Genomic DNA, 54,947 nt, shown 5'->3' on the forward strand with positions numbered 1-54,947 from the left:
GTCGAAGCCCAGGTAGCAGGACTCGGCGTCCCAGGCATCGGCGGCGGGCAGGGCGTCGGTCAAGGCGGTGATGTCGACGATTTCACCCAGGGTTTGCAGGTAGCGCAGGAACGACAGAGGGTCCATGCCGTTGCGGAACACGTCCTGGCCGAAACGCAGGGAGATGTGCCAGAGGCGCGTTTCGCCGGGTTCACGGGTTTCGGTGTCCTGGGCAGGCGTTGGGGCCGTGGCCGGCGAGGGCGCCTGGTACTCCTGCAGGATCTGGCACAGTTCCACTTCCCGTTGCAGGGCCGGTGGCGGTAGCGCTCCGCCCTGGTTGGCGGCCACGTTGATCAGCTCCAGCATGTGATCGCTGGACTTGAGCAGTACCGCGATCAGGCCGGCGTCCACTTCGACGCTGCCGTTGCGCAGGCGATCGAGCACGTCTTCGACGATGTGGGTGAAGCTGACGATCGGTTCCAGGCCGAACAGCCCGGCCGAGCCCTTGATCGTGTGCGCCGCCCGGAAGATCGCGCCGATGGCGTCATCGTCGCCGGGGTCGGTTTCCAGTTGCAGCAGCGATTCTTCCATCGCTTGCAACTGTTCCCGTGCCTCGACGATGAACGTCTGTTGTGCCTGATCGAGATTGATGCTCACGCTCATATCCTTTGTCGTGTCCGACGTATTGCAGCAGCCCTAGGCAACCAGGTTGCACAGGGCAAGTGTTTCCATGACGGCCTTGCTCTGGCCGGTCAATGTCAGTTGGGTGCCGGCCTTGGCGGCCTCGCGTTGTACCATCAGCAGCAGTTGCAGGCCGGCGCCGTCCATTTCGGTAATCTGCGACAGATCAAGGGCCATCCGCGGTGTTGCGCCCAACTGCGGTAACCATTGCGCGGCCAGGTCGGCGGCGGTGTAGATCGTCAGCTCGCCGTCGATGTGCACCTGGGCGGTGTCATCCTGTGTTTCGTAGTGCAACGACATGGGCGCCTCCGCTCATCAAGGAAGAATCAGCTTGGATACCGCCGCCAGCATCTGCGCCGGCTGGAACGGCTTGACCACCCAGGCCTTGGCTCCGGCGGCCTGGCCTTCCTGTTTCTTCGATTCCTGGGATTCGGTGGTGAGCATGATGATCGGCGTGAACTTGTAGCTGGCCAGCTTCTTGACCTCCTTGACGAAGGTGATGCCGTCCATGTTGGGCATGTTCACGTCACTGATGATCAGGTGCACTTTCTGGCCATTGAGTTTGCCCAGGGCATCCTTGCCATCGCTGGCTTCGATCACGTCATAGCCGGCACTTTTCAACGCGATGCCGACCACCTGCCGAACGCTCGCGGAGTCGTCGACAACCAATACACTTTTAGCCATGAACGGCGCTCCTAAAAGAAGGTGATTTCCTGTGAAGTCTGTTGCGCGGCTGAGTCGCCGTGGTGATTGCGGCGTTGCTCGTCGGTGGCGTAAGTGGTTTCCATGCGCGCCAGCCATTGGCGAGCGTCGATGGAAACGGCCTGTTCGGGCGACTGGCTGGCCTGCTGCATGTGCACATGCAGGTCCTCGATGTTGTCGCGCACGTGGCTGAGGATCTGGCTGACCCGATCCTGGAATTGCAGGCTGACCAGCACCTCGGTGAGTTCATCGCGGATGCCGAAGCTCTCCCGCTGCAGCATGTCGGCCGAGTCGGCCAAGCTGCCGGTGACACTCTTGAAGCGCTCCAGCACCTGCTGGATGCTTTGCTCGGAGGCACTGACCGAATGGCTGTCCTGGTCCGCGCCGCTGGACGCGGCATGCACCAGTTGGGTGATGGCGGTGTTGATGATGTCGACCTTGGCCGACATCTGCTGGCCGGTCTCGCTGGACTTGCTCGAGAGGCTGCGCACGGCGTCGGCCACCACCGCAAACCCACGCCCGGCCTCGCCGGCACGGGCGGCTTCGATGGCGGCGTTGAGGGCCAGCAGGTTGGTCTGCGCGGCAATCGCCGCGACATCGGCGGCCATGGTCCGCAGTTCCCCGGTATAGGCCGTCAGGTTGCGTACCTGGGCCAGGGTTTCATCGCGGCTGGCCTGGGTGGCCTTCAGCGAATCGATGACCTTGACCAGTTCACTTTCGCTCTGGGCCAGCACCTGCACGGCACCGCCACTGCTGCTGCCGGCCAACTCACCGGCGGCCAGTTGCGAAGCTTGCACGGTCTCTTCCAGGCGCGAAGAAATGCCGGTGAAGCGGCTGGTCAGCGAGACGATTGCGGTTTCGGTCTGCTGCCGGGAGCTTTCGACCTGCTTGGCCCAGATCGGCATGGCGCCGAGAATGACTTCGTTGAGTTGCTCGCTGGCTTTATGGGCCAGATGCTCGCTGGCTTGCAGGTCGTGGCGGGCCATGGCGGCGGCGATGGCGCTGTCGAACTGCTGACGTTGCGAACGCGCACCCCATACGCCAGCACCGACACCAACGGCCAGGAGGGCAGCAGCCAGGATGATGTTTTGTACATTTGGACCATTGAGCAGTAAGACGCCAACGGCAGCAACGAAAGCGACGAGCACTGTGTTCCAGAGGATGCGAGGTGGTTGGGCGAAGGAATGACCGTGCGGGTACGACGTCATGGTTCGGTCCTTGAACAGAGTTTCTAACAGGTTATTTGCGAATAACTGGTTATCTGCGACCTCTACTCGGACTTTAAGACCGGCTGTCCGATACCGGTATTGCATAGGCATTGGCCTACACAGTACGTGGCACTGTGCTATTTCAGGTTAGACGCTGTCTGGGAAATGTCGAATGCACCCGACGAAGGTATGAGCCACCTGGCAAGGGAGATGGCGCATGGGCTTTTGTGGCGAGGGAGCTTGCTCCCGCTGGAGCGCGAAGCGGTCCCAAACTTGGCGGGTGCGGTTGGCCTGATAGATTGCGTGTTTAGGTTTTTGGACTGCTGCGCAGCCCGGCGGGAGCAAGCTCCCTCGCCACGAAAAACGGACATCTTCCGAAACAGAATCCATGGATTGCGCTAAATTACCCCGCATTGGATTTCGAACCTGCCATCAGAGCCCCCATGCCCACCCAGCCCCTCTGGAAAACCTATCTCCTGTTCTTGGCCCCTATGGTCTTGTCCAATTTCCTGCAGTCCATGTCTGGCACGTTCAACAGCATCTACATCGGCCAGATGCTCGGTACCCAGGCCTTGGCGGCGGTGTCGGGCATGTTTCCCATCGTGTTTTTCTTTATCGCATTGGTGATTGGCCTCGGCGCGGGGGCGGGGGTGTTGATCGGGCAGGCCTACGGCGCCGGCGAAACCGGGACGGTGAAGGCGATTGCCGGTTCGACCTTGTTGCTGGGGGCGATCATCGGCCTGGCGGCGGCGGTGCTTGGCAGTGTCTTTGCGCGTCAGGCGTTGCAGGGGTTCGGCACGCCGGCCGATGTGCTGGAGGATGCCGTTTCCTATGCCCGGGTCATGCTGTGGATCCTGCCGATGTTGCTGGTATTTGTGCTGTTTACCCAGTTGCTGCGCGGGGTGAGCGATACGGTGTCACCGATGTTGGCGCTGCTGACCTCCACCAGTGTCGGGCTGCTGCTCACGCCAGCGTTGATTCGTGGCTGGTTGGGGTTGCCGCAGATGGGCATCCAGAGCGCGGCGCTGGCGGGGTTGGTGGGGACGGCCTCGGCCATGGCCATGCTGGCGTGGCGCCTGAACCGTCGCGAGCATGCCCTGGCGCCGGACCGGGCGTTGTTCGCGGCGATGCGCCTGGACATGGAGATCCTTGGCAAAGTGCTGCGCATAGGCTTGCCCACAGGGTTGCAGATGGTGGTGATCTCGTTGTCCGAGTTGGTCATCCTGACGCTGGTCAATAGCCATGGCTCCCAGGCCACGGCGGCCTACGGCGCGGTGACGCAGATCGTCAACTACGTGCAGTTTCCGGCGCTGTCGATCGCCATCACCGCTTCGATCCTCGGCGCCCAGGCCATCGGTGCCGGACGCCTGGAGCGCCTGGGGCCGATCCTGCGCACGGGGTTGTTGATCAACCTCTGGCTTACGGGCGGGTTGGTGGTCCTGGGGTATCTGTTGTCCCACTGGCTGCTGGGGCTGTTCATCACCGACCCGGCGGCACGGGTCCAGGCCGAACACCTGCTGCACATCATGCTCTGGAGCCTGCTGGTGTTCGGCTTCCAGGCGATCGTCGGCGGCATCATGCGCGCCAGCGGCACGGTGCTGGTGCCAGTCGCTATCTCGATCTTCTGCATCGTCGCCGTGCAGGTGCCGACGGCGTATCTGCTGGACGCTCACTTCGGCCTGCAAGGGGTGTGGATGGCGTTCCCGGTGGCCTACTTGAGCATGCTGCTGTTGCAGACGCTGTACTACAAGCAGGTGTGGCAGCATCAGCCGATCGAGCGGTTGGTGTAACCAACCCACCATTAAACCCTGTGGCCATCACCCGCCACGCCGCCACCGAGGATCCGATGCCTGCCAGTCCCCCCACCCACATTGCCTACCGCGCCTTCCTGTTCGACATGGACGGCACACTGCTCAATTCCATTGCCGCCGCCGAGCGGATCTGGACGCGCTGGGCCCTGCGCCACGGCGTGGACGTGGCGACATTCCTGCCGACGATCCATGGCGTGCGCGCCATCGATACCATTACCCGCCAGCACCTGCCGGGGGTGGATGCCCAGGCCGAGGCCGAGCAGATTACCCGCGAGGAAATCGAAGACGTCGAAGGCGTGGTGCAGGTGCCCGGTGCGCAGGCCTTTGTGAACAGCCTGCCGCCAGAGCGCTGGGCGATCGTCACTTCGGCACCGATGGCACTGGCCTTGCGGCGTATGGAAGCGGCCGGGATCCCACGCCCCGCAGTGATGGTCACTGCCGAGGACGTGAGCGACGGCAAGCCCAACCCCGCCTGCTACCGCTTGGCTGCCGAACGCTTGCAGGTGGCACCGCAGGAATGCCTGGTGTTTGAAGACGCCGAGGCGGGCATTCGGGCAGGCGAGGCGGCGGGGGCGGATGTGCTGGTGGTGACGGCGACGCATACGCATCCGGTGGTCACCCTTCATCCGCAGATCAAGGATTACCTTGGGCTAGGCATTGAGGTGGATGAGGCCGGCCTGATGCGGTTGCCTTCGATTCTATGACCGCCGCAGAACGCCTGTGGAAGCGAGCTTGCTCGCGATAGCGGTGGTTCAGCTTGCATCAGTGCTGAATGTACCGGCGCCATCGCGAGCAGGCTCGCTCCCACATTGGATCTGTGGTCTTCGGGTAGGTCAGGTCACCACGCGATAGCACGGCACATACGCCGCGCCGCCTGGCAGTTTCATGCGGTGCTGGGCGACGAAGGCCTGGAGCAGGCGGTCGAGGGGTTCCATGATGGCGGCGTCGCCGTGGATCTCGTAAGGGCCGTGTTCTTCGATCAGGCGGATGCCCTTGTCCTTGACGTTACCGGCCACGATGCCCGAGAACGCCCGGCGCAGGTTGGCCGCCAGTTCGTGGGCGGGCAGGTCGCGGCTCAGGCCCAGGCTGGCCATGTTGGCGTGGGTCGGGTCGAACGGGCGCTGGAAGCCTTCGTCGATCTTCAGCAGCCAGTTGAAGTGGAAGGCGTCGTTGCGCTCGCGGCGGAACTGCTTGACCTCCTTGAGCCCCTGGGTCATCTGCCGCGCCACTTCGGCCGGGTCGTCGATGATGATCTGATAGTGCTTCTGCGCGGCCTCACCCAGGGTTGCACCGACAAATGCATGCAACTGATCGAGGTACGGCGCGGCGCTTTTCGGTCCGGTGAGCACCACCGGGAATGGCAGGTCCTGGTTGGCCGGGTGCATCAGGATACCCAGCAGGTAGAGGAACTCTTCCGCCGTACCAGCGCCACCCGGGAAGATGATGATGCCGTGACCGACACGTACGAAAGCCTCGAGGCGTTTCTCGATGTCCGGCAGGATCACCAGCTCATTGACGATCGGGTTCGGCGCCTCGGCGGCGATGATGCCTGGTTCCGTCAGGCCCAGGTAGCGGCCGCCATGGATACGCTGCTTGGCATGGGCAATGGTGGCGCCTTTCATCGGGCCTTTCATCACGCCAGGGCCGCAGCCGGTGCAGATATCCAGGCTGCGCAGGCCCAGCTCGTGGCCGACCTTCTTGGTGTATTTGTATTCTTCGGTGTTGATCGAGTGACCGCCCCAGCACACGACGATTTTCGGCTCCACGCCAGGACGCAAGGTGCGGGCGTTGCGCAGCAGGTGGAAGACGTAGTCGCTGATGCCCTGGGACGAGCTGAGGTCGATGCGCTGGCTGTCCAGCTCGTTCTCGGTGTAGACGATGTCGCGCAGGGCGCTGAACAGCATTTCCCGGGTGCTGGCGATCATTTCGCCGTCGACGAACGCGTCGGCCGGTGCGTTCAGCAGCTCCAGGCGCACGCCCCGGTCCTGCTGGTGAATACGGATCTCGAAGTCCTTGTAGGCTTCCAGGATGGTCTTGGCGTTATCAACATGGGCGCCGGTGTTGAGGATGGCCAGGGCGCACTGGCGGAAGAGGGTATAGATACTGCCGGAACCGGCTTCGCTCAGTTGCTGGACTTCGCGCTGGGACAAGGTCTCCAGGCTGCCTTTGGGGCTTACCGAGGCGTTGATTACATGTCTTTGATTCATTCAGCTTTCCTTGAAAACGATGCCATGCACACAACGACGGCATCTTGAAAAAAACGTCCACGCAGAAAGATCGCACGATCCTTGCGCTATCGCCATGGACTTCGATCCGGACCCGGCGAGTCGGTTGCGATACAAAATGAGCTCCAGCATAGCTAAATCGACCGGGCAGGCGATAATGCGTGACTCTTTTGATGCCGTACAAGGAAATTGCACCGCGATGTTCGAGATCAAACCGTGGGATAGCGACACCTATCGCAAGCAGACTCGCCGCAGCACCCTGATCATCGCGGTGGTGTTCCTGGCCCTGGCGATGTTGCTGTCCAGCCTGGCCGTGCTGCTGCTGGGCACGCCCGGAGGCGATAACTTTCGTTTCAATCTCGGCGGGGTGCTTGTCGCGGTGCTGGCAATGGCCGCGCTGATGCGCCTGTATTTCTGGTCGCAGCCATGGATGGCCGCCGCCGTGTACGGCTGGCAGCTCAAGCGCAGCCTGATGAAAATCACCAACGTGATGCACCAGGTGACCGCTGGCGTGCAAGCCCAGGATCCCACCGCTATGAAGCTGCTGCGTTTCTATCACCTGGGGCTGGCCCAGATGCATCAGCTGGACGCCAACTCCAGCGCCCAGGGCTCCCTGGCGCGAGAGGCCGACGCGCACCTGGCGAAGATGCAGGCGCTGGGCCTGGGCACCGAACAGTCGCGCCTGGAGGCGAGTTGGATCGAGACGGTGAAGCAGGCCTATCGCGCAGGTTGAGCGGTCAGAGGGTGCCGATGCGGTCGAGCTCGGCTTTCAAGGCCTGGGCATCGAGCTGGTCGAAGGGCAGGGCAAAAAAGGCCCGGCAGCGGGTTTCGATACGATCCAGGGTGGCATGGAAGGCCTGGCCGATCTGATCATCGCTGCCTCTGACGGTCGATGGATCGACCAGGCCCCAGTGGGCCTTGATGGCCGGACCGAAGTACACCGGGCAAGCATCGCGAGCGGCGCTGTCGCACACGGTGATGACGATGTCCGGCGGACTGCCCTCGAACGCGTCGTTACCCTTGCTGCGCAAGCCTTTTACGCTGATACCGGCTTCTTGCAAGGTGCTCAGGCTGCGCGGGAGCACGTGGCCCTTGGGGAAACTGCCGGCGCTGACGGCCTGGAATCCGGCCGGGGCCAGATGGTTGAACATCGCTTCGCTGAGAATGCTGCGGCAACTGTTGGCTGTGCACATGAAGAGGACTTTCATCGATCGGCTCCGATAAGCGCAAGGTTGGGCTGCGCCGGAGTATATGCGGACAATCGAATATATGGAATTTCGTATTTGTAGCGAGAGCGAGAGCGGATAGCGCCGGGGCGCAATACGTCTGCGCCCCAACGATTTGCGTGGTTACGATTTTCTGCCGCCGCCTTGGCTGCGTTCGCTACCTTTGTTACCGGCTCCAGTGCCTTTTTGCCGGTCGTTAGCAACGTTGCCGCCCGACGCTTGTCCGCCTTTCTTGCCGGCTTCCGATGCTTTTTCACGATCATTGGCGAAGTTGCCTGGGTTTTTGTTTCCGCTACTGGCCATTTCGAGAATCCTCATTTTGGTTGAGCGAGCAACGTGCCTCGCATTAGTTGGGAAAGAAAATGGCCGGGGGAAGTTTAAAAAAAACCGCTTGCTGGCGACGAATGGTCTGCCACCAGCCTTCACTTCTAATCCTCGCCACCGCTGACTTTCCAATGCTTGGCATCTGCCGGGAACACCACTTGCTCGACCCGATGGGCAATGCCGAAAGCCAGGGAGTTCTCCGCTGGAATCACCCGTTCCTCGGCACACAGGCATTTGAAAATATCCAGCTGCGTCGCCGCGCCAGCGGTTTCCTTGACGTAGATTTCCACGTAGCGCGCCACGTCGTTGTCCAGGCTGGACAGGTACTCGCGCAAGCGTGAGTGGTCCACCGACTTCTGGCCGAAGTACCAGTTCATCGGATGAATCAGGAAACGCGAGTGCGGGGTAGTGGTGCGGTCGCTGGCGGCCAGGTACATGACGATGCCCATCGACTCGATGTTGCCGGCGTTCACCGCACGTACCGGTACCGGCAGGGACTTGATGAAGGTGTAGAGGGTGAAGCCGAAGTTGGTGCTGCCACCGACTGTGGAGAGATTGAGCATCAGCGAGTCGGCGCCTTTCTCAATGGCCTCCAGGCAGTTATCGCGAAAGCGTTCCGTGGTTCCCTGATCGATCTGGCAATGAAAATGGACAATGTGTTCGGACATCTGAAACTCCTGTCGACTTCACCCTTTGCAAGTGCCTGCGGATCGGCTGTACCGTACAGTTGGGAGTCCAGCGGTCTGCGGATGTTCCTCATCCGTGGCTGGCTGCCGGTGAGCGCATCAAGCCGGTTGCTGCTGTTCGCATTTCTGGGCAGCTTGCGTCATGCGCTGCAGGAATAACGCCAGCCCGGCTTCTTCTTCGCTGAGGCCTTTACGTGCCCGGGGTTTGGGTAACTGGGTCAGGGCACCGAGCAGGAAACTCTCCACCACCGCAGGATGAATGTAGCACTTGCGACAGACGGTCGGCGTGTTGCCCAGTTGTCGGGCGACTTGCCTGACCATCTCGGCGACATGCCTTTTGGCCTCGCTTTCGGTTTCCCAGCGCAGCGTCCGCAACCCGGCCAGAGCGGCTGCGCTGCCGGCCCAGGTGCGGTAGTCCTTGGCGGTGAAGTCAGCGCCAGTGAGGGTCTTGAGGTAGGCGTTGATGTCCGAAGAACTGATGGCGTGGCGTTCGCCGTGTTCGTCCAGGTACTGGAACAGGTTCTGCCCGGGGATCTCCTGGCAGCGCTTGATGATCCGCGCCAGGCGCCGGTCCTTCACGGTGATCTGGTGCTCGATGCCGCTCTTGCCACGGAACTGGAAGGCGATGGCGCTGCCGTTGACCTCGACATGCTTGTTGCGCAGGGTCGTCAGGCCATAGGAGCGATTGTCCCGGGCATATTGGCTGTTGCCGACGCGGATCAGGGTCGTGTCCAGCAGGGTGATGACCGTGGCCATGACTTTGTCGCGGCTGAACCCGGGCGTGGCGAGGATTTCCTCCAGGCGTTTGCGCAAGCGCGGCAGGGCCCGTCCGAATTCCAGCATCCGCGAATACTTGTCCGCATCACGGACCTCACGCCAGCGCGCATGGTAACGGTACTGCTTGCGTCCACGGGCATCGCGCCCGGTGGCCTGGAGATGGCCGCGCGGGTCGGTGCAGATCCAGACATCGGTATAGGCCGGTGGCACCGCCAGGGCATTGATGCGCTGGATTTCGGTTGCGTCGGTGATGCGCTGGCCTTGCGGGTCGAAATAACAGAACTTGCCACGCAATTTCTTGCGGGTGATGCCGGGGGCCGTGTCGTCGACGTAATGCAGGTCGGCCGGCAATGCATCCGGCGGCAGGGTGTCGGGCATGAAGAAAGTCCTTGGCAGCGAATCCGGTGGCCTGTCATCGATTGACCGCAGCCCGTTGCGGTCGTGCCAAGATTCTGCGGTTACCCGCAACCCCTGTGGGAGCGAGCTTGCTCGCGATAGCGGTGAATCAGCTTGCATCAAGGTTGGATGCGTCGTCATCGCGAGCAAGCTCGCACACAAGGTGGACTACGCCAACACCGCCACCGCCTTGATCTGCGCCCACAGCAACTGCCCCGGATGCAGCTTGAGCTGATCGCGCGAATAGCGGGTGATGCGCGCCAGCAGCGGGGTGCCGGCGGCTTCCAGGCGGACCAGCACATGGGCGGTGTTGTCGGCGGCCTGTTCGCTGACCACGGTGACCGGCAGGCGATTGAGGATGCTGGTCTGGGCATCGTTCGCCAGGCTGAGGCTGACGTCCCGGGCCTGGACCTTGAAACGCAGCGGCTGGCCGAGGGCCAGGGACGTGTGGGCCACGCGTACGTTCAGTTGGCTATCGGGCAGATTCAGGGTCAGCAGTTGATAAGCCGGGTCATAACCGCTGACCTTGCCCTCGATCACCACGCCAGCGTCATCCCCCAGGGCCAATGGCAGGTCGAGCCGGGCCAGGGTTTCGCCGATCGGCCCACTGGCCAGCGCGCGGCCGCCGTCGAGCAATACGATGTGATCGGCCAGGCGCGCCACTTCGTCCTGGGAATGGCTGACATACAGCACTGGAATGTCCAGCTCATCGTGGAGCCGTTGCAGGTACGGCAGGATTTCGTTTTTGCGCCGGGTATCGAGGGCCGCCAGCGGCTCATCCATCAGCAGCAGTTGCGGGCTGGTGAGCAAGGCGCGGGCGATGCCCACCCGCTGGCGCTCGCCGCCGGACAGGTTGTGCGGCTGCCGATCGAGCAAGTGGCCGATGCCCAGCAGTTCGGTCGCCTGTTGCATGTCCACCCGCCGTTGTGCCGGCGCGATGCGCTTGAGGCCGAACGCCAGGTTGGCCTGCACCGACAGATGGGCGAACAGGCTCGCCTCCTGGAACACATACCCCACCGGCCGTTTATGGGGCGGCATGAACACCGCGTGCTCACTGTCTTGCCAGACTTGGCCGTTGACCTCGATAAAACCCCGGGCCGGTCGCTCCAACCCGGCAATGCAGCGCAGGCAGGTGGTTTTACCGGAACCGGAAGGCCCATACAGTGCGGTCACGCCACGGCCGGGCAGTTGCACATCCAGGTCCAGGGAAAAAGCCCCGTGGTCGAGCTGAAAACGCGCCTGAATCATCGATCAGCTCCAACCGGCACGGGTTCGGCGGCTGGAATACAGCGCCAGCAGCACCAGGAATGAAAACACCAGCATCGCCGCGGCCAGCCAGTGGGCCTGGGCGTATTCCAAGGCTTCGACATGGTCGTAGATCTGCACCGACACCACCCGGGTTTTCTCCGGAATGTTGCCGCCGATCATCAGCACCACGCCGAATTCGCCGACGGTGTGGGCAAAGCCGAGAATCGCCGCGGTGATGAAGCCGGGGCGGGCCAGGGGCAGGATGACGCTGAAAAACGTATCCCAAGGCCCGGCCCGCAGGGTAGCGGCGACTTCCAAGGGGCGACTGCCGATGGCGGCAAAGGCGTTCTGCAACGGCTGCACCACAAACGGCATGGAGTAGATCACCGAGCCGATCACCAGCCCGGTGAAGCTGAAGGTGAGGGTGCCCAGCCCGAGGGCCTGGGTGAATTGGCCGATCCAGCCGTGCGGCCCCAACGCCAGCAACAGGTAGAAGCCGATCACCGTGGGTGGCAACACCAATGGCAATGCCACCACCGCGCCCACCGGCCCGCGCAGCCACGAGCGGGTGCGCGACAGCCATAAAGCGATGGGCGTGCCGATGAGCAGCAGGATCACCGTGGTCAAGGACGCCAGTTTGAGGGTCAGCCAGATGGCGGCATAGTCGGCGCTGGTCAGGGGCATTTTAGCGATGGTAACCGTAGGCTTGGACGATGGCGGCGGCTTTCGGGCCCTTGAGGTAATCCACCAAAGCCGCGGCAGCGGGGTTGTCCCGGCCCTTGCTGAGAATCACCGCGTCCTGTTTGATCGGGTCGTGCAGTTCGGCCGGGACGATCCACGCCGAGCCGCCCGTCACTCTGCCGTCCTTGTACACCTGGGACAAGGCGACGAAACCGAGTTCGGCGTTACCGGTGGAGACGAACTGATAGGCCTGGGTGATGTTCTGGCCTTCGACGAGCTTGCCTTTCACCTGCGCGGTCAAGCCGAGCTTGTCCAGCACCTGGGTCGCGGCGAGGCCGTAGGGTGCTGCTTTTGGGTTGGCAATGGACAGGTGCTGGAAGTCGTTGTGCTTGAGGACCTGCCCCGTGCCATCGACATAACCCTCTTTGGCTGACCACAGCGCCAGGGTGCCGACGGCGTAGGTGAAGCGCGAGCCCTTGAGGGTGTCGCCCTCGCTCTCGAGTCTGGCCGGGGTGGTGTCGTCGGCGGCGAGGAAAACTTCGAATGGCGCGCCGTTCTTGATCTGCGTGTAGAACTGCCCGGTGGCGCCGTAAGCCGCCACCAATTTATGCCCGGTGTCTTTTTCGAAGTCGGCGGCGATGGCCTGGATCGGTGCGGTGAAATTGGCGGCGACCGCCACCTGCACCTCTGCGGCCTGGACGGCGCCAATAGTCAGGAACGGGATCAACAGCAACGGCGCGAAGCGGGTGAGGCGCATAGGTGAGGCTCCGAGGGCAGGTTCGCTATATACCGGAATATATAGCGAATGGCCGACAAACGGAACGTGGCATTTTGCCTGGGGAGCGAGGGAGCAAGCGATGGCGGCCTGACAGGCGATGACGGCTGTCAGGACCGCCCACGATTGTTGAATCGGGCCAATGCCTCTTCAGCCAACCGCCGGGTCAACTCGGCGCTCGACAGTTCGCGGCCCAGGGGAAACGCCTGGCCGGCCCACAGGTTGCTGAAGTCCGCTTCATCCTTGGCGCGCAGCGGCATCAACGCGCCGCCCGCCAGGGGAAAGGCCGGTGCGAGCGGGCTCATCGGGCCCACTTCGCGCATCACCCGGTTGACGATGCCTCGGGCCGGGCGCCCAGTGAACAGGTTGGTAACAGCGGTCTGGCTTTCCTTGGCCGTGCGCAACGCGCGGTGATGGGAAGCGCTGATCTTCGCCTCGGGGGTGAACAGATAGGCGCTGCCCAGTTGCACCGCCGAGGCGCCCAGGGCGAACGCCGCGACGATCCCCCGTGCATCGCCAATGCCGCCGGTGGCGATCACCGGCACCTTCACCGCATCCACCACCTGCGGCAGCAAGGCAAACAGCCCGACTTGGGTGTTGAGGTCGTCGCTGAGGAACATCCCGCGATGACCACCGGCTTCGTAACCCATGGCAATGATCGCATCGCAACCATGCTGTTCCAGCCAGATGGCCTCCTCGACGGTAGTGGCCGAGGAAAGGATTTTCGCGCCAGTGGCCTTCACCCGATCCAGCAAGGATTTTTCCGGCAGGCCGAAATGAAAACTGACCACTTTGGGACGCATCTCTTCCAACACCTGGCAGGCGGCATCATCGAAGGGGGTGCGGTTGGACACCGGGGTCGGCGCGTCGAAGTCGACGCCCAGTTCCTGGTAGTACGGCTTGAGCCGTTGCTTCCAGGCCGCGGCCCGCTGTTCGTCGAAGGCCGGGGGCTGGTGACAGAAAAAATTCACGTTGAACGGCTTGTCGGTTTGCTCGCCGATGGTCGTCAGCGCCTGGCGCAGTTGTTCGACATCGAGCATCGCCGCCGGCATCGAACCCAGCCCGCCGGCATTGCACGTCGCGACCACCATGGCCGGCCCGGTCACCCCGGCCAGCGGCCCCTGAATGATGGGCAGCTCGATACCGAGCAGGTCAAGAATGCGAGTGTCTGGCCACTGGCTCATGGGCGGGGTCTCCGACGGCAGAAGGAAACAGCGGTTTTAGCAGGTGTGGACCGGCGAGGGCCAGTCGAGTTTTTCAATCGAGCGCTGCAACTTGATCCCGACGGTGGGAGGGTTACCATGCGGGCTTCATACATCAAGGAGCCCGATCCATGGACGTGAAACTCAAGACCGTCGAACCCTTCACCGTGGCCGGCCTGCAGGTGCGCACCCGCAACACCGACGAGCAGCAGCCCGGCACCGCCCGAATCGGCCCGATGTGGCAGCAGTTCTTCAACGAAGGGCTGTTCGACACGATTCCGGCCCGGCAGTCGGAGTCGTTCGTCTACGGGGTGTATTCCAACTACGAGTCCGACGCCACCGGCCACTTCGATGTGACGGCCGGGGTGCAGGTGGATGCGACCAGCGCAGGCTATCCCGCCGTGGACATCGAGGGCGGCGACTACCTGGTGTTTTCGGCCAAGGGGTCGATGCCCGATTGCGTGATCCAGACCTGGGGCCTGATCTGGGCGTACTTCGCGGATAACCCGCAGACATTGCGCCGTTTCACTACCGATTTCGAGGTCTACAGCGGCCCCGACTCGGTGGCGATCTACATCGGCATTCAATCCCCGGATGAGCGCTCCAGCGCCAGCAACTGACGCTTGCGTTCCACACCCCAGCGATAGCCCGACAGGTTGCCGTCGCTGCGTACCACCCGATGGCAAGGGATCGCCACCGCCAGGCTGTTGGCGCCGCAGGCCTGGGCCACGGCGCGCACGGCCTTGGGCATGCCGATGCGCTGGGCGATCTCGGCATAGCTGGCGGTGCTGCCTGCGGGAATGTCCCGCAAGGCTTGCCAGACCCGCTCCTGGAAGGCGGTGCCGCGCAGGTCCAAGGGCAGGTCCAAGCCTAGGGCCGGTGCTTCGATGAAGCCAACCACCTGGGCGATCAACTGCTCGAACTCGCGGTCGGCGCCGATCAGGTTGGCCCGGCGGAACTTGTCTTGCAGGTCGCGCACCAACGCGTCCGGGTCGTCCCCCAGCAGGATCGCGCACACGCCACGCGCGCTTTGCGCCACCAGGATTGCCCCGAGGGAGCATTGGCCGACGGCGAAACGAATGTCGGTGTTCTGCCCGGCGGCGCGGTAGTCGGCGGGTTTCATGCCCAACACTTTGTCGGCTGCTTCATAGAAGCGGCTGTTGGAATTGAAACCGGCGTCGTACAGCGCCTCGGTGATTGTGCCGCCATCGGCCAGGCGTTCGCGCACCTTGCGTGAGCGGTGGGCGGCGGCATAACCCTTGGGGGTCAGGCCGGTGACAGCCTTGAAGACCCGATGAAAATGGAAGGGGCTCAAGCCTGCGCTTTCTGCCAGCTGATTCAGGCCAGGCAGTTGCTCGGCCGCCTCGATTTGCCGGCAAGCGGCGGCAACCCGTGCCGCTTGTTGGGCGGCGATCTGGGTCTGGTCCCGGGCTACGCGCTTGCTGGGCCGATAACCGGCGGCCTGGGCCTGTTCCGGCGTGTCGAAGAACTCGACGTTGCGCGGGTTGGGCAGGCGCGACAGGCTGCTGGGGTGGCAATAGATGCCAGTGGTTTTTACGCCATAGACGAAGGTGCCGTCGGCGCGTGGATCCCGGGCGAGCACGGCGGCCCAGCGCGGATCCAGTTCAGGGGCGAGATGATTCGAAGTGCTGTTCATGGTCGTTATGTCCATTGGCCCGTTTTGGCTACAGTAGCGAGCCTGGGGAGCGGCGACACTCCGGGTCTTGCGGTTGAATTCTGCACCTTCATCCGGCGGTGCGAAACGTCAGGTTGATGCGCTGGGCGCCCAGGCGCGGATGCTCTCCCGCCTTGAGCGGCAGCACGCCGTGGTAACGCAACCGGTCCGTGCCACCCCAAACCACGATGTCACCATGGAACAGTGGCACACGCAGGCTTTTGTCGCTGCGCTCGAACCCGCCGAACTGAAACATTGCCGGCAGGCCCAGGGACATCGAGACGATAGGGGCGCTGAGTTGGCGTTCGTTTTTATCTTGATGCAACGACATCCGTGCGCCGGGCACGTAGCGGTTGATCAGGCAGGAGTCCGGCTCGAAATGCTCGAACCGTGCCTGCCGGGCGGCGGCCTGGGCCAGTTCACGAAACACCGCCGGCATGGCGGGCCAGGGGTGGCCGGTCTGAGGATCAACGGCGCTATAGCGATAGCCGCTGCGGTCGGTGGTCCAGCCCAGCGTGCCACAACTGCTCAAGGCCACCGACATGGTAAAGCCGCCAGGTGTGACCATCTGCCGGAACGGCGCGGCCTGCAACACGGTTTCCAGGGCCGGCAGCAAACGGTCGAGCCAGGGCAGGGCAAAGCCACGCAACACGAACGATTGCGGGCCAATCTGTTCGACCTGGCCGGGCGTTGTCGGCGTCTCGTCGGCGAACAGGTCGAGGGTGATCGGGTTGTCGTCATTGCGCATCATGAAAAATGATTCCCAAGGTGTGCCGCCTACCGTCGTGCACGCGGCTGACGCCATGGCGCATGTTCACTCGATAATAACCGCGAACGCCTTTGACGGGCCGCTGATGCACCGCGAACACCACTGCGTCACCCTGTTTCAGATCGATGACCTGCGGCCGCGACTGCATGCGCGGACGTTGTTCGGTCAGCACGAACTCGCCCCCGGTAAAGTCCTGGCCCGGTGCCGACAGCAGGATCGCGACCTGCAGCGGGAACACCTGCTCGCCGTACAGATCCTGGTGCAGGCAGTTGTAGTCCTGGGGGCCGTATTGCAGCAACAATGGCGTCGGGCGTTGCTGCCCGGCGGCATGGCAGCGCTGGATGAAATCGGCATGCCGGTCGGGATAGCGCACCTCTAGGCCCATGCACGCGTTCCAGCGGTTGGCCAGCGGTACCAGCAGCGGATACAACGACTGACGCAGTTGCTGGACGAGGTCAGGCAGCGGGTAACGAAAATACTGATACTCGCCGCGCCCGAATCCATGGCGGGCCATGATCACCCGCGAACGAAAAAGCCCGCTCTCTGCGTACAGACCACTGAGCATTCGACATTGCGTGGCGGGCAGCAGGTTGTGGATGAGCGCGCTGCCGTCCTGCTCGAGACCGTGTTCCAGGGCCGACCAATCCAGTTGATTTATTCGTTGGGTCAGTGAGGGCAGATGCGGGGGAGTGGGCATGATGACAATCCTTGGTGCAAAGGATTGGTCAGTCTGGAGGGTGTTTCGTTGGTCAGCACTCCGGTTCTTGCGATGCATCAATGTCCTGAGTCACTCCCGTCAGCAGGCACGACAGATCCCCTGTGGCGAGGGAGCTTGCTCCCGCTCGACTGCGCAGCAGTCGTAAAACCTGCCAGCGCGGTCTGCCTGCAAGAATGCACCAGGCAATTGGGGCGGCTTCGCCGCCCAGCGGGAGCAAGCTCCCTCGCCACAAAAGCATCGTGCCCGCCCTGGTGCCACAAACATTTATCAGGGTGAGTCTTTACAGCGCCTTGCTGACACTGACGTCGCTGATCACATCGTCGGTTTCGCCATGCAGCTTTTGCAACGCGGCTCGGGCTTCTTCCTCGGTGCCGGTTTCCAGTTGCGCGAATTCGAAGCGGCGTTCGTCGTTGAGCTTGTACTTGATGACGTATTTGGTCGTCTGGGCCACGGTTTTGCCTGTCTTGAAAGTGGGCGAGGCTCAGCTCAGCTTCGAGCTGGAACGCCGGATGATTTTGATCTTGTGGGTCAGGGTCGGCTTGCGCGTGACGCTGATTGCACGGCGGTTGACGGTGTCGATGGTGATGTTCCAGAAACCGGTGCTAGGGGCAGTGATCCGGGCCGGGAAAGTGTCGAACGCGCCGCCGTGATACGTGTGCCGACCGCCGTTCTTGAAACTACGGAAGTTGGCGTCGTTCATCAAACGGATGTTGCACATTTGGGAGCATTCGATGACGACAATGTCGTCTTCGTTCAGGTGCTCGCGCTGGTGGATGAATTTCATGGGCGCCTCCAGAAGGGCTTTTTCTACAAAATCAAAACGATAGCAAGGGGCAATGATGCGCAGTTTATCAGCCCCGAGTGTTAATATCCGGCCCGCGCTCCAGGCTTTGTTCATTTATTGCAGGTTGCGGGAAAAATAAAGCTGTGTGGCACCGGAGAAAAACGGGGCCTGCACTGTCGGAGGATCTTTATCGGAGGAATCATATGAAGCGCAGCGTGTGGGTGTTGGCATTGGCCATGAGTGGATGTGCATCGGTATCGGACATCAACCAGACGCCCCCCACCATGAGCGTCATCTCCGGAAAGAAACCTCACGAATATGCCAAGTGTGTTTCCGACAAACTGGCCAAAAGCCGTGGTCCGCTGCAAGTGGAGCCACACAAGAATGGTGTTCGACTGATCGTCCCGGGCAAACTGTCGACCCTGCCGGCGGCGGTGTTTGATATTGACGAGCGCTCCAGCGGCAGCAGCATCAAGCTGCACGAAAGCATGTCCAATGTACCGGTGCGTCCGGGCGACGTGCAGGATGCGGCCAACGCCTGCATTTCCGGCTGATCACATTCCGCGCCTGACGAGCGGACCGGGCATCGGATAAACTACTGCCCTCGACAAAAGATGCCGCCACGGTTCACGTTGGCGGCATTGTCATTTATGGAGCCAGTCGATGAAACGCGAGCAGGTGCGCGAGCGCCATGCAGAAGGTCTTATCTGTGCCACCCACGTGATCCAGAACCCGGCGAGCCCGGGCGAATGGATCGTGTTCTTCAAGAAAAGCGCCGGGCGCAGTTTTTTCCTGGTGGATGACCAGGACGAAGTGGAGTCCTTCAGCCGTCTTGATGAACTGATCGAAACCTTGCGCGGGCTGGGCATCAAGTTTGCCGAGATCCACATTTGATTACTTGCAGACCACCACGACACTGCGGCTGGTGAAGTTACCGACGTCGACGCCCAGGGTCTTCTCGCTTTCCTTGGCCTGGGGTGTGCCGTCGGTGCCGACGATGCGGTAGCCGGTGCCGGCACAGGACGCGTCAGCCTTTTCGTAGCACGTCGCCCAGGAGTTGGCCTCGCCCGAGCAGTCGATGGCCAAGCCTTGCTCGCCGTTATCGAGATAGGTTTTTTCGGCCGAGGCACAGCCCGCCAGGGCCAGGACTGTAAACAGTGCCAGAAGTGTCTTCATGGGATCGTCATCGAGAAGGGAAGGGCAACGGCGAGATTATAGCGAATGGCCATTGCGGTACAGCTAAAGTACAGCTGAACCAGCCTCGTTCAATGCCCGGGTGGCATCTACTAGAGGCTCGTCTGGTTATTTCTTGCGGCGGGGGCTGCGTGCGGGAGCGGTGTCGCGTTCTTTCGCCGCCGGGGCAGCGCGCTCATCCTGGAATACCGCGGCCACTTCCACCGCCATGGCCTTGCTGGGCAAGGGACCGGCGACCTGCTCGCCGTGGTAGTTGATAATCCACCACTGGCCGTCCTTGCCCTGGCTGACCGAATAGCCGTTTGCGTTTCTTGTTACCGACATCTAGCTGCCTCATTGGCGTGATCAAGGGCGCCATGATACGTCAAATGCTCGCAAACAGCGCCTACTGGCGTACAGTGGGTCCGCTGCAGCCATCGAAACGAAAGGCGATTGAACTATCCGCCGTTTTTTATTTCTCTATGATGGCACCGGTTGGCCAGTGCGGGCATTGTAAGGTGCCCGTCGCCTGATTAGACTGCGCCGAAACTCGTACACACCGCCTTTTCAAGGACTTATATGATCAAGAAATGCTTGTTCCCAGCAGCCGGTTACGGTACTCGCTTCCTGCCAGCGACTAAAGCCATGCCCAAAGAAATGCTGCCGGTGGTGAACAAGCCACTGATCCAGTACGGCGTCGAAGAAGCCCTCGATGCGGGCCTGACGGAAATTTCCATCGTCACCGGCCGCGGCAAACGCGCCCTGGAAGACCATTTCGACATCAGCTACGAGCTGGAGAATCAGATCAAGGGCACCGACAAGGAAAAATACCTGGTCGGTATCCGCAAACTGCTGGATGAGTGCTCGTTCTCCTACACCCGCCAGACTGAAATGAAAGGCCTGGGTCACGCGATCCTGACCGGCCGCCCACTGATCGGTGACGAACCGTTTGCCGTGGTCCTGGCGGACGACCTGTGCGTCAACCTCGAAGGCGACGGCGTACTGACGCAGATGGTCAAGCTGTACAAGCAGTTCCGCTGTTCCATCGTGGCGATCCAGGAAGTCGATCCGCAGGAAACCAACAAGTACGGCGTGATTGCTGGCGAAATGATCCGTGACGACATCTACCGCGTTCACAGCATGGTTGAAAAACCAAAACCTGAAGACGCACCGTCGAACCTGGCGATCATCGGTCGCTACATCCTGACCCCGGACATCTTCGACCTGATCGAACAGACCGAGCCAGGCAAGGGCGGCGAAATCCAGATCACCGACGCCCTGATGAAACAGGCCCAGAACGGCTGTGTCATGGCCTACAAGTTCAAAGGCAAGCGTTTCGACTGCGGTGGCGCCGAAGGCTACATCGACGCGACCAACTTCTGCTTCGAGAACTTCTACAAGACCGGCAAGGCTTACTGATAGCCTGCGCCGCGCCTTGAAAAACGCCCCGACTGGTTCGGGGCGTTTTTTTTTGGAAAATCACCAGGCAGTTCAAGCCCGATAGGCACACAGAACCCTGTGGCGAGGGGATTTATCCCCGTTGGGCTGCGCAGCAGCCCCAACATCCGGATGCGATCAGCCTGATACACCGCCGTTGCAGGCTTTAGGACTGCTGCGCAGCCCAACGGGGATAAATCCCCTCGCCACAAGTGGGTGAGGCAGGCCTTGGTTCGTCGCTCAGCCACAAGAAGGTGGTCGCGAAGTCCGGCTGGCTTTTTCACTTTCCGCCCCCATAACCATCGCAACGCTGCCTCAGGCGAAAACAGCAGGTATGCTGATGACCTGCCGAAGGAGATAGAAATGGCCTACGATTTTGACTTGTATGTGATTGGCGCCGGTTCCGGCGGTGTGCGGGCTGCACGGTTTGCCGCCGGTTTCGGCGCCAAGGTGGCTGTGGCGGAGAGCCGCTACCTGGGCGGGACCTGCGTGAACGTGGGCTGCGTGCCGAAAAAACTGCTGGTCTACGGCGCGCACTACGCCGAGGACTTCGAGCAGGCGTCGGCCTATGGCTGGACGGCGGGCGAGGCAAGTTTCGACTGGGCCACGCTGATCGCCAACAAGGACCGGGAAATCAATCGCCTCAACGGGATTTATCGCAACCTGCTGGTCAACAGCGGCGTCGTACTGCACGAAGGCCACGCCAGGATCACCGGGCCCCATGAGGTCGAGATCAACGGCCAGCGCTACACCGCCAAACACATCCTGGTCGCCACGGGTGGGTGGCCGGTGATCCCGGACATTCCGGGGCGCGAGCATGCCATCAGCTCCAACGAAGCGTTCTTTCTCAAGGAACTGCCCAAGCGCGTCATCGTCGTGGGCGGCGGCTACATCGCGGTGGAGTTCGCCGGGGTTTTCCACGGCATGGGCGCGCAGACATCGTTGCTATATCGCGGCGGACTGTTCCTGCGCGGCTTTGACGGTGCGGTGCGCAAGCACCTGGCAGAAGAACTGACCCGCCGTGGCCTGGATCTGCAATTCGACGCTGACATCAAATGCATCGAAAAACTGGACGATGGCAGCCTGAGGGTCGAGCTCAAGAATGGCCAAACGCTGCTCACCGATTGCGTGTTCTACGCCACCGGCCGGCGGCCGATGCTCGATAATCTTGGCTTGGAGAACACCGCTGTCACGGTGGACGAGAAAGGGTTTGTCCAGGTCAACGAAAAATACGAGACCACCGAGCCATCGATCCTGGCCATTGGCGATGTGATCGGTCGTGTCCAGCTCACGCCCGTGGCCCTGGCCGAGGGCATGGCGGTTGCGCGACGTCTGTTCAAGCCCGAGCAATATCGCCTGGTGGATTACCGGATGATCCCCACCGCCGTGTTCAGCCTGCCGAATATCGGCACGGTTGGCCTGACGGAAGAGCAGGCCCGGGAAGAAGGCCATGAGGTGCAGATTTTCGAAAGCCGCTTCCGGCCGATGAAACTGAGCTTGACCGAATGCCAGGAGCGCACGCTGATGAAACTGGTGGTGGATGCCCGGACTGACAAGGTGCTGGGTTGCCACATGGTCGGGCCGGATGCCGGGGAAATCGTCCAGGGCCTGGCCATTGCGCTCAAGGCTGGCGCCACCAAGCGTGACTTCGACGAAACCATCGGCGTGCATCCGACAGCTGCCGAAGAATTCGTGACGATGCGTACGCCCGTCGCCTCCTGATCACCGGACGAACATATGGCCGGCTCGCCATATTAAGTTTTCTTCTATCTATTTAGCTGCTGATAGCCAAAACCAATCATTCACATCAGGTTTGCCAATGAGCCAGCCTGGCGATGAGTGGTTAAGATCCTCTCCATCAACTTTCAACCCTGACGGAGAAACATCGATGCCTATCATCAACAGCCAAGTTAAACCGTTCAACGCTACCGCCTTCAAAAATGGCGAATTCGTCGAAGTATCGGACGCCAACCTGAAAGGCAAGTGGTCTGTCGTGTTCTTCTACCCAGCCGACTTCACCTTCGTTTGCCCAACCGAGCTGGAAGACCTGGCCGACAACTACGCCGAATTCAAGAAGCTGGGCGTCGAAATCTACAGCGTTTCCACCGACACTCACTTCGCCCACGCCGCCTGGCACAACACTTCGCCAGCCATCGGCAAGATCCAGTACACCATGATCGGCGACCCGACCCACGTCATCTCCCGCAACTTCGACGTGCTGATCGAAGAAGTCGGCCTGGCTGACCGCGGTACTTTCGTGATCAACCCAGAAGGCCAGATCAAGATCGTCGAGATCAACGACGGTGGTGTCGGCCGTGACGCTTCCGAGCTGTTGCGCAAGGTCAAGGCCGCCCAGTACGTCGCCGCTCACCCGGGCGAAGTCTGCCCAGCCAAGTGGAAAGAAGGCGAGGCCACCCTGGCGCCGTCCCTGGACCTGGTCGGCAAGATCTAAGACCGTGAGTCCCTTGAGGGCGGTCATCCGCACCTAAGCAAGCTGCACCGCCCACAAAAAAACGCCCGGGCGAGATTCGCTCGGGCGTTGTTTTTTCTGAAATTCAAAAAATGGAAATCGCCCGTATGTTGGACGCCAATCTTAAAGCTCAGTTGAAGTCATACCTGGAACGGGTCACCCAGCCGATCGAGATCGTCGCTTCCCTCGATGACGGTGCGAAATCCCAGGAAATGCTTGCGTTACTCAAAGACGTTGCCAGTCTTTGCGACCAGATTACTTTGCTCGACAACGGCACCGATGCGCGCAAGCCTTCGTTTTCGTTGAATCGCCCGGGTGCCGATATCAGCCTGCGTTTTGCCGGCATCCCCATGGGCCACGAATTCACTTCGCTGGTGCTGGCCTTGCTGCAAGTCGGCGGTCACCCATCGAAGGCCAGTGTCGACGTCATCGAACAGATCCGCTCCCTCAAGGGCGAGTTCAACTTCGAGACCTATTTCTCGCTGTCGTGCCAGAACTGCCCGGACGTGGTCCAGGCACTGAACCTGATGGCGGTGCTGAACCCGAACATTCGCCACGTCGCCATCGACGGCGCGCTGTTCCAGGCCGAGGTCGATGAACGGCAGATCATGGCCGTGCCGAGCATCTACCTGAACGGCGTGAACTTTGGCCAGGGCCGCATGGGCCTGGAAGAGATTCTTGCCAAGATCGACACCAGCGGTATCGAGCGCCAGGCCGAGAAGATCAGCGCCAAGGATGCGTTCGATGTGCTGGTGGTGGGCGGTGGCCCGGCCGGTGCTTCGGCGGCGATCTATGCGGCCCGTAAAGGCATCCGCACCGGTGTGGCGGCCGAGCGTTTCGGCGGGCAGGTGCTCGACACCATGGCCATCGAGAACTTCATCTCGGTCCAGGAAACCGAAGGGCCGAAACTGGCCGTCGCCCTGGAAGAACACGTCAAGCAGTACGACGTGGACATCATGAACCTGCAACGTGCCGACGCCTTGGTGCCAGGCAAGGCCGGCGGGTTGCATGAAATCAAGTTCGCCAGCGGTGCGAGCCTCAAGGCCAAGACCGTGATCCTGGCGACTGGTGCCCGCTGGCGTGAAATGAACGTGCCGGGCGAGCAGCAGTATCGCAACAAGGGCGTGGCGTACTGCCCGCACTGCGACGGTCCGCTGTTCAAAGGCAAGCGCGTGGCGGTGATCGGCGGTGGTAACTCCGGTGTCGAGGCGGCCATCGACCTGGCCGGTATCGTCGCCCACGTCACCTTGCTGGAGTTCGATGTGCAATTGCGTGCCGACGCGGTATTGCAGCGCAAGCTGCACAGCCTGCCAAACGTGACGGTGATTACCAATGCCCAAACCACCGAAGTGACTGGAGACGGTCAGAAGGTCAATGGCTTGCGCTACAAGGACCGTCCGAGCGGTGACGTGCGGGATGTGGAGCTGGAGGGGATCTTCGTGCAGATCGGCTTGTTGCCCAACACCGATTGGCTCAAAGGCACCGTCGAGCTGTCGCCGCGGGGTGAGATTATCGTCGATGCCCGGGGTGAAACCTCGATCCCTGGCGTGTTCGCCGCCGGTGACGTGACCACCGTGCCGTACAAGCAGATCGTGATTGCCGTAGGCGAGGGCGCCAAGGCTTCGCTGAGTGCCTTCGACCACCTGATCCGCACCTCCGCGCCGGCATAAGCAGCCGAAAGCGGCAAGACAAAACCCCATGGGCCTGGCTCATGGGGTTTTTTATCGGCCCTTATTTTGCGGGAGCGGTGGTGAGGTTTACAGCGGTGCAGGCTGGATGATTTCCACCCAGTAGCCATCCGGGTCCTTGATGAACGCCAGGCTTTTCATGCGACCGTCGTTCAGGCGTTTCTGGAAATCGCAGCCCAATGCTTCGAAGCGCTCGCAGGCGGCGGCGACGTCGGGTACCGAGATGCAGATGTGGCCGAAGCCGCGTGGGTCGGTGTTGCCGTTATGGTAGGCGAAAGCCGGGTCGCTTTCGGTGCCATGGTTGTGGGTCAGTTCCAGGATGCCAGGGATCGACTTCATCCATTCGGTCCGCGCCGCTGCGTCCGCCGGGATCTGGTTCTTGTCCACCAGCGCCAGGAAATACAGGCTGAATTCGGCTTCCGGGAAGTCGCGTTTTTCCACCAGCGAGAAACCCAGCACGCGGGTGTAGAAATCCAGGGACTTGGTGATGTCCTTGACGCGCAACATGGTGTGGTTGAAGACGAACTTGGCCGTGGCAGCGTCGGGTTGGGCGGTGACGCCAGGGAAAGTGTTGAGTTCGTGCAGGCTCATGGGCCCTCCGGATATAAGTGGGGCAAACGGCGTCGCACGCTTGGTTGCGACGGTTCCTGGGCTTGCGTCAGACGGCTTCCTTGCAGGTGCGAGCATGATACGCAAGGGATGCGGTGTCGCCAAACCGTGTGTGGCTATTGCCTGCTTCTGTCTCGGGCTTCAGACTTTACGATTCGCCCTTGAGTGCCAACGCAATGATTCGACCGTTCCTTTCGCTGTTTGTCCTGCTGTTTGCCTGCATTGCGAGTGTCGGCGGCGTCCAGGCGGACGAACCGCAGATCGCCTGGCCCCAAGGCTGGGTTGTCGAGCCTCTGCCCGCCGACGCCGCGGCACCGGGCCCCTTGCGACAACGTGCAACCAAGAGCGATTCGGCAGGCAATGCCGTGATGGTCATGGAATTGACCACGACTACCATCGAACCCGATCACCAGGTCAACTTGCAAGGCGTGTTGCTGGAAATGCGCAAATCGATCCAGAAGGATTTCTTCCAGGGCGGTTACCAAAGTGTGTGCAATAAAATCCATGCTTCCATGTTGGGCGGCGTAACTGCGTTGGAAACCACTTGTACGATCACGCAAAACGGACGACATGTATTGTCTCAGGCACTCGTCGCGGCACTAAATGAGGGCAAGGCTTATGTGCTGTCCTATGCAGGGCAGGCGCAGGTGTTTGTTGAAAGCCAGGATGAAATACAGTCGGTGCGAAACAGTTTGAAACTATAACGCCGTCAGCGTAGTACGCTCGGAATTTAATCCAAAAGTTTAGCCCATAAAAAAGCCCTGAGTGTATTCAGGGCTTTTTTGCATCATGGACGCTGTCAACCGCGCCCGTGTCAACCACGCAACCAAGAGTCGACGGTAGCTGCACCGTACTGTTCTTTCCAGGCTTTCAGGCCGCGGTGATTGCCGCCCTTGGTCTCGATCAACTCACCGGTGTGCGGGTTCTGGTAAACCTTTACCACTCGCGCACGGCGGGTCTTGATGGGTTTGGTCGATTGCAGGCTTGCCTTGGACGGGTTCGGGTCGAGGATCGCGACGATGTCGCGCAGGCTCTTGCCGTAGGTTTTCATCAGTCCCTGGAGCTTTTCCTCGAATTCGATTTCCTTCTTGAGCCCGGCATCGTTCTTCAGCGATTCCAACTGCTTGAGCTGTTCTTGAAGGGCCTTTTCGGCTGCACGAAATTCAGCGAGTCTGGACAAAATCGTTACTCCAATCAAAATATTTGGCTGATACCAACCGCAAACAAAGCTATAAGCCGAGCGCCTTGGTGTTAATGACTCTCCTGCTATCTGGCACAGGTAGAAAAATTGTAGTAGTTAATCCGTAAAGTGTAAATCGTAACTTTTTCGTTATGTAACAACAGCAAAAGCTTTTATCAGTTGGGCATCGTCGTCAATAGATCGGCGGCGGTTAACTGCCATTAAGCCCGGTCAAGGTCTCAATGAACGCCTGTCCGCTAATCGGTCGACCAAATAGATAACCCTGTAGAAAGTTCACCCCATGGGCGCTCAGGTAGTCGCTTTGCTCGACGGTTTCGACCCCCTCGGCCACCATGTCCAGGCCCAGCTTGCCCGACAGTTCGATGATGCTGTCGAGCAGGTGCCGTGACAGAGTATCGGCACCGATCATCGCGACAAAACTCTGGTCGATCTTCAAGAAGTCCACATTGAATTGACGCAAGTACGCCAGGCTGGAATGACCCGTACCGAAATCGTCGAGGGCGATCTTGACGCCCAGCTCCCGCAGTTGGTCGAACAGTTGCCGGGTAACGGGCGTAGGTTCGATCAACTCGCGCTCGGTCAACTCCAGCACCAGGGCAATCGTACCCGGCGCGAAGGCGGCGAGAAATTCGCGACAATCGTCCACCAGCGCCAGATCCTGGCAGTGGCGGGCGGTGATGTTGATGCCAACATGAAACGGCGCTTCCAGTTGAGGCGCCAGCGGTTCCAGCAGGCGCATGGTCTGCTGCATCAGCGCCCGGGTCATCGGTACGATCAGGCCGCTGTGTTCGGCGAAGGGAATGAACAGGTCCGGGCGAACCAGGCCTTCCTTGGGGTGGTTCCAGCGCATCAGCACTTCGACGCCGGCCCAGCGTTTGCTGTCGCTGTGTACGACCGGTTGCAGATAGGGCACGAACTCGCCGGCTTCCAGGGCCCGTTGCAGTTCACGACTGGGCGAGGAGGCGCGTTTTTGCAGCCAGTGTCCGAGGGTCCCGGCCACGACGCCGAAGAAGATCAGCAAGCTGAACAGCGGCGGATATTCCCTGGCCATGTAGCGCCAGGTTTCACCCTCGTCGAAGCCGGCTTCTACATTGAAGGCGTAGCGCGATGACCCCAGCTCATGCTGGGCGACCGGCAGCCCGGGCATGGGCGCTGGCCGGACCTTGCCGTCCGCCGCCAGCCAGTTCGGCCCGACTTGCAGCCGTAGCCGGGTCTGGCGGCCGATCAAGCGCAAGACGTTCGTCAGGTGGTACCCGTCAAGCGTGGCCAAGGCGCCTTGATGGCCCTCGTTGAGCCGGTAAATCAGCAGCGCGGTGTTCGGCGTGACCGGGTTGCCGTCCATGAGCCACAAGCTGCCTTGATGGTAGTCGCTCGGGTTGACGCGTTCCTCGAAGGCACCGAACAGCGAGCTGCAATACAGGTTGTTGTCCCAGATAAGGTTGGTCGAACGGACAAAGGGCCGGCGCGTCACTTGTTCGCGTAATGCCAGCTTCACCGCTTCGCAGGGCTGGCCGGCCAGGGGTAATAGTTCATGGGCCGCCAGGGCCGTGTTGTCGAGCATCAGTTCGATCTGCCTGACCAGTTCCTCGGCAGTCTGCCGGGTGTGTTGCGCCAGCGTCCGTTCGGCCTGCATGTACAAAATGGCCAGCCCTGACAGCATCGGTACCAGGCCGCAAAGCAGGGTGACGAGCGCGCGACGGGGCCGGGTGTGCGAGCGTGTGGCGGTCAAGGGCATCGGCACAACCTGAGAAGAAAAGGGATGAGGGGGAATCGTCGGATGCCGTCCATGATAGATGGCTTGCCGAGCGCTTGCTGACCGCAGCGTGACTGTGGGAGCGGGCTCATGACTGTCGGGCCAGCTCGATGAACGCCAGGGTGGCGGGCGAGGCCTGGCGGCTGTCCAGGACTGCCAGGCCAATCTGACGCGGCACTCGTGGGGACAAGGGGCGGGCAACGTAACCGGGATTTCCATCGTCCGGCAACGACCCCTCGGACACCACGCTCACCGCCTCACCGCGCCTGACTATATCCAGGGTGCTGAGCAGTTGCGAACAACGAAAACGCACATTCGGGGTCAGCCGGGCGGCATTGAACAGGCGCGAAACCAGTTCCGACGATCCGGCCTCGGTGTGCACGAAGGGGTCGTTGCACAGGTCCTTGAGGCTCAGGCTGGCCTGGGCGGTGAGGGGATGGTTTGTGGGCAGCAGGGCGACCATCTGATCTTCCATCAGCATGAACGTATCGAAACGCTCCTCGGGCAGCACCACGAAGCCGACGTCGATCCGCCGTTCGTCCAGCCATTGGAGGACCTGCCTGTCGGGCCCTTCATCGATGTGCACTTCGATGCCCGGGTGCAAGTCTCGATAGCGCCGCAGGATACCGGGCAACAGTTTCATCGATGACGTCGGCCCGAACGAGCCGATGCGCAAGGTGCCTCGGCGCATGCCTCGGGCATCGGCGGCTTCCTGGCGCAAGGTGTTGGCCAGCCCGAGCATGGCCCGGGCCCGCAGCAGCAATTGCTGACCAATGTCGCTGAGTTCCACCTGGGATTGATGACGCCTGAGCAATTCCACGCCCAATTCTTGTTCCAGGGACTTGATGGCGTGGGACACCGCTGACTGGCCGATGCCCAGACGCGTTGCCGCCGCCGTGAACCCCCGCAGCTCGGCGACCAGGGAGAAGATTTCGAGTTGGGTGAGGGTCATGAGGGTTTGCTCATTTTACGATGATTAAGCATGAGGCAAACAATGCGACATCTCAACCGTGCACGGAACCGCGGTCCAGGCTTTTCTGTGGCGAGGGAGCTTGCTCCCGCTGGGCTGCGAAGCAGCCCTCCGGGCCAAATCAGCAGGGGCCCGCTGCGCGGTCCAGCGGGAGCAAGCTCCCTCGCCACGGATGTCCGATTGATCTCAATGTGGTGAAACCATGAAAACCCTCGAACAAACCCTCCCAACCCCGTCAGACCTGCCGGTCTACCTGAAGCTCGCCATGGTCACCATGATCTGGGGCGGGACCTTCGTCGCCGGCCGGATCCTTTCCGATGCCTTGGCGCCGATGTTTGCCGCCAGCCTGCGTTTCCTGTTGGCAAGTATCGCGCTGCTGGCATTTCTCGCCCTGGCCGGGATCCCGCTGGCCAGGCCCAGTGTGAAGCAGGGGCTGCACTTGGCCGCGCTGGGGTTCTTCGGCATCTTTTTCTACAACCTGTGCTTCTTCTATGGCTTGCAGTACATCAACGCGTCGCGGGCTTCGCTGATCGTGGCCTTGAACCCAGCGGTGATCGGGCTGGCGTCCTGGTGGTTGTTCAAGGAGCGGCTGAGCCGCTTGAAAGTGGCGGGCATCGTGCTCTGCATCGGTGGGGCGGGGCTGGTAATCGTCAGTCGTGATCCGTCCTTGTTGCAAGGCGCCGCGCAGGGTTGGATCGGCGACCTGCTGATTTTTGGTTGCGTGCTGGGCTGGGGCATCTATTCGCTGTTTTCCAGGCGCTTGAATGACAGCCTCGGCCCCTTGCAGACCGTGACCTGGTCGATTCTGCTGGGCACGCTGATGTTGTGGCTGGCCTGCGCGGCGGCGGGCGAGATTCGTGTCGAAGCCCTGCGCGCGCTGGATTTGGAGCAATGGCTGAGCCTGTTGTACCTCGGCGTGCTGGGCTCGGCCTTGGCCTATATCGCCTGGTATGACGGCATTCGCCGGATCGGTGCGACCCGTTCCGGGGTGTTCATCGCGCTCAACCCGTTGACGGCGGTGCTGTTGGGGGCGCTGCTGCTGGACGAACGGCTCACGGCCTTGATGTGTGTCGGCGGGGGCGTGATTCTGGTGGGCATTTTCCTGTGCAACAAACCCCTTGCGCGGGCGAAGGAAAAGGCGATTTGATACAGAAGGCGGACAAACCAGGTTACGCTGTGTAGAATCGAGTTACGCATATAAGAATAACGTCTTCTGGCAGCAGAAGCCTCGCCCGCAAGAGCCTTGGGTCGACAATGAAGATACTTGGGTTTCAACTGATCTATGGCGATTTCCTCGCCCGCAGCGTTCGTGGCATTTCCTGCGCGCCGCCCCGTGTCCTCAGCATCGCCAGCAACTAACGTTTTTTGTTAATTGACCCGACTGATGAGGCGCCGACATGGCAGATCTATACGAAAACCCCATGGGCCTGATGGGCTTCGAATTTATCGAATTCGCATCCCCGACCCCCAATACCCTGGAGCCGATCTTCGAGATCATGGGCTTCACCAAAGTGGCCACCCACCGCTCCAAGGACGTGCACCTGTATCGCCAGGGCGCGATCAACCTGATCCTCAACAACGAACCCCACAGCGTGGCGTCATACTTTGCCGCCGAGCATGGTCCGTCGGTGTGCGGCATGGCGTTCCGGGTCAAGGATTCGCAAAAGGCCTACAAACGTGCCCTGGAACTCGGCGCCCAGCCGATCCACATCGAGACCGGCCCGATGGAGCTGAACCTGCCGGCGATCAAAGGCATCGGCGGTGCGCCGCTGTACCTGATCGACCGTTTTGGCGAAGGCAGCTCGATCTATGACATCGACTTTGTGTTCATCGAGGGCGTTGACCGCAACCCAGTGGGCGCGGGCTTGAAAATCATCGACCACCTGACCCACAACGTGTATCGCGGGCGCATGGCCTACTGGGCCGGCTTCTACGAGAAGCTGTTCAACTTCCGCGAGATCCGTTACTTCGACATCAAGGGCGAATACACCGGCCTGACCTCCAAGGCCATGACCGCCCCGGATGGCATGATCCGTATCCCGTTGAACGAAGAATCGTCCAAGGGCGCCGGACAGATCGAAGAGTTCCTGATGCAGTTCAATGGCGAAGGCATCCAGCACGTGGCTTTCCTCACCGATGACCTGGTCAAGACCTGGGATCACCTGAAAAGCATCGGCATGCGCTTCATGACCGCGCCGCCGGACACTTACTACGAAATGCTCGAAGGCCGCCTGCCGAACCACGGCGAACCGGTGGATGAACTGCAATCGCGGGGCATTCTGCTGGACGGTGCTTCCGAGCAGGGCGACAAGCGCCTGTTGTTGCAGATCTTCTCGGAAACCCTGATGGGGCCGGTGTTCTTCGAATTCATCCAGCGCAAGGGCGATGATGGTTTCGGCGAAGGCAACTTCAAGGCGCTGTTCGAATCCATCGAGCGCGACCAGGTGCGCCGTGGGGTGCTGGCGACCGAGTAACACCTGAGTGCAAAAAAGCCCGCCTGGCAGTGATGCCAGGCGGGCTTTTTATTGAACGACGCAGACCCAGGGTGGGAGCGGGCTTCAGCCCCTGCGCTGCTGCCGCACCAAGTGCTTGAACCCTTCGAACACCAGCACCGCCACCGCCATCCAGATAGGGATGTAGGTCAGCCATTCACCGGCCTTGATGCTTTCACCCAACAGCAGCGCAACGCCCAGCAGCAACACCGGCTCAACATAACTCAACAGCCCGAACAGGCTGAACGGCAGCAATCGACTGGCGACGATGTAGGACACCAGCGCGCTGGCGCTGATCACCCCGAGCACCGGGATCAGAAGCGACAGCCATGGGTATTGATCGAAAACGTCGAGGCCCTGTTCACCGCTTTGCACGAACCACAGTGCAACGGGGAGCATCAGGGTCATGTCCAGCCAGAGTCCACCCAGGTTGTCGGTCTTGATGCGTTTGCGCAGGATGAAATAGATCGGGTAGCCAATCACCACCAGCAAGGTTGCCCAGGAAAAACCACCCACCTGGTACAACTCGTTGAACACGCCCAGGGTGGCGAAGAACACGGCGACTTTCTGCAGGTAGGAAAGGCGTTCGCCATAGACGATGCGTCCGGTCAGGACCATCGACAGCGGCAACAGGAAGTACCCCAGCGACACGTTCAGGCTGTAGCCATTGAGCGGCGCCCACATGAACAGCCACAGTTGCGCGCCCATCAGTGCCGACGAGGCTATTGCTGCGATCAGCAGCCGTGGCGTGGCGATCAGGCGTTGGATCAGCGCCGTGACCAGTTTCCATTCCCGCGTCACCAGCATGAACGCGGTCATGCATGGCATCGTCAGCAGCATGCGCCAGCCGAAGATCTCCACGCCGGTCAGCGGTGAGAGTAACGAGGTGTAGTAGTACATGACGGCGAACAGCGCGGAGGCCGAGACCGATAGAGCGATGCCTTTGGACACTGAGGCCTCTTATTTTGATGGGAACACTGTTGTGGTGACGAGAGTAGTTGTGGCGAGGGAGCTTGCTCCCGCTCGGCTGCGAAGCGGCCGCAACTGAAGGGTCCGCTGCGCGGCCCAGCGGGAGCAAGCTCCCTCGCCACGTTCTTGTTCGATGAACGATTATGACGTACGCGGTACTCGCCCCGGCACGAAATGACTCACATCATTGAACCCCGGCGTCGACGCATGCCCCGGCGTCACCAGCGAATCGATGAACGCTTCATCTTCCGCGCTGATCTTCACCGATTGCGCCTTGGTGTACGAATCCCACTGCTCCTCGGTGCGCGGCCCGACGATGGCCGAGGTCACGGCGTTGTTGTTCAGCACCCAGGCGATGGCGAACTCGACGATGCCCACGCCGCGGCCTTGGGTGTATTGCAGGATCTGCTGGGCAATGCGCAGGGACTCGACCCGCCACTCGGTTTCCAGGATGCGTTTGTCTTGGCGGCCCGCACGGCTGTTGGCGTCCGGCGCCACGTCCGGCGCGTACTTGCCGCTGAGCACGCCTCGGGCCAGGGGGCTGAACGGCACCACGCCGAGGCCGTAGTTCTGCGCCGCAGTGATCTGTTCGGTTTCGGCCTGGCGGTTGACGATGTTGTACAGCGGTTGGCTGATCACCGGCCGGTCGATGCCCAGGCTGTCGGCGATCCGGATCACTTCGGCGATGCGCCAGCCACGGTAGTTCGACAGGCCCCAGTAGCGAATCTTGCCTTGGCGAATCAAGTCGCCGATGGCCGACACGGTGACGTGCAGCGGCGTGTTGTGGTCTTCGCGGTGCAGGTAATAGATGTCCAGGTAATCGGTGCCCAGGCGCGTCAGGCTGGCCTCAATGCCATTGAACAGGTGTTTGCGGCTCAGGCCGCTGCGGTTGGGCATGCCGTCCGGCGGGCCGAAGCCGACCTTGGTGGCCAGCACCCATTCCTGGCGATGACGGGCGATCGCCTCGCCGACGATTTCCTCGGAGCGACCATTGGTGTAGACGTCCGCGGTGTCGATGAAATTGATGCCCTGGTCCCAGGCCTTGTCGATGATCCGCAGCGAATCCTCGGTGCTGGTCTGTTCGCCGAACATCATCGTGCCCAGGGTCAGCGTCGAGACTTGCAACCCGGAATGGCCTAGCGTGCGGTAGCTCATGACAAGATCCTTTCATCCATGGGGAAAGGCCCAATCAAACCCCAGAACCACCGCACGGATCAAACAGAATTCTCAAACACCCTCCAAATCAGCTGTGGGAGCTGCGGAACTACCTCTGTGGGAGCGAGCCTGCTCGCGATGAGGCCGGCAGCTTCAACCTGAATCTTCCTGGAAAACCGGTATTTGTGAATTTGAACAATAATGCCCGCTGCCTTTTGTGCAGCGGACCGGCATCATGGCGGCGGTCAACTGGCAGCATGCTGTGCATCGGAACCGGAGAATAATATGAAAATAGTCATCGCCCCCGACTCGTTCAAGGACAGCCTCAGTGCCCAGGGCGTCGCCGATGCCATCGCCCAGGGGCTGGCCGAGGTCTGGCCGGATGCGCAGTTGATCAAATGTCCGATGGCGGACGGCGGGGAGGGCACGGTGGAGTCGGTGTTGGCGGCCTGTCATGGTGAGTGGCGCCACACCCGGGTCCGCGGTCCGTTGGGTGTCGCTGTCGAGGCGCGCTGGGGCTGGTTGGCCGAGAGCCGCACCGCGATCATCGAAATGGCCGAAGCCAGTGGCTTGCAACTGGTGCCGCCGGGGCAACGCGACGCCTGCTCCAGCAGCACCTACGGCACCGGCGAGCTGATTCGCGCGGCCCTCGATGAGGGCGCTGGCCGGGTCATCCTGGCGATCGGCGGCAGTGCCACCAACGACGCCGGGGCGGGTGCGATGCAGGCCCTGGGCGTGGTGTTGCTGGATGACCAGGGCCAACCCCTTCCTCCCGGTGGCCTGGCCTTGGTGAACCTGTCGCACATCGACCTGAGTGAACTCGACCCACGCCTGGCCCGGGTCAGCTTCGAGATCGCTGCCGATGTCGATAACCCGCTGTGCGGCCCCCATGGCGCGTCCGTGGTTTTCGGTCCGCAGAAGGGCGCCTCGGCGTCTCAAGTGCAGGCACTGGACCGGGCCCTGGGGCATTTCGCCGAACGCTGCGCGCGGGCGCTGAACAAGGATGTGCGCGACGAGCCGGGCAGCGGCGCCGCCGGTGGCCTGGGGTTCGCGGCCAAGGCGTTCCTGGGTGCGCAGTTTCGTACCGGCGTGGACGTTGTCGCCCAGTTGACCGGGCTGGCCGAGGCGGTCAACGGCGCCGATCTGGTGATGACCGGCGAAGGCCGTTTCGACGCCCAGACCCTGCGCGGCAAGACCCCCTTCGGCGTGGCCCGCATCGCCCGCCAGCACGGTGTACCGGTGGTGGTCATTGCCGGCACGCTGGGGGAGGGTTACCAGGCGCTGTATGAACACGGCATCGACGCCGCCTTCGCCCTGGCCAGCGGACCGATGACCTTGCAGCAAGCCTGCACCGACGCCCCGCGCCTGCTGAGCGAGCGTGCCCGGGACATTGCACGGCTTTGGCGGGTGGCGCATCGATAAAGTGGTCGAACACTGTACCCGTGGCGAGGGAGCTTGCTCCCGTTGGGCCGCGAAGCGGCGCCGAAACCATCCACCGCAATGTGCAAGGTTGACCACGTTCGATTTGGGCTGCTGCGCAACCCAGCGGGAGCAAGCTCCCTCGCCACAAAAAAGCATTGGGAAATATTTTTTTACACACCCTGCACAAATCCTAAAGCCCAGCCGATAACGGATTAAGCGTATATCCCCATACTCCAATCAGTGCGCTTGCCAGCATGGACGCTCGACCCAACATTTCGAGGTCTTTCCATGTCCCTACGCAGCCTGAATATCGCGCCACGAGCCTTTCTCGGCTTCGCCGTCATCGCGTTGCTCGTCGTTATCCTCGGCGTATTCGCCGCCAACCGCATGTCTGTCATTCGCCAGGCCTCGCTGGAGATGGAACAGACCCAGGTGCCCAGCGTCGGCTATCTGGCCAATGTGCTGGAGAACGTGCTGCGCATGCGCATCCTCTCGTTCCGCATTCTGGTCAACCGGGATCCGGCCAGCCTGACCGAGGCCGAGAGCCGTATCGGCGTGCTGGTGGAAAAACTGAACAAGGCCAATAGCAGCTACGCCGCGCTGCCGAGCACGCCGCAGGAGGCCGAACTGTACAAGGTCTTTTCCGCGACCCTGGAAAAATACCTGCAAGCCCAGAAGGAAATGCTCGACCTGTCGCGGCAGAACAAGGCCGATGAGCTGCGCACCCACATCAATACGCGAATCAAGGAAGGCACCGACCTGATGGGCGAGCAGCTCAACAAGCTCATCGCGATCAACGTGGCCGGAGTCGGCGAAGCCTCGGCCAAGGCCGGTGAGCACTACGACAGCGCGATCACCGGCATCATTATTGTCTCGATCTCCGCCGCCCTGGCCACCGTGGTGCTGGCCTTGCTGCTGACCCGCAGCATCGTCGCGCCGCTCAACCGGGCATTGGAGGCTGCGCGGACCATTGCCAGTGGCAACCTGGTCCAGGTCATCGCGGACGATGGCAAGGATGAGCCTGGGCGCTTGCTCCAGGCCTTGGCCGCCATGCAAGTCAGCCTGCGCCAGACCATCGAGCAGATTGCCGGTTCGGCCACTCAACTGGGCGCTGCGGCGCAAGAGCTGAGCGCCGTGACCCAGGAATCCTCCCGCGGCCTGCAACAGCAGCACAACGAAATCGAACAGGCGGCCACGGCGGTCAACGAAATGACCGCCGCGGTCGAAGAGGTAGCCCGTAACGCGGTGTCCACCTCCGAGGCGTCGAACCAGTCGACCCAGGCCGCCCAGGAAGGCCGCACACGTGTGGTCGAAACCGTCGACGCGATCCAGACCATGACCCACGACGTGCAGGCCACCGCCTCGATGATCGAAGGCCTGGCGGTCCAGGGCCGCGACATCGGCAAGGTGCTGGACGTGATCCGCGCCATTGCCGAACAGACCAACCTGCTGGCCCTCAACGCCGCCATCGAAGCCGCTCGCGCCGGGGAGGCCGGACGCGGTTTTGCGGTGGTGGCCGACGAAGTCCGGGCCCTGGCCCATCGCACTGCGCAATCGACCCAGGAAATCGAAAAAATGGTCGCCGGTATCCAGAACGGCACCGGCCAGGCCGTGCAGTCGATGCAACAAAGCAACCAGCGTACCCAAAGCACTCTGGAAATGGCCCGCGCCGCCGGCGTGGCCCTGGAGCAGATCACTCAGTCGATCCACCAGATCAACGAACGCAACCTGGTCATCGCCAGTGCATCGGAGGAACAGGCCCAGGTTTCCCGTGAAGTGGACCGCAACCTGGTGAACATTCGCGACCTGGCCACCCAGTCGGCCAGCGGCGCCAAACAGACCAGCGACGCGACCCACGAACTGTCGCGCCTGGCGGTGGGGTTGAATGCGATGGTGGCGCGGTTTGTGATTTGAGATAGGGTTGAGGCTGGATATCGCGCAATCAGGAGAGATACATGCGCTTTTCAGTCTTGACCCAACGCATCACCGGCGATGGTGCCGCCGCCTGGCAGATTCACGACCGGGCGCTGGCCATGCGCGAACAGGGCATGGATGTGTTGTTGCTGTCAGTGGGCGATCCGGACTTCGACACCCCGCGCGCCATTGTCGATGCTGCCGTGGGCAGCCTGCGGGCCGGTGAGACCCATTATTCGGACATCCGCGGCTTGCACACCTTGCGCACCAGTATTGCCCGGCGTCATCGCCTGCGTTGCGGCCAGCCTGCGGGGGCCGAACAGGTCGTCGTACTGCCGGGGGCGCAGTGCGCGGTGTATGCGGTCGCGCAATGCCTGCTCAACCCTGGCGACGAAGTCATCGTCGCCGAGCCGATGTATGTCACCTATGAAGCGGTGTTCGGTGCCTGCGGGGCGACAGTGGTGCCAGTGGCGGTCCGCCCGGAGAACGGTTTTCGGGTCGAACCTGCGGACGTTGCCCCCCTTGTGACCCCGCGTACCCGGGCGATGCTGCTCAACAGCCCGAACAACCCGTCCGGCGCCAGCCTGCCGATGCCCACCTGGCAGGCATTGGCCCGGTTGTGCATCGAACATGACCTGTGGCTGATCAGTGACGAGGTCTACAGCGACTTGCTCTATGACGGCGAGCACATCAGCCCCGCCAGCCTGCCGGGCATGGCCGAGCGCACCGCGACGATCAACAGCCTGTCCAAATCCCACGCCATGACCGGCTGGCGCATTGGCTGGGTCATCGGCCCTGAATCCCTCGCCGACCATTTGGCAAACCTGTCCTTGTGTATGTTGTTTGGCCTGCCGGATTTCGTGCAACGCGCAGCCCAGGTCGCCCTGGAGCAGGCGTTGCCGGAAGTGGCGCAGATGCACGACGAGTATCGCCAGCGCCGGGACCTGGTGTGCGCCATGCTCGACGACTGCCCAGGCCTCAAGCCGGTGCGGCCCGATGGCGGCATGTTCGTGATGGTCGATGTGCGCCGGACCGGTCTCGACGCCCAGGCATTTGCCGAACGGTTGTTGGACGACTATGGCGTGTCGGTGCTGGCCGGCGAGGCGTTCGGGCCCAGTGCGGCAGGGCATATCCGCCTCGGGCTGGTGGTCGATCAGGTGAAGCTGGCGGATGCGTGCCAGCGGATCACCTCGTGTGCGGCGGATCTGCTGCGGGCCCAGCGGTAACGTTTTGTAGTGGCTGTGTGAAATTGTGTAAGGGTTTTGCTCGTGGATGAGCGAGGGCGTATATCCTTGGCAGCTTGAGATTTTCTGCGCCTGGCAGGCCCTCATCGCGAGCAGGCTCGCTCCCACATTGAGTCTTTAGTGCAACTCAGGCCCCTGTGGGAGCGAGCCTGCTCGCGATAGCGTCATTTCCGGCGCCACAGCACTTTCTGGAAACACCCATGCCCAACATCCTCCTGGTCGAAGACGACTGCGCACTCTCCGAACTGATCGCCAGTTACCTGGAGCGCAACGGCTATCAGGTCAGCGTGCTCAGCCGTGGCGATCATGTGCGTGAGCGGGCACGCGTCGATCCGCCGGACCTGGTGATTCTCGACCTGATGCTGCCGGGGCTGGACGGCTTGCAAGTCTGCCGCCTGCTGCGGGCCGACTCGGCGACCTTGCCGATCTTGATGCTCACTGCCCGGGACGACAGCCACGACCAGGTCCTGGGCCTGGAGATGGGCGCCGATGACTACGTCACCAAGCCTTGCGAGCCCCGGGTGCTGCTGGCGCGAGTGCGTACCTTGTTGCGCCGCAGCAGCCTGACCGAGCCGCAGACGGTCAACGACCGCATCCTCATGGGCAACCTCTGCATCGACCTGTCCGAGCGCACCGTAACCTGGCGCGGACAAGCGGTGGAGCTGTCCAGCGGCGAATACAACCTGCTGGTGGTGCTGGCCCGGCATTCCGGCGAAGTACTGAGCCGAGACCAGATCCTGCAGCGCCTGCGCGGCATCGAGTTCAACGGCACCGACCGTTCGGTGGACGTGGCGATTTCCAAGTTGCGGCGCAAGTTCGACGACAACGCCGACGAAGCCCGCAAGATCAAGACCGTGTGGGGCAAGGGTTATCTGTTCAGTCGTTCCGAGTGGGAATGTTGAGCCGATGTGGAAGCTGCTGATTCGCCTTTACCTGGTCACCATCGTGTCCTACAGCGCGGCGATCTACCTGATGCCCGAACTGGTGATCCGCCTGTTCCAAGACCGTTTCATGACCTACAACCTCGATTATTCCCGTGGCCTGCAAACCTTGATGGTCAAGCAGTTCCGCGCCGTGCCCAGCGAGCAGTGGCCGGCGCTGGCGGCGCAGATGGACAAGGAGTTCGAGCCGCTGCGCATCGAGCTGGCGGCGATCGATGACGGCGGCTTCAGTGCCGATGAGCAGGCGCGTCTCAAGCGCGGCGAGAACGTGGTGCGCATCGGTGACTGGGCCTGGCGCACCTTGGCGGCAGCACCGCTGGACGGGCGCACCGCGGTGAAGATGGTCGTGCCGCCAGACCCGGCCGACGTCAGCTGGTTGTACTGGAGCATCAACGTGTTGATCGGCGCGACCATGCTGGCCTGCCTGTTGCTCTGGTTGCGGCCTCACTGGCGCGACCTGGAACGCCTCAGGCGCACCGCCGAACGCTTCGGCAAAGGTCATCTGGGTGAGCGTACGCACATTGCCTCCAGTTCGAACATCGGCAGCCTGGCCCATGTGTTCGACACAATGGCGGGTGACATCGAGAACCTGCTCAACCAACAGCGGGACCTGCTCAACGCCGTGTCCCACGAACTGCGCACGCCACTGACACGGCTCGACTTCGGCCTGGCCCTGGCGCTGTCCGATGACCTGCCGCCGGCCAGTCGCGAGCGCCTGCAAGGGTTGGTCGCGCACATTCGTGAGCTGGATGAGTTGGTGCTGGAACTGCTGTCCTACAGCCGTCTGCAGAACCCGCAACGCCTGCCCGAACGGGTCGAGGTGGCATTGGACGAGTTCATCGACAGCATCCTGGGCAGCGTCGACGAGGACCTGGCGGCGCCGGACGTGGTGATCGACGTGCTGCTGCACGGCGCGCTGGAGCGTTTCGTACTGGACCCACGCCTGACCGCTCGGGCCTTGCAGAACCTGCTGCGCAATGCCATGCGTTATTGCGAAAAGCGCATCCAGGTGGGCGTACTGGTCAGTGATCAAGGCTGTGAGATCTGGGTCGACGACGATGGCATTGGCATTCCCGATAGCGAACGCGAGCGCGTGTTCGAGCCGTTCTACCGTTTGGATCGCAGCCGCGACCGCGCCACCGGCGGCTTCGGCCTTGGCCTGGCCATCAGCCGCCGAGCCCTGGAAGCCCAGGGCGGCACGCTGACCGTCGAAGCCTCGCCGCTGGGCGGGGCGCGCTTCAGGCTGTGGCTGCCAACACCCGTTTGAGCCTCGGTCCGATCTCTGTGGCGAGGGAGCTTGCTCCCGCTGGACCGCGAAGCGGTCCCAATGGCCCCTTACCCAAACAACCCCGCCGCAATATTGATCGAAAACCCCAGGATCGCCGTGTTGAACACAAACCCGATCAACGATTGAGCCAGGACGATCTTGCGCAACTGCCGGGTGGCGACCCCCACGTCGGACGTCTGCACCGCGACCCCGATGGTGAAAGAGAAATACAGGAAGTCCCAATAGTTGGGCGTGGTCAGCCCTTCGGCAAACCGTAGCGCCGGCTCCTGGCCTTCCCAGGTGTAATACAACCGCGCGTAGTGCACGCTGAAGATCACCCCGATCAGCAACCACGAACCGATCACGGTCATTGCCGTGAAACCGTAATGCAGCAGTTTGCCGGCGGCGTCCAGGTCGCGGCTGCCGGCCAGTTCGAAGGTGATGGTTGCCAGGCTGGCCAATGCCGCGATGCAGACCACCAGCAGGACCAGCCCGGCATTTTCATCTTCGATTTCGGCGATGCGCCGGACGTCGGGCGCCTTGGCCCGCACGGTCAGCCAGGACATCAGCACCAGGTAGGTCCAGACGCCGACATTCCAGCCGATCAGGATTTTGCTGATGATCGAGTCCACGGGAACCAGGATACCCACCGCCAGGCCAAGGACCGTGGCGCTGGACAGACGCGGGTGGGTGCGGGCGAGGAAGGGCATGGAGACTCACTGTCCGGAAAGGAGACGCCTAGTATGAGCCGTCACGCGAAGGGGCGGCCATCTATCGCGCTGGAGTCGATCAATTGCACGCCCGCTTCCTGCATCCGTCGGATTGCCGCTTCCATCGAGCCGTCGATATCGATGCCCCGGCAGGCATCCAGTATCACCACCGCATTGAACCCCGCCAACCGGGCATCCAGCGCCGAGAACATCACGCAGAAATCCAGGGCCAGCCCCACCAGGTACACGGTGTCGATGCCGCGTTCCTTGAGATAGCCGGTCAAGCCGGTAGGGGTCAGGTGATCCGCTTCCATGAAGGCTGAATAGCTGTCGATGTCCGGGTTGCAGCCCTTGCGAATGATCAGCTTGGCATGGGGTAGGTCGAGTGCCGGGTGCAGCGCGGCGCCATTGCTGCCCTGTATGCAGTGGTCGGGCCAGAGTTTCTGCTCGCCGTAGGGCAATTGGACGATGTCGAACGGCTGCTTGCCCGGATGGCTGGACGCAAACGAGGCGTGCCCGGCCGGGTGCCAGTCCTGGGCAAGGACGACGTGCCTGAATGAATGCCCCAACTGGTTGATCAGCGGCACGATCTCATCGCCACCCGGCACGGCCAGTTGGCCGCCGGGGATGAAGTCGTTCTGTACATCGATGACTACCAGCGCAGTGGTCAAAGGCCGGTTGGCGGGAACGCCCATGAATGAATCCTCCTTGGAGTGGTTCTTCGATAGTAGCTGAACGGCTTGGGCCTGGTGCGTAGACTGACGCACCGCCATCGCGAGCAGCCTCGCTCCCACAACGAATCTGCGGTGAACGCAGGATTGATGGTTTACAAAAATAGTCCTTCTGCGAGGGGTGGTGTCTTTCGTCGAAAATATTCCAGCGTTGATGGCTTTTTGATATTTGGTTCGTGCGTCCCTGTCACGATTAAGTACAATCGCCGGCCTTCAACCGGGCATGGAAGCAGTCCGGTCTCCAGTTACGAGAAAAAAACATGCTCATCGGCAGTTATTCCCCCGCCCTTGTTTCGATTTCCTTGTTTGTTGCTGTGCTGGCTTCCTATACCGCCCTGGACCTGGCCGGGCGGATCGCGACCGCCCAGGGGCGCGCCGCGCATTTGTGGATGGCCGGGGGCGCGCTGGCGATGGGGGTGGGGATCTGGTCCATGCACTTCATCGGCATGCTTGCGTTCAGCTTGCCGGTGGAGCTTGGCTACGACGTATCCATCACCGCGCTGTCGCTGCTGGTCGCGATTCTTTCCAGCGGTTTTGCCTTATGGCTGGTCAGCCAGCCGCGATTGCCGGCGTGGCAACTGGCGTTCGGCGCGCTGATCATGGGCGCCGGGATCAGCACCATGCACTACACCGGCATGGCCGCACTGCGAATGCAGCCAGGCATCGACTATGACCCGACACTGTTCGGGGCTTCGTTGGTGATTGCTGTCGGCGCTTCGGCGGCGGCGTTGTGGATTGCCTTTCGCCTGCGCCAGAACACGCCCCACGTGCGTCTGGCTCGTGCAGGCGCTGCGGTGGTCATGGGGGTCGCCATCGTCGGCATGCACTACACCGGCATGGCCGGGGCGCGGTTCAGCGACGGCAGTTTCTGTGGCTCCCTGGACGGCTTGAGCGGCAAGGGCCTGGACAATCTGGTGTTGATCACCACCCTGGCGGTGCTGGCCATCGCCTTGTTGACGTCGATTCTCGATGCGCGCCTGGAAGCCCGTACTGCGGAGTTGGCCCAATCGCTGACCCTGGCCAACCGGGAACTGACCCAGTTGGCCCTGCACGACCCCCTCACCGGACTGCCCAACCGGGTATTGCTGGCTGATCGTATCGACCAGGCCATGCACCGGGTGCAAGAGCAGGGTGGCTGCTTCGCCCTGATGTTCATCGACCTGGATGGTTTCAAGCCGGTCAACGACGCCTTCGGTCACCACATGGGCGATTTGTTGCTGCGGGACGTGGCCCTGCGCCTGCGTGAGGACCTGCGCAGCCAGGACACCCTGGCGCGGATCGGCGGTGATGAGTTCGTGCTGCTGGTGCAACTGGCTGAACCCGACGACGCCTTGCGATTGGCGGCACGTCAGGTCGGCCTGATCGCACGCACGTTCCGGGTGGCTGAGCATGACTTGCAGATCTCCGCCAGCGTCGGTATCGCCCTTTACCCTGGCAACGGCCAGAGCGCCGACGAACTGTTGATGAACGCCGACGCGGCGATGTACCACGCCAAGGGCGCCGGCAAGAACGGCTACAGCTTTTTCGACGCGTCGATGAACAGCAACGCCCGCAAGCAATTGCAGTTGCTGCAAGACTTGCGCATCGCCGTCGAACAGCGGCAATTCAGCCTGTACTACCAGCCCAAGTTCGATGCCGCCAACGGCCAGCCAGTCGGCGCCGAGGCCTTGTTGCGCTGGAGCCATCCGACCCAGGGCCTGTTGATGCCCGACACCTTCATCGACCTGGCGGAAAAGACCGGGTTGATCATCCCCATCGGCGAATGGGTGTTGAACGAAGCCTGTCGGCAGATGCGTGAATGGTACGTGCTCGGTTATACCGATTGGCGCATTGCGGTGAACCTGTCGGCGTTGCAGTTCTGCCATATCGGTTTGGTGCAGAGCGTGGCCAAGGCCCTGGAAACGCATCAGCTGCCGGCCAACAGCCTGACCCTGGAAATCACCGAAACCACCGCGATGAGCGATGCGGACGCGAGCATGACGGTGCTGCAACAGCTCTCGGACATGGGCGTGGACCTGTCCATCGACGACTTCGGCACCGGCTATTCGAGCCTGATGTACCTCAAGCGCCTGCCGGCCAACGAGCTGAAGATCGATCGCGGCTTTGTGCGTGACCTGGAGCACGACAGCGATGACGCGGCGATCGTCTCGGCCATCGTCGCCCTCGGCCAGGCCCTGGGCCTGCGGATCGTCGCCGAAGGTGTGGAGACCGATGTGCAACAAGACTTCCTGACCCAGTTGGGCTGCGATTCGCTGCAGGGCTATCTGCTGGGGCATCCACTGCCGGCTGAGCGGTTCATCCACGACATTCGCCAGGCACAACGGGTGGCGGTGGGCTGAGCCACTTCAAGGCACGATGTCGAACGCCGTGCTGCCAAGTCGCTCGCCGTTGACCAGCAGGTGCACGGCATGCCGGCCCGCGTAGTGTTTGCGCGTGGTCAACTCGCGAATGTGCTGGGAGCGGCTGAGGTTGACGCAACCCTGGGCGGGCAGGTCGAAGGTCTTGAGCTTGAAGACTTTGGCCGAGGTGCCGCCCGAGGCTTTCACGTAGTCGACGGCATAGTCGATCACCAGGCGTTGGCTCTGCCCGAGGGTTGATTGCACCGTGAAGGACAGCGTGACCTGTTCCCCCAGGCGAATCACCGCAGGCGTCACTTGCAAATCCAGCACCTGGACCTGTGCCTTGCCGCCGACCCCGATGACGCCCAACGCCCTGGGGTTGCCTTGTTTGATCAGGCTGCGCAGCGCGTGCCGGGCGATCCATGCCGTGTGGCGGTCTTGCAGCGGCCAACCTTCGATCTGGTCCAGCACCCAGTCGGGATGCTGCTTGGTGACGTCGTTGAGGTGGTTGGCCACGGATTTGCGCACATAAAGGCTATCGTCGGCCTTGAGCGTGTCGAGGATCGCGGCGGCGAGGTCAGGGTTGGCCTGGATCGGCTCCAGGTGAAACGACCACGGCAAGCGTGGCCGGCTGCCTTCGCTGGCCAGGCGGCGTACGTGCTCGTTGGCGTCCAGCGCCCAGTCGTGCATGACCTTGAGGGTGCGTTCCAGGTCATCGCGCAGGAAGTGCCGCACGGCGAACTCCGACGAGCCGAACCGGGTGAAATACTTGAGCGCATCCAAAGACACGTCGAAGCGATGCCGGCCATAAGACGCCACGTAGTGTGGCAGGAACATGCTGACGAACATGCTGTTCAGACGCGGGGCCAGGGCGCGCAGCACTTCCAGCGAAGCTTCATAACCGAGCGGCAGCACCGCATGTAGGCACTCACTGACCCGGGCCATGCGCTGCATCACCGACAACTCGGCCAGCCCGTCGTTGGCCATGTGCAAGAATGCCTTGGCGTCGAATGCCGGATACACCGTGCGCATTTCGCTGGCGATGTGTTCCAGGCGGGCGCTGTTGAAGATTTCCTTGAGGGCAGGGGAGGCAGTGGTCGAAGTCGTCATGGCGAGGTCCGTCGTGCAGGGCTTGTCACTATATCCCGTGGCGAGGGAGCTTGCTCCCGCTCGGCTGCGCAGCAGTCGTAACCCCCGTGAATGCCGTACCGCTGAATGACCGCGTCGCCTGGATTGGGGCTGCTGTGCAGCCCGGCGGGAGCAAGCTCCCTCGCCACGGGGTACAGTTTCCAGGAATTAAGGAATGATTCGCCGCCCGCGAAGTCCCAGATTCAGTCCCTCGAATAACTGGAGTTTTTTCTATGCGCAAACCCACCCTGATCGCCAGCCTGGTCCTGATCGCCGGCCTTGGAGCCCTTGGGCCTGTTGCGCAAGCGGTCGAGAAAACCGGAGACGCCCTGGAGCATTCGCCGAGCAATGGCCGCAGGCTGGTGGAGAACGACCGGGTCCCGGCGGACTACCAGCGCGCGGACAGGGCCATGAAAGACTGGAAACAGAAGGAACTCGAGCAACCGACAAACGAGCAGCAATGGGTGCAGATCGACGACAAGTACTTGCTGATCGAAACCGTATCCGGCGCCATCGTCAAGATCGTGCCGGCCACACGCTAGAGCACTTCGCCCTTGTCCCACAGGTGAACCAGCTCGCCGGGTGCCTGGTCCTCAGGCACCTGCAGTACCATCTCGTCATCCTGGTCGTTGGCGCGATAGCGCACCTCGATCTGGAAAAAACGCTGGTCGCCGCGCCCAGGCGTGGAGGACGTCAGTGGCAGGCAACCCTCCAGGACCGAACAGATGCGCGTGCGCTGGTCGAGGTCGCACTGGGCGAATTCGATTTCCCGTGGCCGGGTCAGCGCATGGATGGCGGCCACGCCACCCTGGCGCGACAGCCGTACCACGGCTTTGTCGTCGAGGTCTGGAAGGGTTTTCATCAGCTCTCCTGTGTCAGGTCGACGCCGACCTGGGCCCAGCCGTTCTGCACCGCTTGCACTTCCCGCGTGCCGAAGCGCTGGCGGGCGTGCTCGACGGTCAGGCGGGCGAAGGCGCTGAAGGACGCGTCATTGGCCAATCTTCGGTCGCACAAGGTTTCATACCAGATCCGGCCGGCCTTTTCCCAGGCAAATCCGCCCAGCGTGGTCGCCACCAGATAAAAGGCCCGGTTGGGAATGCCCGAGTTGATGTGCACGCCGCCGTTGTCTTCACGGGTAATCACGAATTCGCGCATGTGCGCCGGTTGCGGGTCCTTGCCCAGCAACGGGTCATCGTAGGCGCTGCCGGGGTTGGACATGCTGCGCAGGCCGTCGCCGTTGATCTTGTCGGTGAGCAGGTCGGCGCCGATCAGCCAGTCGGCCTGGTCGGCGGTCTGTTCAAGTACGAACTGCTTGACCAGCACACCGAACACGTCGGAGATGGATTCGTTCAGCGCACCGGACTGGTTGGCGTAGATCAACCCGGCTTCGCTTTCGGTGACGCCATGGGCCAGCTCGTGGGCCACCACGTCCAGGGAACGGGTGAAGCGCTGGAAGATTTCACCATCGCCGTCGCCGAACACCATCTGCGCGCCGTTCCAGAAGGCGTTTTCATAGCCCTGGCCATAATGCACGCTGCCCACCAGGGCGAAGCCTTTGTTGTCGATGGAGTCGCGCCCCAGCACGTTCCAGAAAAAATCATAAGTGGCGCCGAGGGCGTCGTAGGCTTCGTCCACGGCCGGGTCGCCACTGGCCCGCTGGCCTTCCAGGCGGACCGGCTGGCCGGGCAGTTCCATGCTGTTCTGGGCGTCATGCACGCTGCGTTGCGGCTGTCCGGCCTTGCCGGGCTTGGGCAGCTTCGCGGCGGCGGGAAGGTTGCCGGGCGGGCCGGGGTTGTGCCGTAGGCTGCGCACGTGGGTCAAGGTGCCGAGAGCGCTGGAGCGTTGCTGTTCGGAGCCGTGGGCGATGATGCGATTGAGGATGTATGGCGGAATGAAACCGTGGAGCGGACGAGAGTCGAACATCAGAAAATCCTTATCTGAAATGCAGGGTCGATACCCATGTGAACCGAAGAGGCCGTCGCGGTTCCCTATTGCACGAATAGCCTGATAAAACATAACTCCATACGAATCTATGGGACTGTTTGGTCTGGGGGACATGGGACCTGTGGCGAGGGGATTTATCCCCGCTGGGTTGCGGAGCGACCCCCAGGAATTTCTATATGTCCGTAGCGTCCGGGAGCGCTTCGCACTCCAGCGGGGATAAATCCCCTCGCCACAAGGGATTGCCAGATGCCTGGAATTCTGCGAAAACCCGGCGCTTGAATGACACGGACAGATCCCATGAATGAAGAACTGCAAATCATCGACCTGGAACAGGGCGATGGCAAAAGCGTAGTCAAAGGTGCGCTGATCACCACCCAATACCGCGGCACCCTCGAAGATGGCACCGAATTCGATTCGTCCTACAGTCGCGGCAAGCCCTTCCAATGCGTGATCGGCACCGGTCGCGTCATCAAGGGCTGGGATCTGGGCCTGATGGGCATGCAAGTCGGTGGCAAGCGCAAGTTATGGGTGCCGGCGCACCTGGCCTACGGTGAGCGGTCCATGGGTGCCCACATCAAGCCCAACGCCAATCTGATCTTTGAAATCGAGTTGCTGGAAGTCCTGACCCGGGACGATTGATGGGCTGAGCGGGTCATGGCCTGTCGGTACGTGATCGCTCGCTGAACAGCGGGATGCGGCCGTTGACGGAGGGGCGATAGCGCCAGGTCAGCTGATCCAGTGGCGGTTGCTGCTCGATAATCGCCGCCAGTGTGGCGCGGGCGATGTCCATCGCCAGGGTTTGGCCTGGGCATTCATGGCGCCCGCTGCCGAAGCTGAAACTGCGGCGGTTCGGGCGGTCGAGCAGCAGGGTGTCTGGTCGGGGGTTGAGTTGCGGGTCGCGGTTGGCTGAGGCCAGCAGCACCAAGACCACCTCCCCAGGGTTCAGCGCAGTGCCGAGGATTTCGCAGGGCGCGGCGACGAAGCGGCGAGTGTTTTGCACCGGCGGGTCGAAACGTTGGACTTCGGCCAGCAATGAGTCGACCTGTGTGGGGGCGTCCCGCAGCGTCCGGCGCAACGCTGGATCGCCGATCAGTGCCAGCAACGCGTTGCCAATCAGGCCCGCGGTGGCTTCATAGGTTTGCGAGAACAGCCCGATCAGGTTGGCGATTTTACTGTCCGGATCAGCGCCTTCGAAGCCTTGGTCAATGCCCCGCAACACAGCGTTGTCCTGCGCCTCTATCCGCGCCTGGAATAAACTGGCCAGTTGCTCGCTGGCCTGGTGCGCCGCGTCCAACTGCTGTGCTTGGCTCAACGGCGACAGGCCGGCGACGAAGTCTGCGGTCAATTCGCTGACCCGGTGACAGTCCGTCGGGCTGAAGCCCAGCAACGCCGCGACCACGCTGGCCGGCCCGATGAACTGGGCCTGGTGCAGGCCTTCGGGGCCCCCTTGGAGAACGCGGGCCCTGACCAGTGCCTCGACCTGCCGGTGGGCGATGTCCTGCAACCGCGGCGCAATCGCCGCCCTCGGGCAACGCTGCTGTTCCCCTTCGTTCATGCGCATCAGGTGTCCGAACACCCGCCCGGCCGGCCCCTCGGCGATGGCTTTTGGCACCGGCTCGTGGGCCGGACGCAATGGCAATCGGGATGGTGCAGCACCGCGCACACGGCCTCGGCGCTGCTGGCGATCCACAGATTCAGCCCGGGGTCGAAGGCCAGCCCGCCGGCAGCGCGCAGGGCGGCATAAAAAGGATAGGGGTCGGAATGTGTCGCGGCGGTGATCGGGTCCATGAAGCGCGGCCTTGTTCGTGATGGAGAAAGTGTTGCTACTATCTCCAGTCGATGCATGGCTTGATTCGTCGGGGAGCGAAATATGAACGCAGAGCACCATGACCTGGGCGTGTCCCAAGTGGCGGCGGCCATTGCCGAACCGGCGCGCACCCGGATGCTGTGCGCGTTGATGGATGGCCATGCCCGCACCAGCACCGAATTGGCGAGCATTGCCGAGGTCAGCGCCTCGACCGCCAGCGCCCATCTGGCGAAACTCAAGCAAATGGCCTTGGTGCGCTTGCATGTCCAGGGCCGTCATCGTTATTACAGCCTGGCCGACCCGCGCGTCGCCCAGGCACTGGAGGCACTGATGGTGATCGGCCAGAGCGCCGCACCGACTTTCACCCCGCGCACACCGGATCGCCTGCAATTTGCCCGCACCTGTTACGACCACATGGCCGGCACTCTGGCGGTGCGCCTGCATGACCGGATGATTGAGGCTGGATGGCTGATAGAGGTGGAAGGCGATGGCTATCGGCTGAGTGATTCCGGCGAGGCGGTGCTCGAGGGCTTGGGCATCGATGTCCTGCACCTTGCCACGCAACGCCGTCGATTCGCCTGCCCCTGCCTGGATTGGAGCATGCGCCGCCCCCACCTGGGCGGTGCCTTGGGCGCGGCGTTGCTGCAAGTGGCGATCAAGCGCAAATGGGTGATCCAGGACCTGGACAGCCGGGCGCTGGGAGTGACGGCCAGTGGTCGCCGGGAGATGGCGGGGCGGTTTGGGGTCAGTGCCGAAATCGATGTCAAGCCCGCCTCCGTCATCGCGAGCAAGCTCGCTCCCACAGTGGGCCTGCGCTGAACACAAGACCCATGAACACCCAAGATCCCCGGTGGCAGCGAGCTTGCTCGCGATAGCCGTTTCAGCACCACCCACATCATCCAGCCATATGCCGGCGCCGATACTCCTCCGGCGTGGTGCCCATCATTTTGCGGAACATGCTGATGAACGCCGAGGCGCTGCTGTAGCCCAGGTCCAGGCCGATGGTTTCCACGCTCTGGCCACGTTCGAGCAGGGCCAGGGCCTCGATGACTTTGAGACGTTGGCGCCATTCCACCAGTGACATGCCCAGGTCCCGCTGGGCCCGGCGCATCAGCGTGCGCTCGGTGGTGTTGGCGGCGCGGGCCAGTTGCGGCAAGGAGCGCGGGTCGCTGGGGTTCGCTTCCAAGGCCCGCAGCACGGGGCCCAGCAGTGGATCGTCCGAGGAGGGCAGGTAGCTGCCGGCGTGGGGCGCTTGCGCCAGCTTGTCCACCAACACCTGCAGCAAGCGCTGCTGCTCGGGCGTCTGCGGTTGGCTCGGTGGATCGCTGCGCAGCTCTTCCAGCAGGGCACGGATCAGCGGGCTCAAGGTCAGCGCGCAGGGTACGGCCGGCAACGCGTCGCACAGTTCGGCGGCCAGGTACAACGAACAATGGCAGGCCTCATGCCGATTGAAGCCAACGTGTTCCATGTCCGGTGGCAACCAGATGCCGTACTGCGGTGGCGCCAGGTAATGGTGTTGGGCGATCTCGATTTCCATCACGCCACTGTAGGAGTAGACGAACTCACCCCAGGCATGTCGGTGCCGGGGGTAAGTGGCATGGGCCGGCATGCAGGCGCTGCGAAAGAAAATCGGCGAGGGCAGGACCGCTTCGAACGGAGGAATCTTCAGATGTTGGGCTGGAGGCTGCATATCGACCGCAATGGCGGATTACCGGGATGGCTTGTCGGGTAATCACTATATCCAGCAAAGGTGCCAGGTAGACAATCCTTTCCATCTCTTTCTGTCCAAGGACCGTTCCCATGACCACCCGCCGCGCCCTGGATGGCCAGGTCTGCGCCCTGATGACCGGCCTCTGTGCCATTTGGGGTTTCCAGCAAGTCGCGATCAAGGCCGGCGCCGCCGACATGGCGCCGATGCTGCAGTTGGGCGTGCGCTCGGCCATCGCTGCGGTACTGGTCTGGTTGTTGGTGCTGGTGCGCGGTGAACGCCTGTCCCTGGCCGATGGCAGTTGGCGTCCGGGCATGCTGGTGGGATTGTTGTTTGCCCTGGAGTTCGTGATGGTGGGCGAAGGTCTGCGGCATACGACGGCTTCGCACATGGTGATTTTCCTCTACACCGCACCGATGTTCGCCGCCCTCGGCTTGCACTGGAAACTGCCTAGCGAACGCCTCAAGCCGGCGCAATGGCTGGGCATCGCCGTTGCCTTCGGCGGGATCGTGGTGGCTTTCAGCGGGGGCTCGGGCGCGGCGAACGGCAGTTCGTTGCTCGGTGACGGCATGGGCTTGCTGGCCGGTGCGCTGTGGGGCGCAACCACGGTGACGGTACGCTGTTCGCGGTTGACGAATCTGCCGGCCAGCCAGACGCTGCTTTACCAACTGGTTGGCGCCGGGATGCTGCTGATCGGAATGTCGGTAGCCCTGGGGCAAACGACGATCAACCCCACGCCACAACTCATTGCCAGCATGGCGTTCCAGGTGTTGCTGGTATCCTTCGCCAGCTTCCTGATCTGGTTCTCCCTGCTGCGCCACTACCTCGCTTCGCAACTGGGTGTGCTGTCGTTCATGACGCCGCTGTTTGGCATCGGTTTTGGCGTCTGGTTGCTGGATGAGCCGCTGGAGCCGAACTTTATCGTGGGCGCGGTTCTGGTGCTGGGCGGGATCTTGCTGGTCAGCGGTTATGGATGGTTTCGCCAGCGTTGGGGGCGATGGCCGGTTTTGCGTCGAGAGTAGTGGGGGCAGATCCATGTGGCGAGGGAGCTTGCTCCCGCTGGGCTGCGCAGCAGCCCCAAACCAGGCAACCCGGCCATTCAGACAGATCGCGTTTACCGGGTTGCGACTGCTGCGCAGCCGAGCGGGAGCAAGCTCCCTCGCCACAAAAGCTCCCGAGTGCTACAGGTGGGCTTGGATCAAACCTTGACGATCCAACCCGCTGGCGCTTCCACGTCACCGGTCTGCACGCCGGTCAGCTCTTTGTAGAGCTTCTGGGTGATCGGGCCGACTTCGGTTTCGCTGTGGAACACGTGCAGCTTGTCCTTGTAGCTGATGCCGCCAATCGGGGTGATCACCGCAGCGGTACCGCAGGCGCCGGCTTCCTTGAAGTCCGACAGCTTGTCGATGAACACGTCGCCTTCGATCACTTCCAGGCCCAGGCGCGATTTGGCCAGTTCGATCAACGACAGGCGAGTGATGCCCGGCAGGACCGAAGGGGAGTTGGGCGTGACGAATTTGTTGTCGTGGGTGATACCGAAGAAGTTGGCCGAGCCGACTTCCTCGATTTTCGAGTGGGTCATTGGGTCCAGGTAGATGCAGTCGGCGAAATTGGCCTTTTTGGCCTGGGAACCGGGCATCAGGCTGGCGGCGTAGTTGCCACCGACCTTGGCCGCGCCGGTGCCTTGTGGGGCGGCGCGGTCGAAGCTGGAGATCAGGAAGTTGTGCGGGGTCAGGCCGCCCTTGAAGTAGGCGCCGACCGGGATGCAGAAAATCGAGAAGATGAACTCGGGTGCGGTGCGCACGCCGATGTTGTCACCCACGCCGATCACGAACGGGCGCAGGTACAGCGCGCCGCCGGTGCCGTAAGGCGGGATGAAGCGCTCGTTGGCGCGGACCACTTGCTTGCAGGCCTCGACGAACTGCTCGGTGTCGACGTGCGGCATCAGCAGGCGGGCGCAACTGCGCTGCATGCGGGCGGCGTTCTGGTCCGGGCGGAACAGGTTGATGGAGCCGTCCTTGCAGCGATAGGCCTTCAGGCCTTCGAAGCACTGCTGGCCGTAGTGCAGGGCGGTGGAGCCCTCGCTGATGTGCAGCACGTTGTCTTCGGTCAGGGTGCCCGCGTCCCAGGCACCATCGCGCCAGTGCGACAGGTAGCGCTTGTCGGTCTTGATGTAGTCAAAGCCCAGTTTGTCCCAATTGATGCTCTCGTTACCCATGACACCCTCTATTGCTTAACAACCGTCGAAACGGTTCAAGGCTTCTGACGTTTTTTGGATGGGGACAACAATACTTCATTCCGGGGCTGTTTCGCAGCCCGCTCGATAGGTGACAGGCAGATTTTCTGCCGACTCCCCCGTGGCGAGGGAGCTTGCTCCCGCTCGGCTGCGAAGCAGTCGTCACCCGGCCAACGCGGTGTGACTGACCGATCCCAGTGCTCGGATAGGGGCTGCTGCGCAGCCCAGCGGGAGCAAGCTCCCTCGCCACAGGTGAAACGCATGCCTACAGATGCAACGCATGCCCCAACGCCCGCAACGCCGCTTCCTGCACGGCCTCGCCCAGCGTCGGATGGGCGTGGATGGTGCCGGCGATGTCCTCCAGGCGCGCGCCCATCTCCAGGGATTGGCCGAAGGCGGTGGACAGCTCCGACACGCCGACGCCGACCGCTTGCCAGCCAACGACCAGGTGATTGTCACGTCGCGCCACGACCCGGACGAAACCGCTTTTCGATTCCAGGGTCATGGCCCGACCGTTGGCGGCGAACGGGAAGCTCGACACAATGCAATCGAGCCCGGCCGCCTTGGCTTCGTCCGGCGTCTTGCCGACCACCACCAGTTCCGGATCGGTGAAGCACACCGCGGCGATGGCCGTTGGGTTGAATTCCCTGTGCTGGCCGGCGATCAGCTCGGCGACCATTTCACCCTGGGCCATGGCTCGGTGGGCGAGCATCGGTTCACCGCTCAGGTCGCCGATGGCCCAGACGTTGCGCATGCTGGTCTGGCAGCGCTGGTCGATTTTCACCGCCGCACCGTTCATCGCCAGGTTCAACGCTTCGAGATTCCAGCCCTGGGTGTTGGGTTTGCGACCCACGGCCACCAGTACCCGGTCAGTGTCCAGGTTCAGCGTGTCGCCAGCGGGGTCACGCACTTGCAAAGTGCTGGCCTGGGCATCGAACCCTTCGACGCTGTGCTTGAGGTAGAGCTTGATGCCCAATTGCTTGAGTGCTTCGTGCACCGGTTGGGTCAGTTCGCCGTCGTAGGCCGGCAGGATCCGTTCCTGGGCCTCGACCACACTGACCTCGGCGCCGAGCTTGCGGTAGGCGATGCCCAGTTCCAGGCCGATGTAGCCACCGCCGACCACCACCAGGTGCTTGGGCACCGAGGTGGGGGCGAGGGCTTCGGTGGAGGAAATGATTGGCCCGCCCACTGGCAGCATCGGCAGGTCGACGCTTTTCGAACCAGTGGCCAGCAGCAGGTGTTCGCACTGGATGCGGGTGTCACCGACCTCGACCGTCTTGCCATCGATCACCTTGGCCCAGCCGTGAATGACCTGGACCTTGTGCTTCTTCAACAGCGCCGCGACGCCGGTGGTCAGGCGATCGACGATGCCGTCCTTCCATTCCACACTCTTGCCGATGTCCAGGCTCGGCGCCGACACCGTGATGCCCAGGGCCGAGCCCTGGCTGTGGTGCCGCGTCTGGTGGAACTGTTCGGCCACGTGAATCAAGGCCTTGGACGGAATGCAGCCGATGTTCAGGCAGGTCCCACCCAACGCCTGGCCTTCCACCAGGAGGGTCGGGATGCCCAGTTGACCGGCGCGGATCGCCGCCACATAGCCGCCGGGGCCGCCGCCGATGATCAGCAGCGTGGTGTTCAAAGTCTGTTGCATGCCTTACTCCACAAACAGCGTTGCGGGTTGTTCGAGCAGGCCGCGCAGGGCCTGGATGAATTGCGCCGCGTCCATGCCGTCGACCACCCGGTGATCGAAGGAACTGGAGAGGTTCATCATC

At 62.2% G+C, this 54,947-nt stretch carries 58 protein-coding genes and 2 pseudogenes (2 of these 60 cut by a window edge); 24 read left to right on the plus strand and 36 right to left on the minus strand.

Annotated features, from left to right (window positions below; genetic code table 11):
- The 4 genes in view from BLU76_RS11575 to BLU76_RS11590 are tightly spaced (at most 39 nt apart) and all read right to left on the minus strand, a layout consistent with a single transcriptional unit that may run on beyond the window.
- Positions 1-636: the 5' portion of a chemotaxis protein CheA gene (locus BLU76_RS11575; protein WP_092144734.1), read on the minus strand. It extends 1,467 nt beyond the left edge of the window; 636 of the gene's 2,103 nt are visible here — the first part of the coding sequence; its start codon is at positions 634-636; the stop codon falls past the left edge of the window.
- Positions 637-675: 39 nt separating this feature from the next.
- Positions 676-960 (minus strand): STAS domain-containing protein, encoded by a 285-nt coding sequence (locus tag BLU76_RS11580; RefSeq protein WP_063320602.1) that lies wholly within the window; start codon positions 958-960, stop codon positions 676-678.
- A 15-nt stretch (positions 961-975) separates the two neighbouring features.
- Positions 976-1,344, minus strand: coding sequence for a response regulator (locus tag BLU76_RS11585; RefSeq protein WP_003203044.1), 369 nt, complete (start codon positions 1,342-1,344; stop codon positions 976-978).
- Between the two features lie 11 nt (positions 1,345-1,355).
- Complete coding sequence (locus tag BLU76_RS11590) at positions 1,356-2,681, minus strand: methyl-accepting chemotaxis protein (RefSeq protein ID WP_371915038.1); 1,326 nt, start codon at positions 2,679-2,681, stop codon at positions 1,356-1,358.
- A gap of 332 nt (positions 2,682-3,013) precedes the next feature.
- On the opposite strand from BLU76_RS11590, the gene BLU76_RS11595 reads away from it, so the two are divergent.
- Positions 3,014-4,360 (plus strand): MATE family efflux transporter, encoded by a 1,347-nt coding sequence (locus BLU76_RS11595; protein WP_092222774.1) that lies wholly within the window; start codon positions 3,014-3,016, stop codon positions 4,358-4,360.
- Between the two features lie 56 nt (positions 4,361-4,416).
- Positions 4,417-5,085 (plus strand): HAD family hydrolase, encoded by a 669-nt coding sequence (locus tag BLU76_RS11600; RefSeq protein WP_092144736.1) that lies wholly within the window; start codon positions 4,417-4,419, stop codon positions 5,083-5,085.
- Between the two features lie 129 nt (positions 5,086-5,214).
- On the opposite strand, the gene ppnN is transcribed toward BLU76_RS11600, so the two are convergent.
- Positions 5,215-6,588: a nucleotide 5'-monophosphate nucleosidase PpnN gene (gene ppnN, locus BLU76_RS11605; RefSeq protein WP_063320605.1), complete on the minus strand. Its 1,374-nt coding sequence runs from the start codon at positions 6,586-6,588 to the stop codon at positions 5,215-5,217.
- Between the two features lie 217 nt (positions 6,589-6,805).
- On the opposite strand from ppnN, the gene BLU76_RS11610 reads away from it, so the two are divergent.
- Positions 6,806-7,339: a DUF3087 family protein gene (locus BLU76_RS11610; protein WP_063320606.1), complete on the plus strand. Its 534-nt coding sequence runs from the start codon at positions 6,806-6,808 to the stop codon at positions 7,337-7,339.
- Positions 7,340-7,343: 4 nt separating this feature from the next.
- Here the strand turns inward: BLU76_RS11610 and BLU76_RS11615 are convergent, their stop codons facing one another.
- The 8 genes from BLU76_RS11615 to BLU76_RS11650 form a co-directional block, all read right to left on the minus strand.
- Complete coding sequence (locus tag BLU76_RS11615) at positions 7,344-7,814, minus strand: arsenate reductase ArsC (RefSeq protein ID WP_063320607.1); 471 nt, start codon at positions 7,812-7,814, stop codon at positions 7,344-7,346.
- A gap of 141 nt (positions 7,815-7,955) precedes the next feature.
- Positions 7,956-8,135 carry a con-10 family general stress protein gene (locus tag BLU76_RS11620; RefSeq protein ID WP_003203031.1) on the minus strand — a complete coding sequence of 60 codons (180 nt, stop codon included), beginning with the start codon at positions 8,133-8,135 and terminating at the stop codon, positions 7,956-7,958.
- A gap of 125 nt (positions 8,136-8,260) precedes the next feature.
- On the minus strand, positions 8,261-8,824 hold the full coding sequence (locus tag BLU76_RS11625) for an ATP-dependent Clp protease proteolytic subunit (RefSeq protein WP_014337800.1): 564 nt from the start codon (positions 8,822-8,824) through the stop codon (positions 8,261-8,263).
- Between the two features lie 117 nt (positions 8,825-8,941).
- Positions 8,942-9,997: a DNA topoisomerase IB gene (locus BLU76_RS11630; protein WP_092222776.1), complete on the minus strand. Its 1,056-nt coding sequence runs from the start codon at positions 9,995-9,997 to the stop codon at positions 8,942-8,944.
- A gap of 186 nt (positions 9,998-10,183) precedes the next feature.
- The gene (gene modC, locus BLU76_RS11635) at positions 10,184-11,263 is read right to left on the minus strand and encodes a molybdenum ABC transporter ATP-binding protein (protein WP_092222778.1); all 1,080 of its coding nucleotides are present in this window, start codon (positions 11,261-11,263) and stop codon (positions 10,184-10,186) included.
- 3 nt (positions 11,264-11,266) lie between these two features.
- Positions 11,267-11,947 (minus strand): molybdate ABC transporter permease subunit, encoded by a 681-nt coding sequence (gene modB, locus BLU76_RS11640; RefSeq protein ID WP_063320611.1) that lies wholly within the window; start codon positions 11,945-11,947, stop codon positions 11,267-11,269.
- 1 nt (position 11,948) lies between these two features.
- The gene (gene modA, locus BLU76_RS11645) at positions 11,949-12,701 is read right to left on the minus strand and encodes a molybdate ABC transporter substrate-binding protein (protein WP_092222780.1); all 753 of its coding nucleotides are present in this window, start codon (positions 12,699-12,701) and stop codon (positions 11,949-11,951) included.
- Positions 12,702-12,829: 128 nt separating this feature from the next.
- On the minus strand, positions 12,830-13,903 hold the full coding sequence (locus tag BLU76_RS11650; protein WP_063320613.1) for an NAD(P)H-dependent flavin oxidoreductase: 1,074 nt from the start codon (positions 13,901-13,903) through the stop codon (positions 12,830-12,832).
- Positions 13,904-14,052: 149 nt separating this feature from the next.
- On the opposite strand from BLU76_RS11650, the gene BLU76_RS11655 reads away from it, so the two are divergent.
- Entirely contained in the window at positions 14,053-14,541 is a 489-nt protein-coding gene (locus tag BLU76_RS11655) for a GyrI-like domain-containing protein (RefSeq protein WP_092222782.1), read from the plus strand.
- On the opposite strand, the gene ada is transcribed toward BLU76_RS11655, so the two are convergent.
- The 5 genes from ada to BLU76_RS11680 all read right to left on the minus strand — a co-directional run bounded on the left by ada (position 14,505) and on the right by BLU76_RS11680 (position 17,867).
- Positions 14,505-15,578 (minus strand): bifunctional DNA-binding transcriptional regulator/O6-methylguanine-DNA methyltransferase Ada, encoded by a 1,074-nt coding sequence (gene ada, locus BLU76_RS11660; protein WP_092144670.1) that lies wholly within the window; start codon positions 15,576-15,578, stop codon positions 14,505-14,507. The genes BLU76_RS11655 and ada overlap by 37 nt on opposite strands.
- 88 nt (positions 15,579-15,666) lie before the next feature.
- On the minus strand, positions 15,667-16,347 hold the full coding sequence (gene alkB, locus BLU76_RS11665; RefSeq protein ID WP_371856945.1) for a DNA oxidative demethylase AlkB: 681 nt from the start codon (positions 16,345-16,347) through the stop codon (positions 15,667-15,669).
- Positions 16,334-17,062, minus strand: coding sequence for a 2OG-Fe(II) oxygenase (locus BLU76_RS11670; RefSeq protein WP_092144671.1), 729 nt, complete (start codon positions 17,060-17,062; stop codon positions 16,334-16,336). The genes alkB and BLU76_RS11670 overlap by 14 nt, the downstream gene beginning before the upstream one ends.
- Positions 17,063-17,363: 301 nt before the next feature.
- Positions 17,364-17,534, minus strand: a complete 171-nt coding sequence (locus tag BLU76_RS31505; protein WP_092144672.1) for a hypothetical protein — start codon at positions 17,532-17,534, stop codon at positions 17,364-17,366.
- Positions 17,535-17,564: 30 nt separating this feature from the next.
- A complete protein-coding gene (locus BLU76_RS11680; RefSeq protein ID WP_003182962.1) occupies positions 17,565-17,867 on the minus strand; it encodes a DUF1883 domain-containing protein in 303 nt (100 codons plus the stop codon).
- Between the two features lie 203 nt (positions 17,868-18,070).
- On the opposite strand from BLU76_RS11680, the gene BLU76_RS11685 reads away from it, so the two are divergent.
- Together BLU76_RS11685 and BLU76_RS11690 are read left to right on the plus strand one after the other, a co-directional pair.
- The gene (locus tag BLU76_RS11685; protein WP_003203007.1) at positions 18,071-18,421 is read left to right on the plus strand and encodes a hypothetical protein; all 351 of its coding nucleotides are present in this window, start codon (positions 18,071-18,073) and stop codon (positions 18,419-18,421) included.
- 109 nt (positions 18,422-18,530) lie between these two features.
- The gene (locus BLU76_RS11690; protein WP_072348699.1) at positions 18,531-18,761 is read left to right on the plus strand and encodes a hypothetical protein; all 231 of its coding nucleotides are present in this window, start codon (positions 18,531-18,533) and stop codon (positions 18,759-18,761) included.
- Here BLU76_RS11690 and BLU76_RS11695 read toward each other — a convergent pair whose 3' ends face one another.
- Together BLU76_RS11695 and BLU76_RS11700 are read right to left on the minus strand one after the other, a co-directional pair.
- Positions 18,762-19,043 carry a hypothetical protein gene (locus BLU76_RS11695; protein WP_063320618.1) on the minus strand — a complete coding sequence of 94 codons (282 nt, stop codon included), beginning with the start codon at positions 19,041-19,043 and terminating at the stop codon, positions 18,762-18,764.
- Between the two features lie 126 nt (positions 19,044-19,169).
- On the minus strand, positions 19,170-19,385 hold the full coding sequence (locus tag BLU76_RS11700; RefSeq protein WP_063320619.1) for a hypothetical protein: 216 nt from the start codon (positions 19,383-19,385) through the stop codon (positions 19,170-19,172).
- Positions 19,386-19,619: 234 nt separating this feature from the next.
- Here BLU76_RS11700 and galU point away from each other — a divergent pair, with 234 nt between their 5' ends.
- The 4 genes from galU to ahpF all read left to right on the plus strand — a co-directional run bounded on the left by galU (position 19,620) and on the right by ahpF (position 24,617).
- A complete protein-coding gene (galU, locus tag BLU76_RS11705) occupies positions 19,620-20,459 on the plus strand; it encodes a UTP--glucose-1-phosphate uridylyltransferase GalU (RefSeq protein ID WP_003182953.1) in 840 nt (279 codons plus the stop codon).
- 381 nt (positions 20,460-20,840) lie between these two features.
- Positions 20,841-22,199: a glutathione-disulfide reductase gene (gorA, locus tag BLU76_RS11710; protein WP_092144673.1), complete on the plus strand. Its 1,359-nt coding sequence runs from the start codon at positions 20,841-20,843 to the stop codon at positions 22,197-22,199.
- 166 nt (positions 22,200-22,365) lie between these two features.
- A complete protein-coding gene (ahpC, locus tag BLU76_RS11715) occupies positions 22,366-22,929 on the plus strand; it encodes an alkyl hydroperoxide reductase subunit C (protein ID WP_063320621.1) in 564 nt (187 codons plus the stop codon).
- Between the two features lie 125 nt (positions 22,930-23,054).
- Positions 23,055-24,617, plus strand: a complete 1,563-nt coding sequence (gene ahpF / locus BLU76_RS11720; RefSeq protein ID WP_063320622.1) for an alkyl hydroperoxide reductase subunit F — start codon at positions 23,055-23,057, stop codon at positions 24,615-24,617.
- A gap of 87 nt (positions 24,618-24,704) precedes the next feature.
- On the opposite strand, the gene gloA is transcribed toward ahpF, so the two are convergent.
- Positions 24,705-25,226, minus strand: a complete 522-nt coding sequence (gene gloA, locus BLU76_RS11725; protein ID WP_063320623.1) for a lactoylglutathione lyase — start codon at positions 25,224-25,226, stop codon at positions 24,705-24,707.
- A gap of 194 nt (positions 25,227-25,420) precedes the next feature.
- Between gloA and BLU76_RS11730 the strand changes: the two genes are divergently transcribed.
- Complete coding sequence (locus BLU76_RS11730; protein WP_063320624.1) at positions 25,421-25,948, plus strand: DUF4946 domain-containing protein; 528 nt, start codon at positions 25,421-25,423, stop codon at positions 25,946-25,948.
- 110 nt (positions 25,949-26,058) lie between these two features.
- Here the strand turns inward: BLU76_RS11730 and BLU76_RS11735 are convergent, their stop codons facing one another.
- The 3 genes from BLU76_RS11735 to BLU76_RS11745 all read right to left on the minus strand — a co-directional run bounded on the left by BLU76_RS11735 (position 26,059) and on the right by BLU76_RS11745 (position 29,150).
- Positions 26,059-26,424: a histone-like nucleoid-structuring protein, MvaT/MvaU family gene (locus tag BLU76_RS11735; protein WP_003202992.1), complete on the minus strand. Its 366-nt coding sequence runs from the start codon at positions 26,422-26,424 to the stop codon at positions 26,059-26,061.
- Between the two features lie 211 nt (positions 26,425-26,635).
- Complete coding sequence (locus tag BLU76_RS11740) at positions 26,636-28,180, minus strand: EAL domain-containing protein (protein WP_092144675.1); 1,545 nt, start codon at positions 28,178-28,180, stop codon at positions 26,636-26,638.
- Between the two features lie 106 nt (positions 28,181-28,286).
- The gene (locus BLU76_RS11745) at positions 28,287-29,150 is read right to left on the minus strand and encodes a LysR family transcriptional regulator (RefSeq protein ID WP_063320626.1); all 864 of its coding nucleotides are present in this window, start codon (positions 29,148-29,150) and stop codon (positions 28,287-28,289) included.
- Positions 29,151-29,370: 220 nt separating this feature from the next.
- Here BLU76_RS11745 and BLU76_RS11750 point away from each other — a divergent pair, with 220 nt between their 5' ends.
- Positions 29,371-30,315 (plus strand): DMT family transporter, encoded by a 945-nt coding sequence (locus tag BLU76_RS11750; protein ID WP_092144677.1) that lies wholly within the window; start codon positions 29,371-29,373, stop codon positions 30,313-30,315.
- Positions 30,316-30,565: 250 nt separating this feature from the next.
- On the plus strand, positions 30,566-31,642 hold the full coding sequence (hppD, locus tag BLU76_RS11755; RefSeq protein WP_003202983.1) for a 4-hydroxyphenylpyruvate dioxygenase: 1,077 nt from the start codon (positions 30,566-30,568) through the stop codon (positions 31,640-31,642).
- Between the two features lie 84 nt (positions 31,643-31,726).
- On the opposite strand, the gene rarD is transcribed toward hppD, so the two are convergent.
- Both rarD and BLU76_RS11765 read right to left on the minus strand, forming a co-directional pair.
- Positions 31,727-32,611, minus strand: a complete 885-nt coding sequence (gene rarD / locus BLU76_RS11760) for an EamA family transporter RarD (RefSeq protein ID WP_092222784.1) — start codon at positions 32,609-32,611, stop codon at positions 31,727-31,729.
- 159 nt (positions 32,612-32,770) lie between these two features.
- Positions 32,771-33,784: an aldo/keto reductase gene (locus tag BLU76_RS11765; RefSeq protein WP_092222786.1), complete on the minus strand. Its 1,014-nt coding sequence runs from the start codon at positions 33,782-33,784 to the stop codon at positions 32,771-32,773.
- 285 nt (positions 33,785-34,069) lie between these two features.
- On the opposite strand from BLU76_RS11765, the gene BLU76_RS11770 reads away from it, so the two are divergent.
- From BLU76_RS11770 to BLU76_RS11790, 6 genes and pseudogenes are all read left to right on the plus strand, one after another.
- Positions 34,070-35,206: a glycerate kinase gene (locus BLU76_RS11770; protein ID WP_092222788.1), complete on the plus strand. Its 1,137-nt coding sequence runs from the start codon at positions 34,070-34,072 to the stop codon at positions 35,204-35,206.
- A gap of 288 nt (positions 35,207-35,494) precedes the next feature.
- Positions 35,495-36,265 (plus strand): annotated as a pseudogene (locus BLU76_RS32305) (MCP four helix bundle domain-containing protein); the annotation flags it as partial.
- Positions 36,257-37,120, plus strand: coding sequence for a methyl-accepting chemotaxis protein (locus tag BLU76_RS32310; protein WP_371856948.1), 864 nt, complete (start codon positions 36,257-36,259; stop codon positions 37,118-37,120). The pseudogene BLU76_RS32305 and the gene BLU76_RS32310, both read left to right, overlap by 9 nt.
- A 41-nt stretch (positions 37,121-37,161) precedes the next feature.
- On the plus strand, positions 37,162-38,346 hold the full coding sequence (locus tag BLU76_RS11780; RefSeq protein ID WP_092222790.1) for a pyridoxal phosphate-dependent aminotransferase: 1,185 nt from the start codon (positions 37,162-37,164) through the stop codon (positions 38,344-38,346).
- A gap of 218 nt (positions 38,347-38,564) precedes the next feature.
- Positions 38,565-39,266, plus strand: coding sequence for a response regulator (locus BLU76_RS11785; protein ID WP_063320633.1), 702 nt, complete (start codon positions 38,565-38,567; stop codon positions 39,264-39,266).
- A 4-nt stretch (positions 39,267-39,270) separates the two neighbouring features.
- The gene (locus BLU76_RS11790) at positions 39,271-40,572 is read left to right on the plus strand and encodes an ATP-binding protein (RefSeq protein WP_092222792.1); all 1,302 of its coding nucleotides are present in this window, start codon (positions 39,271-39,273) and stop codon (positions 40,570-40,572) included.
- Positions 40,573-40,640: 68 nt separating this feature from the next.
- Here BLU76_RS11790 and BLU76_RS11795 read toward each other — a convergent pair whose 3' ends face one another.
- Positions 40,641-41,282, minus strand: a complete 642-nt coding sequence (locus BLU76_RS11795) for a DUF1345 domain-containing protein (protein WP_092222795.1) — start codon at positions 41,280-41,282, stop codon at positions 40,641-40,643.
- Positions 41,283-41,323: 41 nt separating this feature from the next.
- On the minus strand, positions 41,324-41,977 hold the full coding sequence (gene pncA / locus BLU76_RS11800) for a bifunctional nicotinamidase/pyrazinamidase (protein ID WP_092222799.1): 654 nt from the start codon (positions 41,975-41,977) through the stop codon (positions 41,324-41,326).
- Positions 41,978-42,273: 296 nt separating this feature from the next.
- On the opposite strand from pncA, the gene BLU76_RS11805 reads away from it, so the two are divergent.
- Positions 42,274-44,352, plus strand: coding sequence for a putative bifunctional diguanylate cyclase/phosphodiesterase (locus BLU76_RS11805; protein WP_092222801.1), 2,079 nt, complete (start codon positions 42,274-42,276; stop codon positions 44,350-44,352).
- Positions 44,353-44,358: 6 nt separating this feature from the next.
- Here BLU76_RS11805 and BLU76_RS11810 read toward each other — a convergent pair whose 3' ends face one another.
- Positions 44,359-45,462, minus strand: coding sequence for a DNA alkylation repair protein (locus BLU76_RS11810; protein WP_092222803.1), 1,104 nt, complete (start codon positions 45,460-45,462; stop codon positions 44,359-44,361).
- A gap of 251 nt (positions 45,463-45,713) precedes the next feature.
- On the opposite strand from BLU76_RS11810, the gene BLU76_RS11815 reads away from it, so the two are divergent.
- Positions 45,714-46,022 carry an RcnB family protein gene (locus BLU76_RS11815; RefSeq protein WP_092222805.1) on the plus strand — a complete coding sequence of 103 codons (309 nt, stop codon included), beginning with the start codon at positions 45,714-45,716 and terminating at the stop codon, positions 46,020-46,022.
- Here BLU76_RS11815 and BLU76_RS11820 read toward each other — a convergent pair.
- On the minus strand, positions 46,019-46,342 hold the full coding sequence (locus BLU76_RS11820; protein ID WP_063320640.1) for a protealysin inhibitor emfourin: 324 nt from the start codon (positions 46,340-46,342) through the stop codon (positions 46,019-46,021). The genes BLU76_RS11815 and BLU76_RS11820 overlap by 4 nt on opposite strands.
- Positions 46,342-47,403, minus strand: a complete 1,062-nt coding sequence (locus BLU76_RS11825; RefSeq protein WP_063320641.1) for a M4 family metallopeptidase — start codon at positions 47,401-47,403, stop codon at positions 46,342-46,344. The genes BLU76_RS11820 and BLU76_RS11825 overlap by 1 nt, the downstream gene beginning before the upstream one ends.
- A 318-nt stretch (positions 47,404-47,721) precedes the next feature.
- Here BLU76_RS11825 and BLU76_RS11830 point away from each other — a divergent pair, with 318 nt between their 5' ends.
- Complete coding sequence (locus tag BLU76_RS11830) at positions 47,722-48,063, plus strand: FKBP-type peptidyl-prolyl cis-trans isomerase (RefSeq protein WP_003202944.1); 342 nt, start codon at positions 47,722-47,724, stop codon at positions 48,061-48,063.
- A 13-nt stretch (positions 48,064-48,076) separates the two neighbouring features.
- Here the strand turns inward: BLU76_RS11830 and BLU76_RS11835 are convergent.
- Positions 48,077-49,212: pseudogene (locus tag BLU76_RS11835) on the minus strand (cytochrome P450).
- Positions 49,213-49,294: 82 nt separating this feature from the next.
- Here BLU76_RS11835 and BLU76_RS11840 point away from each other — a divergent pair.
- A complete protein-coding gene (locus BLU76_RS11840) occupies positions 49,295-50,050 on the plus strand; it encodes an ArsR/SmtB family transcription factor (protein ID WP_092144693.1) in 756 nt (251 codons plus the stop codon).
- A 76-nt stretch (positions 50,051-50,126) separates the two neighbouring features.
- On the opposite strand, the gene BLU76_RS11845 is transcribed toward BLU76_RS11840, so the two are convergent.
- The gene (locus tag BLU76_RS11845) at positions 50,127-50,921 is read right to left on the minus strand and encodes an AraC family transcriptional regulator (RefSeq protein ID WP_092144695.1); all 795 of its coding nucleotides are present in this window, start codon (positions 50,919-50,921) and stop codon (positions 50,127-50,129) included.
- Between the two features lie 110 nt (positions 50,922-51,031).
- Between BLU76_RS11845 and BLU76_RS11850 the strand changes: the two genes are divergently transcribed.
- Positions 51,032-51,961: a DMT family transporter gene (locus BLU76_RS11850; protein ID WP_092144698.1), complete on the plus strand. Its 930-nt coding sequence runs from the start codon at positions 51,032-51,034 to the stop codon at positions 51,959-51,961.
- Positions 51,962-52,137: 176 nt separating this feature from the next.
- Here BLU76_RS11850 and BLU76_RS11855 read toward each other — a convergent pair whose 3' ends face one another.
- The 3 genes from BLU76_RS11855 to BLU76_RS11865 all read right to left on the minus strand — a co-directional run.
- Positions 52,138-53,157 (minus strand): branched-chain amino acid aminotransferase, encoded by a 1,020-nt coding sequence (locus tag BLU76_RS11855; protein ID WP_063320646.1) that lies wholly within the window; start codon positions 53,155-53,157, stop codon positions 52,138-52,140.
- 283 nt (positions 53,158-53,440) lie between these two features.
- Complete coding sequence (gene lpdA / locus BLU76_RS11860) at positions 53,441-54,826, minus strand: dihydrolipoyl dehydrogenase (RefSeq protein ID WP_092144700.1); 1,386 nt, start codon at positions 54,824-54,826, stop codon at positions 53,441-53,443.
- Between the two features lie 3 nt (positions 54,827-54,829).
- A protein-coding gene (locus BLU76_RS11865) for a dihydrolipoamide acetyltransferase family protein (RefSeq protein ID WP_092144702.1) crosses the window boundary here: on the minus strand, positions 54,830-54,947 show its 3' end. It continues 1,154 nt past the right edge of the window; 118 of the gene's 1,272 nt are visible here — the last part of the coding sequence; the start codon falls outside the window, past its right edge; it ends in the stop codon at positions 54,830-54,832.

Source organism: Pseudomonas sp. NFACC08-1 (assembly GCF_900106735.1).
Classification (GTDB): Bacteria; Pseudomonadota; Gammaproteobacteria; order Pseudomonadales; family Pseudomonadaceae; genus Aquipseudomonas; species Aquipseudomonas fluorescens_Q.

Coding starts and splice junctions, on each gene's coding strand:
- BLU76_RS11750 (WP_092144677.1), top strand. CDS start 29,371: ATGAAAACCCTCGAACAAACCCTCCCAACCCCGTCAGACCTGCCGGTC.
- BLU76_RS11820 (WP_063320640.1), bottom strand. CDS start 46,342: ATGAAAACCCTTCCAGACCTCGACGACAAAGCCGTGGTACGGCTGTCG.
- BLU76_RS11840 (WP_092144693.1), top strand. CDS start 49,295: ATGAACGCAGAGCACCATGACCTGGGCGTGTCCCAAGTGGCGGCGGCC.
- BLU76_RS32310 (WP_371856948.1), top strand. CDS start 36,257: ATGCAAGTCAGCCTGCGCCAGACCATCGAGCAGATTGCCGGTTCGGCC.
- hppD (WP_003202983.1), top strand. CDS start 30,566: ATGGCAGATCTATACGAAAACCCCATGGGCCTGATGGGCTTCGAATTT.
- BLU76_RS11590 (WP_371915038.1), bottom strand. CDS start 2,681: ATGCCTATGCAATACCGGTATCGGACAGCCGGTCTTAAAGTCCGAGTA.
- modC (WP_092222778.1), bottom strand. CDS start 11,263: ATGATTCAGGCGCGTTTTCAGCTCGACCACGGGGCTTTTTCCCTGGAC.
- lpdA (WP_092144700.1), bottom strand. CDS start 54,826: ATGCAACAGACTTTGAACACCACGCTGCTGATCATCGGCGGCGGCCCC.
- BLU76_RS11670 (WP_092144671.1), bottom strand. CDS start 17,062: ATGCCCACTCCCCCGCATCTGCCCTCACTGACCCAACGAATAAATCAA.
- BLU76_RS11785 (WP_063320633.1), top strand. CDS start 38,565: ATGCCCAACATCCTCCTGGTCGAAGACGACTGCGCACTCTCCGAACTG.
- BLU76_RS11685 (WP_003203007.1), top strand. CDS start 18,071: ATGAAGCGCAGCGTGTGGGTGTTGGCATTGGCCATGAGTGGATGTGCA.
- BLU76_RS11770 (WP_092222788.1), top strand. CDS start 34,070: ATGAAAATAGTCATCGCCCCCGACTCGTTCAAGGACAGCCTCAGTGCC.
- pncA (WP_092222799.1), bottom strand. CDS start 41,977: ATGGGCGTTCCCGCCAACCGGCCTTTGACCACTGCGCTGGTAGTCATC.
- ppnN (WP_063320605.1), bottom strand. CDS start 6,588: ATGAATCAAAGACATGTAATCAACGCCTCGGTAAGCCCCAAAGGCAGC.
- BLU76_RS11655 (WP_092222782.1), top strand. CDS start 14,053: ATGGACGTGAAACTCAAGACCGTCGAACCCTTCACCGTGGCCGGCCTG.
- BLU76_RS11855 (WP_063320646.1), bottom strand. CDS start 53,157: ATGGGTAACGAGAGCATCAATTGGGACAAACTGGGCTTTGACTACATC.
- BLU76_RS11690 (WP_072348699.1), top strand. CDS start 18,531: ATGAAACGCGAGCAGGTGCGCGAGCGCCATGCAGAAGGTCTTATCTGT.
- BLU76_RS11600 (WP_092144736.1), top strand. CDS start 4,417: ATGCCTGCCAGTCCCCCCACCCACATTGCCTACCGCGCCTTCCTGTTC.
- BLU76_RS11630 (WP_092222776.1), bottom strand. CDS start 9,997: ATGCCCGACACCCTGCCGCCGGATGCATTGCCGGCCGACCTGCATTAC.
- BLU76_RS11845 (WP_092144695.1), bottom strand. CDS start 50,921: ATGCAGCCTCCAGCCCAACATCTGAAGATTCCTCCGTTCGAAGCGGTC.
- BLU76_RS11815 (WP_092222805.1), top strand. CDS start 45,714: ATGCGCAAACCCACCCTGATCGCCAGCCTGGTCCTGATCGCCGGCCTT.
- BLU76_RS11795 (WP_092222795.1), bottom strand. CDS start 41,282: ATGCCCTTCCTCGCCCGCACCCACCCGCGTCTGTCCAGCGCCACGGTC.
- BLU76_RS11585 (WP_003203044.1), bottom strand. CDS start 1,344: ATGGCTAAAAGTGTATTGGTTGTCGACGACTCCGCGAGCGTTCGGCAG.
- ada (WP_092144670.1), bottom strand. CDS start 15,578: ATGAACAGCACTTCGAATCATCTCGCCCCTGAACTGGATCCGCGCTGG.
- ahpC (WP_063320621.1), top strand. CDS start 22,366: ATGCCTATCATCAACAGCCAAGTTAAACCGTTCAACGCTACCGCCTTC.
- BLU76_RS11850 (WP_092144698.1), top strand. CDS start 51,032: ATGACCACCCGCCGCGCCCTGGATGGCCAGGTCTGCGCCCTGATGACC.
- BLU76_RS11810 (WP_092222803.1), bottom strand. CDS start 45,462: ATGACGACTTCGACCACTGCCTCCCCTGCCCTCAAGGAAATCTTCAAC.
- BLU76_RS11625 (WP_014337800.1), bottom strand. CDS start 8,824: ATGTCCGAACACATTGTCCATTTTCATTGCCAGATCGATCAGGGAACC.
- alkB (WP_371856945.1), bottom strand. CDS start 16,347: ATGATGCGCAATGACGACAACCCGATCACCCTCGACCTGTTCGCCGAC.
- modA (WP_092222780.1), bottom strand. CDS start 12,701: ATGCGCCTCACCCGCTTCGCGCCGTTGCTGTTGATCCCGTTCCTGACT.
- modB (WP_063320611.1), bottom strand. CDS start 11,947: ATGCCCCTGACCAGCGCCGACTATGCCGCCATCTGGCTGACCCTCAAA.
- BLU76_RS11745 (WP_063320626.1), bottom strand. CDS start 29,150: ATGACCCTCACCCAACTCGAAATCTTCTCCCTGGTCGCCGAGCTGCGG.
- BLU76_RS11650 (WP_063320613.1), bottom strand. CDS start 13,903: ATGAGCCAGTGGCCAGACACTCGCATTCTTGACCTGCTCGGTATCGAG.
- BLU76_RS11595 (WP_092222774.1), top strand. CDS start 3,014: ATGCCCACCCAGCCCCTCTGGAAAACCTATCTCCTGTTCTTGGCCCCT.
- BLU76_RS11780 (WP_092222790.1), top strand. CDS start 37,162: ATGCGCTTTTCAGTCTTGACCCAACGCATCACCGGCGATGGTGCCGCC.
- BLU76_RS11615 (WP_063320607.1), bottom strand. CDS start 7,814: ATGAAAGTCCTCTTCATGTGCACAGCCAACAGTTGCCGCAGCATTCTC.
- galU (WP_003182953.1), top strand. CDS start 19,620: ATGATCAAGAAATGCTTGTTCCCAGCAGCCGGTTACGGTACTCGCTTC.
- BLU76_RS11700 (WP_063320619.1), bottom strand. CDS start 19,385: ATGTCGGTAACAAGAAACGCAAACGGCTATTCGGTCAGCCAGGGCAAG.
- BLU76_RS11790 (WP_092222792.1), top strand. CDS start 39,271: ATGTGGAAGCTGCTGATTCGCCTTTACCTGGTCACCATCGTGTCCTAC.
- BLU76_RS11830 (WP_003202944.1), top strand. CDS start 47,722: ATGAATGAAGAACTGCAAATCATCGACCTGGAACAGGGCGATGGCAAA.
- BLU76_RS11730 (WP_063320624.1), top strand. CDS start 25,421: ATGATTCGACCGTTCCTTTCGCTGTTTGTCCTGCTGTTTGCCTGCATT.
- BLU76_RS11825 (WP_063320641.1), bottom strand. CDS start 47,403: ATGTTCGACTCTCGTCCGCTCCACGGTTTCATTCCGCCATACATCCTC.
- ahpF (WP_063320622.1), top strand. CDS start 23,055: ATGTTGGACGCCAATCTTAAAGCTCAGTTGAAGTCATACCTGGAACGG.
- BLU76_RS11805 (WP_092222801.1), top strand. CDS start 42,274: ATGCTCATCGGCAGTTATTCCCCCGCCCTTGTTTCGATTTCCTTGTTT.
- gorA (WP_092144673.1), top strand. CDS start 20,841: ATGGCCTACGATTTTGACTTGTATGTGATTGGCGCCGGTTCCGGCGGT.
- BLU76_RS11765 (WP_092222786.1), bottom strand. CDS start 33,784: ATGAGCTACCGCACGCTAGGCCATTCCGGGTTGCAAGTCTCGACGCTG.
- BLU76_RS11695 (WP_063320618.1), bottom strand. CDS start 19,043: ATGAAGACACTTCTGGCACTGTTTACAGTCCTGGCCCTGGCGGGCTGT.
- BLU76_RS11620 (WP_003203031.1), bottom strand. CDS start 8,135: ATGGCCAGTAGCGGAAACAAAAACCCAGGCAACTTCGCCAATGATCGT.
- BLU76_RS11580 (WP_063320602.1), bottom strand. CDS start 960: ATGTCGTTGCACTACGAAACACAGGATGACACCGCCCAGGTGCACATC.
- gloA (WP_063320623.1), bottom strand. CDS start 25,226: ATGAGCCTGCACGAACTCAACACTTTCCCTGGCGTCACCGCCCAACCC.
- BLU76_RS11740 (WP_092144675.1), bottom strand. CDS start 28,180: ATGCCCTTGACCGCCACACGCTCGCACACCCGGCCCCGTCGCGCGCTC.
- BLU76_RS11680 (WP_003182962.1), bottom strand. CDS start 17,867: ATGAAATTCATCCACCAGCGCGAGCACCTGAACGAAGACGACATTGTC.
- BLU76_RS11610 (WP_063320606.1), top strand. CDS start 6,806: ATGTTCGAGATCAAACCGTGGGATAGCGACACCTATCGCAAGCAGACT.